Source organism: Antribacter soli (assembly GCF_021568775.1).
GTDB lineage: Bacteria > Actinomycetota > Actinomycetes > Actinomycetales > Cellulomonadaceae > Antribacter > Antribacter soli.
This window is the reverse complement of the sequence record NZ_JAKGSG010000034.1, coordinates 1-56,607: the sequence shown is the minus strand read 5'-3', so window position 1 is coordinate 56,607 and position 56,607 is coordinate 1. Positions and strand designations below refer to the sequence as shown.

At 73.9% G+C, this 56,607-nt stretch carries 52 protein-coding genes, 2 tRNA genes, 1 pseudogene and 1 riboswitch (1 of these 56 only partly in view); of the genes and pseudogenes, 34 read left to right on the top strand and 21 right to left on the bottom strand.

Features of this window, described 5'->3' with window-relative positions:
- The 4 genes from L1785_RS11860 to L1785_RS11845 all read right to left on the bottom strand — a co-directional run.
- Positions 1-156: the start of an AMIN-like domain-containing (lipo)protein gene (locus L1785_RS11860; protein ID WP_236089476.1), read on the bottom strand. It extends 510 nt beyond the left edge of the window; 156 of the gene's 666 nt are visible here — the first part of the coding sequence; the start codon lies at positions 154-156; the stop codon falls past the left edge of the window.
- A gap of 100 nt (positions 157-256) precedes the next feature.
- Positions 257-928: an AMIN-like domain-containing (lipo)protein gene (locus L1785_RS11855; RefSeq protein WP_236089475.1), complete on the bottom strand. Its 672-nt coding sequence runs from the start codon at positions 926-928 to the stop codon at positions 257-259.
- Positions 929-1,017: 89 nt separating this feature from the next.
- On the bottom strand, positions 1,018-2,160 hold the full coding sequence (locus L1785_RS11850; protein WP_236089474.1) for a trans-sulfuration enzyme family protein: 1,143 nt from the start codon (positions 2,158-2,160) through the stop codon (positions 1,018-1,020).
- Between the two features lie 35 nt (positions 2,161-2,195).
- Positions 2,196-3,194, bottom strand: coding sequence for a GlxA family transcriptional regulator (locus L1785_RS11845; protein WP_236089473.1), 999 nt, complete (start codon positions 3,192-3,194; stop codon positions 2,196-2,198).
- Positions 3,195-3,265: 71 nt separating this feature from the next.
- On the opposite strand from L1785_RS11845, the gene L1785_RS11840 reads away from it, so the two are divergent.
- On the top strand, positions 3,266-4,606 hold the full coding sequence (locus tag L1785_RS11840) for an MFS transporter (RefSeq protein WP_236089472.1): 1,341 nt from the start codon (positions 3,266-3,268) through the stop codon (positions 4,604-4,606).
- A gap of 58 nt (positions 4,607-4,664) precedes the next feature.
- Here L1785_RS11840 and L1785_RS11835 read toward each other — a convergent pair whose 3' ends face one another.
- On the bottom strand, positions 4,665-5,810 hold the full coding sequence (locus tag L1785_RS11835; protein ID WP_236089471.1) for an acyl-CoA dehydrogenase family protein: 1,146 nt from the start codon (positions 5,808-5,810) through the stop codon (positions 4,665-4,667).
- Positions 5,807-6,211 carry a PucR family transcriptional regulator gene (locus L1785_RS11830; RefSeq protein ID WP_236089470.1) on the bottom strand — a complete coding sequence of 135 codons (405 nt, stop codon included), beginning with the start codon at positions 6,209-6,211 and terminating at the stop codon, positions 5,807-5,809. Before L1785_RS11830 ends, L1785_RS11835 begins: the two co-directional genes overlap by 4 nt.
- A gap of 151 nt (positions 6,212-6,362) precedes the next feature.
- Between L1785_RS11830 and L1785_RS11825 the strand changes: the two genes are divergently transcribed.
- Together L1785_RS11825 and L1785_RS11820 are read left to right on the top strand one after the other, a co-directional pair.
- Complete coding sequence (locus tag L1785_RS11825; RefSeq protein WP_236089469.1) at positions 6,363-8,066, top strand: aldehyde dehydrogenase family protein; 1,704 nt, start codon at positions 6,363-6,365, stop codon at positions 8,064-8,066.
- A 78-nt stretch (positions 8,067-8,144) separates the two neighbouring features.
- Positions 8,145-9,329: a D-alanine--D-alanine ligase family protein gene (locus tag L1785_RS11820; protein ID WP_236089468.1), complete on the top strand. Its 1,185-nt coding sequence runs from the start codon at positions 8,145-8,147 to the stop codon at positions 9,327-9,329.
- A gap of 51 nt (positions 9,330-9,380) precedes the next feature.
- Here L1785_RS11820 and L1785_RS11815 read toward each other — a convergent pair whose 3' ends face one another.
- Together L1785_RS11815 and L1785_RS11810 are read right to left on the bottom strand one after the other, a co-directional pair.
- Complete coding sequence (locus L1785_RS11815; RefSeq protein ID WP_236089467.1) at positions 9,381-10,130, bottom strand: TetR/AcrR family transcriptional regulator; 750 nt, start codon at positions 10,128-10,130, stop codon at positions 9,381-9,383.
- Between the two features lie 106 nt (positions 10,131-10,236).
- Positions 10,237-10,704 carry a DUF3515 family protein gene (locus L1785_RS11810; protein ID WP_236089466.1) on the bottom strand — a complete coding sequence of 156 codons (468 nt, stop codon included), beginning with the start codon at positions 10,702-10,704 and terminating at the stop codon, positions 10,237-10,239.
- Between the two features lie 160 nt (positions 10,705-10,864).
- On the opposite strand from L1785_RS11810, the gene L1785_RS11805 reads away from it, so the two are divergent.
- A complete protein-coding gene (locus L1785_RS11805; protein ID WP_236089465.1) occupies positions 10,865-11,863 on the top strand; it encodes a thiamine-phosphate kinase in 999 nt (332 codons plus the stop codon).
- Between the two features lie 23 nt (positions 11,864-11,886).
- Here the strand turns inward: L1785_RS11805 and L1785_RS11800 are convergent, their stop codons facing one another.
- Together L1785_RS11800 and rpmB are read right to left on the bottom strand one after the other, a co-directional pair.
- Positions 11,887-12,414, bottom strand: coding sequence for a GNAT family N-acetyltransferase (locus tag L1785_RS11800; protein ID WP_236089464.1), 528 nt, complete (start codon positions 12,412-12,414; stop codon positions 11,887-11,889).
- 148 nt (positions 12,415-12,562) lie between these two features.
- On the bottom strand, positions 12,563-12,760 hold the full coding sequence (gene rpmB, locus L1785_RS11795) for a 50S ribosomal protein L28 (RefSeq protein WP_236089463.1): 198 nt from the start codon (positions 12,758-12,760) through the stop codon (positions 12,563-12,565).
- Between the two features lie 235 nt (positions 12,761-12,995).
- Here rpmB and L1785_RS11790 point away from each other — a divergent pair, with 235 nt between their 5' ends.
- The 9 genes from L1785_RS11790 (at position 12,996) to mutM (ending at position 21,765) form a co-directional block, all read left to right on the top strand.
- On the top strand, positions 12,996-14,657 hold the full coding sequence (locus tag L1785_RS11790; protein WP_236089462.1) for a DAK2 domain-containing protein: 1,662 nt from the start codon (positions 12,996-12,998) through the stop codon (positions 14,655-14,657).
- Entirely contained in the window at positions 14,654-16,915 is a 2,262-nt protein-coding gene (locus L1785_RS11785) for an ATP-dependent DNA helicase RecG (RefSeq protein ID WP_236089461.1), read from the top strand. Before L1785_RS11790 ends, L1785_RS11785 begins: the two co-directional genes overlap by 4 nt.
- A gap of 43 nt (positions 16,916-16,958) precedes the next feature.
- A complete protein-coding gene (locus L1785_RS23225) occupies positions 16,959-17,939 on the top strand; it encodes an endonuclease/exonuclease/phosphatase family protein (protein ID WP_236089460.1) in 981 nt (326 codons plus the stop codon).
- Between the two features lie 42 nt (positions 17,940-17,981).
- On the top strand, positions 17,982-18,569 hold the full coding sequence (rsmD, locus tag L1785_RS11775) for a 16S rRNA (guanine(966)-N(2))-methyltransferase RsmD (RefSeq protein ID WP_236089459.1): 588 nt from the start codon (positions 17,982-17,984) through the stop codon (positions 18,567-18,569).
- A 4-nt stretch (positions 18,570-18,573) separates the two neighbouring features.
- Complete coding sequence (gene coaD / locus L1785_RS11770) at positions 18,574-19,083, top strand: pantetheine-phosphate adenylyltransferase (protein ID WP_236089458.1); 510 nt, start codon at positions 18,574-18,576, stop codon at positions 19,081-19,083.
- A 257-nt stretch (positions 19,084-19,340) separates the two neighbouring features.
- A complete protein-coding gene (locus L1785_RS11765) occupies positions 19,341-19,895 on the top strand; it encodes a YceD family protein (RefSeq protein WP_236089624.1) in 555 nt (184 codons plus the stop codon).
- 2 nt (positions 19,896-19,897) lie between these two features.
- Positions 19,898-20,092 carry a 50S ribosomal protein L32 gene (gene rpmF / locus L1785_RS11760; protein WP_236089457.1) on the top strand — a complete coding sequence of 65 codons (195 nt, stop codon included), beginning with the start codon at positions 19,898-19,900 and terminating at the stop codon, positions 20,090-20,092.
- A gap of 1 nt (position 20,093) precedes the next feature.
- Positions 20,094-20,816, top strand: a complete 723-nt coding sequence (gene rnc / locus L1785_RS11755) for a ribonuclease III (protein ID WP_236089456.1) — start codon at positions 20,094-20,096, stop codon at positions 20,814-20,816.
- The gene (gene mutM / locus L1785_RS11750) at positions 20,809-21,765 is read left to right on the top strand and encodes a bifunctional DNA-formamidopyrimidine glycosylase/DNA-(apurinic or apyrimidinic site) lyase (protein ID WP_236089455.1); all 957 of its coding nucleotides are present in this window, start codon (positions 20,809-20,811) and stop codon (positions 21,763-21,765) included. The genes rnc and mutM overlap by 8 nt, the downstream gene beginning before the upstream one ends.
- Positions 21,766-21,779: 14 nt before the next feature.
- On the opposite strand, the gene L1785_RS11745 is transcribed toward mutM, so the two are convergent.
- Positions 21,780-22,763 (bottom strand): NAD(P)-dependent oxidoreductase, encoded by a 984-nt coding sequence (locus L1785_RS11745; RefSeq protein WP_236089454.1) that lies wholly within the window; start codon positions 22,761-22,763, stop codon positions 21,780-21,782.
- 68 nt (positions 22,764-22,831) lie between these two features.
- Positions 22,832-23,704 carry a C40 family peptidase gene (locus L1785_RS23220; protein ID WP_236089453.1) on the bottom strand — a complete coding sequence of 291 codons (873 nt, stop codon included), beginning with the start codon at positions 23,702-23,704 and terminating at the stop codon, positions 22,832-22,834.
- 6 nt (positions 23,705-23,710) lie between these two features.
- A riboswitch (cyclic di-AMP (ydaO/yuaA leader) is annotated at positions 23,711-23,876 on the bottom strand.
- Between the two features lie 101 nt (positions 23,877-23,977).
- On the opposite strand from L1785_RS23220, the gene L1785_RS11735 reads away from it, so the two are divergent.
- Positions 23,978-25,582, top strand: a complete 1,605-nt coding sequence (locus L1785_RS11735) for a phytoene desaturase family protein (protein WP_236089452.1) — start codon at positions 23,978-23,980, stop codon at positions 25,580-25,582.
- A 103-nt stretch (positions 25,583-25,685) separates the two neighbouring features.
- Here L1785_RS11735 and L1785_RS23390 read toward each other — a convergent pair whose 3' ends face one another.
- The 5 genes and pseudogenes from L1785_RS23390 to L1785_RS11715 form a co-directional block, all read right to left on the bottom strand.
- Positions 25,686-26,213 (bottom strand): ATP-binding cassette domain-containing protein, encoded by a 528-nt coding sequence (locus L1785_RS23390; RefSeq protein ID WP_372461862.1) that lies wholly within the window; start codon positions 26,211-26,213, stop codon positions 25,686-25,688.
- 214 nt (positions 26,214-26,427) lie between these two features.
- Positions 26,428-27,639, bottom strand: a pseudogene (gene cydC / locus L1785_RS11730) (thiol reductant ABC exporter subunit CydC); the annotation flags it as partial.
- A complete protein-coding gene (cydD, locus tag L1785_RS11725) occupies positions 27,629-29,473 on the bottom strand; it encodes a thiol reductant ABC exporter subunit CydD (RefSeq protein ID WP_236089451.1) in 1,845 nt (614 codons plus the stop codon). The gene cydD and the pseudogene cydC, both read right to left, overlap by 11 nt.
- Positions 29,474-29,495: 22 nt before the next feature.
- The gene (gene cydB / locus L1785_RS11720; RefSeq protein ID WP_236089450.1) at positions 29,496-30,545 is read right to left on the bottom strand and encodes a cytochrome d ubiquinol oxidase subunit II; all 1,050 of its coding nucleotides are present in this window, start codon (positions 30,543-30,545) and stop codon (positions 29,496-29,498) included.
- Between the two features lie 16 nt (positions 30,546-30,561).
- Entirely contained in the window at positions 30,562-32,061 is a 1,500-nt protein-coding gene (locus tag L1785_RS11715) for a cytochrome ubiquinol oxidase subunit I (RefSeq protein WP_236089449.1), read from the bottom strand.
- A 440-nt stretch (positions 32,062-32,501) separates the two neighbouring features.
- Here L1785_RS11715 and L1785_RS11710 point away from each other — a divergent pair, with 440 nt between their 5' ends.
- The 3 genes from L1785_RS11710 to L1785_RS11700 all read left to right on the top strand — a co-directional run bounded on the left by L1785_RS11710 (position 32,502) and on the right by L1785_RS11700 (position 38,219).
- Positions 32,502-36,191, top strand: coding sequence for an Rne/Rng family ribonuclease (locus L1785_RS11710; protein ID WP_236089448.1), 3,690 nt, complete (start codon positions 32,502-32,504; stop codon positions 36,189-36,191).
- A 294-nt stretch (positions 36,192-36,485) separates the two neighbouring features.
- Entirely contained in the window at positions 36,486-37,559 is a 1,074-nt protein-coding gene (locus L1785_RS11705; RefSeq protein ID WP_236089447.1) for a putative endonuclease domain-containing protein, read from the top strand.
- Positions 37,560-37,637: 78 nt separating this feature from the next.
- A complete protein-coding gene (locus L1785_RS11700) occupies positions 37,638-38,219 on the top strand; it encodes a thymidine kinase (protein WP_236089446.1) in 582 nt (193 codons plus the stop codon).
- A 33-nt stretch (positions 38,220-38,252) separates the two neighbouring features.
- On the opposite strand, the gene L1785_RS11695 is transcribed toward L1785_RS11700, so the two are convergent.
- Positions 38,253-39,362 carry a fatty acid desaturase family protein gene (locus L1785_RS11695; RefSeq protein ID WP_236089445.1) on the bottom strand — a complete coding sequence of 370 codons (1,110 nt, stop codon included), beginning with the start codon at positions 39,360-39,362 and terminating at the stop codon, positions 38,253-38,255.
- Between the two features lie 135 nt (positions 39,363-39,497).
- Positions 39,498-40,109: a protein-L-isoaspartate O-methyltransferase family protein gene (locus tag L1785_RS11690; RefSeq protein WP_236089444.1), complete on the bottom strand. Its 612-nt coding sequence runs from the start codon at positions 40,107-40,109 to the stop codon at positions 39,498-39,500.
- A 162-nt stretch (positions 40,110-40,271) separates the two neighbouring features.
- On the opposite strand from L1785_RS11690, the gene L1785_RS11685 reads away from it, so the two are divergent.
- The 12 genes from L1785_RS11685 (at position 40,272) to L1785_RS11630 (ending at position 49,250) form a co-directional block, all read left to right on the top strand.
- Positions 40,272-40,466, top strand: a complete 195-nt coding sequence (locus L1785_RS11685; protein WP_236089443.1) for a dodecin family protein — start codon at positions 40,272-40,274, stop codon at positions 40,464-40,466.
- A 347-nt stretch (positions 40,467-40,813) separates the two neighbouring features.
- Positions 40,814-41,122 (top strand): 50S ribosomal protein L21, encoded by a 309-nt coding sequence (gene rplU / locus L1785_RS11680; RefSeq protein WP_236089442.1) that lies wholly within the window; start codon positions 40,814-40,816, stop codon positions 41,120-41,122.
- Between the two features lie 62 nt (positions 41,123-41,184).
- Positions 41,185-41,442 carry a 50S ribosomal protein L27 gene (gene rpmA, locus L1785_RS11675; RefSeq protein ID WP_236089441.1) on the top strand — a complete coding sequence of 86 codons (258 nt, stop codon included), beginning with the start codon at positions 41,185-41,187 and terminating at the stop codon, positions 41,440-41,442.
- A gap of 257 nt (positions 41,443-41,699) precedes the next feature.
- Positions 41,700-43,217: a GTPase ObgE gene (obgE, locus tag L1785_RS11670; RefSeq protein WP_236089440.1), complete on the top strand. Its 1,518-nt coding sequence runs from the start codon at positions 41,700-41,702 to the stop codon at positions 43,215-43,217.
- A gap of 235 nt (positions 43,218-43,452) precedes the next feature.
- Complete coding sequence (proB, locus tag L1785_RS11665) at positions 43,453-44,586, top strand: glutamate 5-kinase (RefSeq protein WP_236089623.1); 1,134 nt, start codon at positions 43,453-43,455, stop codon at positions 44,584-44,586.
- Positions 44,587-44,656: 70 nt separating this feature from the next.
- On the top strand, positions 44,657-45,988 hold the full coding sequence (locus tag L1785_RS11660; RefSeq protein WP_236089439.1) for a glutamate-5-semialdehyde dehydrogenase: 1,332 nt from the start codon (positions 44,657-44,659) through the stop codon (positions 45,986-45,988).
- A 49-nt stretch (positions 45,989-46,037) separates the two neighbouring features.
- On the top strand, positions 46,038-46,190 hold the full coding sequence (locus L1785_RS11655) for a hypothetical protein (protein WP_236089438.1): 153 nt from the start codon (positions 46,038-46,040) through the stop codon (positions 46,188-46,190).
- A 33-nt stretch (positions 46,191-46,223) separates the two neighbouring features.
- Complete coding sequence (gene nadD, locus L1785_RS11650; RefSeq protein ID WP_308113319.1) at positions 46,224-46,832, top strand: nicotinate-nucleotide adenylyltransferase; 609 nt, start codon at positions 46,224-46,226, stop codon at positions 46,830-46,832.
- Positions 46,825-47,931: a hypothetical protein gene (locus L1785_RS11645; RefSeq protein ID WP_236089436.1), complete on the top strand. Its 1,107-nt coding sequence runs from the start codon at positions 46,825-46,827 to the stop codon at positions 47,929-47,931. Before nadD ends, L1785_RS11645 begins: the two co-directional genes overlap by 8 nt.
- Positions 47,928-48,371 carry a ribosome silencing factor gene (gene rsfS, locus L1785_RS11640; protein ID WP_236089435.1) on the top strand — a complete coding sequence of 148 codons (444 nt, stop codon included), beginning with the start codon at positions 47,928-47,930 and terminating at the stop codon, positions 48,369-48,371. Before L1785_RS11645 ends, rsfS begins: the two co-directional genes overlap by 4 nt.
- Complete coding sequence (locus L1785_RS11635) at positions 48,368-49,078, top strand: histidine phosphatase family protein (protein ID WP_236089434.1); 711 nt, start codon at positions 48,368-48,370, stop codon at positions 49,076-49,078. The genes rsfS and L1785_RS11635 overlap by 4 nt, the downstream gene beginning before the upstream one ends.
- Positions 49,079-49,177: 99 nt before the next feature.
- Positions 49,178-49,250: transfer RNA gene (locus L1785_RS11630), tRNA-Ala, on the top strand.
- Between the two features lie 121 nt (positions 49,251-49,371).
- Here L1785_RS11630 and L1785_RS11625 read toward each other — a convergent pair.
- The gene (locus L1785_RS11625; RefSeq protein ID WP_236089433.1) at positions 49,372-50,337 is read right to left on the bottom strand and encodes a LysR family transcriptional regulator; all 966 of its coding nucleotides are present in this window, start codon (positions 50,335-50,337) and stop codon (positions 49,372-49,374) included.
- A gap of 103 nt (positions 50,338-50,440) precedes the next feature.
- On the opposite strand from L1785_RS11625, the gene L1785_RS11620 reads away from it, so the two are divergent.
- Both L1785_RS11620 and L1785_RS11615 read left to right on the top strand, forming a co-directional pair.
- A complete protein-coding gene (locus tag L1785_RS11620) occupies positions 50,441-51,037 on the top strand; it encodes a short chain dehydrogenase (protein ID WP_236089432.1) in 597 nt (198 codons plus the stop codon).
- Between the two features lie 49 nt (positions 51,038-51,086).
- Positions 51,087-52,229, top strand: a complete 1,143-nt coding sequence (locus L1785_RS11615) for a hypothetical protein (protein WP_236089431.1) — start codon at positions 51,087-51,089, stop codon at positions 52,227-52,229.
- 3 nt (positions 52,230-52,232) lie between these two features.
- Here L1785_RS11615 and L1785_RS11610 read toward each other — a convergent pair whose 3' ends face one another.
- Entirely contained in the window at positions 52,233-53,081 is an 849-nt protein-coding gene (locus L1785_RS11610) for a helix-turn-helix domain-containing protein (protein WP_236089430.1), read from the bottom strand.
- A 100-nt stretch (positions 53,082-53,181) separates the two neighbouring features.
- Between L1785_RS11610 and L1785_RS11605 the strand changes: the two genes are divergently transcribed.
- From L1785_RS11605 to L1785_RS11595, 3 genes are all read left to right on the top strand, one after another.
- Positions 53,182-53,931, top strand: a complete 750-nt coding sequence (locus L1785_RS11605) for an SDR family NAD(P)-dependent oxidoreductase (protein WP_236089429.1) — start codon at positions 53,182-53,184, stop codon at positions 53,929-53,931.
- A gap of 66 nt (positions 53,932-53,997) precedes the next feature.
- Positions 53,998-54,070 (top strand) — tRNA-Ala (locus L1785_RS11600).
- A 387-nt stretch (positions 54,071-54,457) separates the two neighbouring features.
- The gene (locus tag L1785_RS11595; RefSeq protein ID WP_236089428.1) at positions 54,458-56,521 is read left to right on the top strand and encodes a lectin-like domain-containing protein; all 2,064 of its coding nucleotides are present in this window, start codon (positions 54,458-54,460) and stop codon (positions 56,519-56,521) included.
- Positions 56,522-56,607 lie beyond the last annotated feature (86 nt).

Genomic DNA, 56,607 nt, shown 5'->3' with positions numbered 1-56,607 from the left:
GGTCGTGGTGGTGTCCGACGGCGTCGGGGTCGCAGCCGTCGTCGTGCCGCCCGTCGTGGGGGTGGCGTCGTCGTCGCCGTCGGTGCACCCGGTCAGGGCCAGCACTGCGGCGGTCAGGATGCCGAGCGTCGTCGCCCGGGTGCGTGAGATGCTCATGGCCCGATCGTAGGGAGGGTGCTCCCCACTCGCCCCAGTTAGCACCTTTCGTGGCCGAAATGAGGCCGAACCGTCGCTGAACCGCCACCCGTGCCGAGGCTCAGTGCTGGATGTCGACGACGACCCGCACGGGGTCCTCGACGAGGAACGCCCGGAACGGCTTGCGCTCCCCGTCGATGCCGATGAACGAGCTCGTGTCGCCCTCGAAGATGTACCGGTAGACGACCTCCTTCACGGCCTCGGTGTCCTCGGGCTGGACCCGCTCGCCGGCGAACTCCTCGACGCCGCTGTCCTCGGGGTATGCCGTCCCGTGGATGAGGACCGAGAGGATGGCGTCCCCTTCGACCTCGACGGGGTTGCCGCTGCCGTCGTCGGTCGCCTGGTCGACGTACAGGACGGCCCAGCCCGGGGTCGCCTCGCCCGTGCCGTCGAGCTCGAAGACCACCCGGTCGTAGCCCTCGTGGCGCCCGGTGCGGACGTCCACGACGGTGAGGAGCCCGGTCCCGCTCGGGTCCGACGTGTCCGGCTCGGTGTTCGCGGGGAACGGCGACACGGTCGTGACGTCAATGGCTGCGTCGGCCGTGTCGTCGCTGGTCGCCGAGTCCGAGGTGCTCGGCGAGCCCTCCGGCGTGGCCGACGCCGTCTCGGTCGCCTCCGCGGAAGTCGCACCCGGTGTCGGGGTGTCGTTGCCGCCGGTGGTGCAGGCGGTCAGGGTCAGCAGGGCTGCCGCGAGGAGTCCGAGCGCCGTCGACCGGGCACGTGAGGTTGTCATCCCGCGAGCGTAGGAAGGGACTGCCGAACACGCCCGGACGGCTCGCCCGAGGTGTCCGGACCGCTACGGAACCGTGACCTGGCCGGCGCTCAGAGCAGCGTGCGCAGCGCCCCGTCCAGGTCCGCCCAGAGGTCCTCGACGTCCTCGACGCCGACGGAGAGGCGCAGCAGGTCCTCCGGCACGGTGAGGGACTCCGTGGGGAAGCGGCGGCGGCGCTCGAGGCTCGACTCGACCCCGCCGAGCGAGGTGGCGGGCACCCACAGGCGCAGGGCGGCGACGACGCCGTCGGCCCCCTGGACGCCCCCGCGGGGGCGCAGGCCGATGATCGCGCCGAAGCCGTTCATCTGCCGCGCGGCCCGGTCGTGGCCGGGGTCCGACGGCAGCGACGGGTGACGCACCTCGACGACGGCGGGGTGGTCGGCGAGGCGACGGGCGAGCTCGGTCGCGTTCGCCTGCGCGCGCTCCACGCGCAGCGCGAGCGTGCGCAGGCCGCGCAACGCCAGCCACACCTCGAACGGGCCCGCGATGGACCCGTGGAGGGTCCGGTACGCCCGCAGCTCGGCCGCGATCGCGGCATCGTTCGTCACGGCGGCGCCCAGCACGACGTCGGAGTGCCCGGCGAGGTACTTGGTCACCGAGTGGAACACGACGTCGGCGCCGTGGGCGAGGGGGTTCTGCCCGAGGGGCGTCGCGAAGGTGTTGTCCACGACCGACCGCACGCCGCGCTCGTGGGCGGCGGCGAGCAGCGTGGGCAGGTCAGCCACCTCGAGCATGGGGTTGGTCGGGGACTCGACGAGCACCACGTCCGCGCCGTCGAGCGCGGCGACCACCTGGTCGGTGTCCGCGATGTCCACGCGGCGCACCTCGACGCCGTGACGCACGGCCAGGTCGTCCGCGTACCCGAGGCTCACCTGGTAGGCGTGCCGCGGGACCACGAGGACCCCGCGGTCGGGCACCGCGGAGAGCACGGCGGCGACCGTCGCCATGCCCGACCCGAAGACCACGCCCGGCTGGGCAGCGCCCTCCAGGGCGGCGAGCGCCTGCTCGAACGGCTCCCACGTCTCCGTGCCCGACCGGGTGTAGAGCAGCTCGCCCGGGCCGACGACGCCCTGCGACACGTACGTCGAGCTCAGCACCACCGGCGGGTTCACCGGCCCGCCCTGCACCCGGGGCGGCCGGCCCGACGTGACGACGAGGGTGGAGGGCGACAGGGGGCCGTGCTCGGTGCTCATGCGGCGAGGATACGGCGCGGCCCGGGAAGCGTCCGCTACCGCGTGACGAGGAACGTCCTGCGGTAGGCCGTCGGGGTCGTGCCGAGCACCTCCTGCATCCGCAGCCGCAGCGACTGCGCGGTGCCGAAGCCGGCCTGCGCAGCGACCTGCTCGACGGGCAGGTCGGTGCTCTCCAGCAGGGTCCGAGCACGCTCGAGGCGCCGGCGCACGAGCCACGCGCCCGGGCTGTCGCCCGTCTCCTCGCGGAAGCGGCGCGTGAACGTGCGCACGCTCATGGAGCAGCGGGCGGCCAGGTCGCCCAGCGTGACCGGGGTGTCGAGCCGCTCCAGCACCCACGCCCGCGCGGCGGCCGTGCTGGCGTCGCCCGGCGAAGGCACGGGGCGGCGCACGTACTGGGCCTGGCCTCCGTCGCGATGCGGCGGGACGACGGTGCGGCGCGCCACCTCGTCGGCCACGGCCGCCCCGTGGTCTCGCCGCACCAGGTGCAGGCACAGGTCCAGCCCGGAGGCGACGCCGGCCGAGGTGAGGATGTCGCCGTCGTCCACGTAGAGCACGTCCGCGTCGAGCCGGACCTTGGGGAAGAAGCGCCGGAAGTCGTCGGCGTCCGCCCAGTGCGTCGCGGCCGGGCGGCCGTCGAGCAGGCCCGCTGCCGCGAGCACGAAGCTGCCCACGCAGATGGACACGAGCCGGGTGCCGGGCCGCACGTGGCCCAGGGCGACGGCGGCCTCGTCCGAGAGCCTGCCCTCCCGCAGCTCCGGGCCGCCGTCGAGCGCAGCCGGGAAGATGACGGTGTCCGCCTCCGCGAGGGCCTCGGGGCCGCGCTCCACGAGCACCGTGACGTCCGTGTCCGAGCGCACCGCGCCGGGCGTGGGGGTGCACGTGACCACCTCGTACAGCGGCCGGCCCGCCGCGTCACGAGCCCGCCCGAAGATGCGGTGCGGGATGCCCAGCTCCAGCGGGATGAACCCGTGCCGCACCAGGACGGCGACGCGGTGCGGCACGGGCGCCGGCCCGGCTCCGTCGACGACAGTCATGGCCCGATCGTAGCGAAGAGTGACGTTCGGGCCACTCGTCGGCGCGCCGCGTCTGCCGGAGGCTTCTCCTCATGACCGACGTCACCACCCACGCCTCGCCGAGCACCCCGCCGACGGGAGCGTCGGCGACCGGACCCGCGGAGCCGGGCGGCCGGCGTCGGCCACTGCGGCGCGTCCACCCCGCGTGGTGGGTCGCCGCCGTGAGCTTCCTGACCATCGTGGGCGCGGCCGCGTTCGCGTCCGCGCCCGGGCTGCTCGTCGAGCCGCTGAACGCCGACCTGGGCTGGTCGCGGGCGACCGTGGGTCTCGGCGTCTCCGTGCAGCTCGCGCTCTACGGCCTCACCGCCCCGTTCGCCGCGGCCCTCATGGACCGGTTCGGGATGCGGCCCGTCGTCGCGACGGCGCTCGGCGTCATCGCGACGGGCGCCCTGCTGACGATGTGGATGACCGAGCCGTGGCAGTTCGTCCTGTGCTGGGGCGTGCTCGTCGGCCTGGGCAGCGGGTGCATGGCGCTGGCGTTCACGGCAACCGTGACCAGCCGCTGGTTCGTCGCCCGGCGCGGCCTGGTGAGCGGCATCCTCACGGCCGCCGGCGCGTCCGGGCAGCTCGTGTTCCTGCCGCTCATGTCGTGGCTGGTGGAGCAACGGGGCTGGCAGTCCGTGTCGGTGACGGTCGCGATCACGGCCGCGCTCGTCGTGCCGCTCGTGCTGCTCTGGCTGCGCGACCACCCCGCCGACCTGGGCCTCGCACCGTACGGCGGCACCTACGTGCCCAAGCCCGCGCCGGTGCACGGCGCCGCGGTGCGGACCCTGCGCGTGCTCGGGCGGGCCGCGCGCACCGGCCCGTTCTGGCTCCTGGCCGGCGCGTTCGCGATCTGCGGGGCGTCGACGAACGGCCTCGTCAAGACGCACTTCGTACCCGCGGCGCACGACCACGGGATGCCGATCACCGCGGCCGCGTCGCTCCTGGCCGTCATCGGGCTGTTCGACGTCGTCGGCACCATCGCGTCCGGGTGGTTCACCGACCGCTGGTCGCCCCGCGTGCTCCTCGGCGTCTACTACACGCTGCGCGGCATCTCGCTGCTGTTCCTGCCCGGGCTCATGGCGCCGCAGGTCGAGCCGCCGATGATCTTCTTCATCGTGTTCTACGGTCTCGACTGGGTCGCGACCGTGCCGCCCACGCTGGCGCTGTGCCGGGAGATCTACGGCGAGGACGCGGCCATCGTCTTCGGGTGGGTGCTCGCCTCGCACCAGGTGGGCGCGGGCGTGGTCGCCTACGCCGGTGGCCTCGTGCGGGACGCGACCGGGTCGTACGACCTCGTCTGGTACGGCGCGGGGCTGCTCTGCGCGGCCGCGGCGGCGATGTCGCTGGTGGTGCGGTCCCGTGCGCGAACCGCCCCCCTACCTCGGTAAGTGCTGGGTATCTGTTGGGTCCGGGGTTCCGGACCCAACAGGTACCCAGCACTCACCGTCATTCGAGGGGGCCCAGCAGCGACTGGGCGATCGTCGCGTGCGCCGACTCGTCGTCGGACGGGTGGAAGATCCCGGCCAGCACGTCGCGGTAGAGGCGCCCCAGCTCGCTGCTGGAGAAGTAGGACGACCCGCCGGAGGCGCGGATCGCCTGGTCGACGACGTACCGGGCGGTCTCCGTGGCACGGACCTTGAGGCCGGCTGTGGCGCGGAACCAGGCCGCGCCGCGGTCGTCCAGGTCGTCGATCCCGCGGGCGACGTGGTCCACCTGGGGCCAGATCGCGTCGAGCCGCAGCGCGGCGTCGGCCACGCGCCACCGGATGTCGGGGTCCTGCGAGAGCGCCTTGCCGGTCTTCATCGAGGTGCGTCGCTCGGTCGCCTCGACCGCCAGCTCGAGGGCGCGGTCCGCGATCCCCGTGTACACGGCGGCGAGCAGGATCTCGAAGGTGGTGAAGATGCCGAGCACGTACGGGTCGAGCGACGGGCCTGGCGCCAGGCGGCGCAGGACGCGGTCGGCCGGGGCGGGAGCGCCGTCGAGCACGGTGGAGCGCGACTGCGACGCGCGCATGCCGACCGTGTCCCAGTCGTCGAGGATCTCGAAGCCGCCGCCGTCGCGCGTCACGAACGCGTGGACGAGGACCGGGCCGTCGGGGGAGGTGTCGTCCCGGCCGAGCACGCCGAGCCGCGTCCACGCGGGGGAGCCCGACGTGAAGATCTTGCTGCCGTGGAACGTGTACCCGCCCGCGCCGTCGGGCCGGGCCTGCGTGCGCGACCCGAGCAGCACCAGGTCGTTGCCGGCCTCCGAGTAGCCGAAGCCGAACACCTCGCCCGCCGCGGCCTCCTCCAGGAGCCAGTCGAGGCTGTGGTCGCGGCGCCGGTGCAGGAAGAGCGCGACGCCCGTCCACACGTGGTGCATGTTGACGGCGAGGGCGGTCGCGGGCGCCGCGGCGGCCAGGCGGCCCTGCTCGCGCGCGGTCTCGCGCAGTGTCAGCCCGGCACCGCCGAGCTCCTTCGGCACCAGGGCGGTGAGGTACCCGGCGGACTTCAGGTCGTCCAGGTCCTCGGTGAAGAACGCGTTGTCGCGGTCGTAGCCGGCGGCTCGCCCGCGGACCGCCTCGAGGAGATCGTCGGTGAGGATCTGCATCATGGATCGACGGTACGCCGAGACACCCTGCGAAGTGCGGTGACGTCTCTTGCGACACCTCGCTCGCGGCCGCCGGCGCGCAGCCGGCGCGCGCGGAGCGCGGTGTAGAGCTCTGCCGCGTCGCGCGGGTCGCTGACGTCTCGGCCGGTGAGCGCGGCGACGCGCGTCAGCCGGTTGAGCACGGTGTTGCGGTGGCAGTGCAGCGCTCCGGCCGCCCGCGAGCACGACCCCGCGGCGTCGAACCAGGCCTCGAGCGTCGAGACGAGCAGGTCGACGTCGCGCGGATCCCGCCCGGCGAGGCCGGACAGCACCGAACGGGCCAGCGCGGCAGCTCCGGATGGGTCGGCAAGGAGCAGAGCGTCGAGCGGCGGCACTGCCGGCCCGACGTCGGTTGTGTCCGACATGTACCGGATAGTACCGGGGCGCCCTCCGCCATGCATTCGCACACGATGTTTGGGCAGAGACCCTGGCGCTGAGACGGGGTCTCGCAGCACACTGGCCCTGGTGGCCCCGGTGCAGGGTGGGGCCCTCCGGACGATCGAAGGAGATCCGCGAATGAGCCTGACCGGCACGCCCCCCGAGGTGAACGACGACCTCGCCCGGGCGATCGACGAGCTCGCAGCCGGGGCCGAACGCTGGGCCCGGCTGCCGCTCGACGGCCGGGCGCGGCTCCTGCGCGAGGTCCACGCGGCGATCGCGCCCGTCGCCGAGGAGTGGGTGCGGGTCGCCGCCGCGGTGAAGGGGTTGCCGGCCGGGTCGTCGCTGGTGGGCGAGGAATGGTTGAGCGGCCCGTACTCGGCGCTGTCAGCCGCCGACGCCGCCGCGCGCAGCGTCGAGGCGCTCGCTCGCGGCGGCTCCACGCTCGAAGGCGCGCGGCTCGGTGCCGCACCCGGTGGCCGGGTCGCTGTCACGGTGCTGCCGGAGAGCCTGCGGGAGAGCCTCCTGTTTCACGGCTTCTCGGTACAGGTCTGGTTGGAACCCGGTGTCACTGCGGAGCAGGCGCGCCGCGAGGCAGGGCTGGACGCCGTCCGGGTCGGTGCCAACGGGGGCGTGTGCCTGGTCCTCGGTGCCGGGAACATCTCCTCGATCGCCCCGCTCGACGCCCTCTACGAGCTCGTGGCGCACAACCGGGCCTCGATCGTGAAGCTCAACCCGACGTTCGCGTCGCTCCGGCCGGTGTACGAGGCGGCGTTCGCCCCGCTCGTCCGCGAAGGGCTGGTGCGCATCGTCAACGGCGGGCCGGAGGCCGGCGCCTACCTCACGACCCACCCGGGTATCGCGAAGGTGCACATCACCGGGTCCGCCCGCACGCACGACGCCATCGTCTGGGGCACGGGCGCGGAGGCGGTCCGCCGTCGGGCAGCGGGGGAGCCCCGCTTGACCGTGCCGATCACGAGCGAGCTCGGGGGCGTGTCCCCCGTGATCGTGGTCCCTGGCCGGTGGGGCGCCGCCGACCTGCGCTATCAGGCCGAGCACGTCGCGATGATGCGCCTGCACAACGCCGGCCACAACTGCGTCGCCGGGCAGGTGCTCGTGCTGAGCGCCGACTGGCCGCAGCGCGACGCCTTCCTCGCCGAGCTGCACGCCGCCTTCGATCGGCTGCCCGCACGCGGGACCTGGTACCCCGGGACGGAGGGGAAGGTGGGACAGGCCGTCGCCGACCACCCAGGAGCCGAGCTGGTGAACGGCCGCTACATCGTCGAGATCGGGCCCGGGGACCCGGCCTGCACGGACGAGTACTTCGCGCCCGTACTCGCCTGGACCCAGGTACCCGGCACGGGCGCGGAGTTCCTCGACGCCGCCGTCGCCTTCGCGAACGACGAGCTCGCCGGCACGCTCGGCGCGAACGTGCTCGTGGTCCCCCGCGACCGGCGTGCCCTGGGAGCGCGGTTCGACGAGGCGATCGTCGCCCTGCGCTATGGGACGGTCGCGATCAACGCTTGGACGGGTATGGGCTACAGCGTCGTGAACGCGCCGTGGGGTGCCTTCCCTGGCGACACCCTCGACGACATCGGCAGCGGCATCGGCGTGGTGCACAACGGCCACCTGCTGGCACGTACCGAGCGCACGGTCGTCACCGGCCCGTTCCGTCCCTTCCCGCGATCCGTGCTGAACGGCGAGCTGTCGCTCTTCCCGAAGCCGCCGTGGTACCCCGAGGCCCGGTCGGCGACGGCGACCGGGCGCGCGATGACCGAGTACGCCGCTGCGCCGTCGTGGCGCCGGCTCGTCCCGATCCTGTTCCACGCCTTCCGCGCCTGAGGGCGTCCCGGCCGCGACGCGGCGCAAACCTCCGGGCGACGGCGTGACGGGTCGCCGGGTCGGGTAGGGTCGGGGCCGATGTCGCACCACAGCACCACCCCAGAGCCCACGCCGCACACCGGCGCCCAGCCCGACCCCGGCAGCGGGTCCGAGGCGTCGCGGACGCGCGTCGTGGTCCTCTTCGGGGGCCGGTCCGGCGAGCACGGCGTGTCCGTCGCCACCGCCGGCGGGGTCATGGGCGCCATCGACCGCACCCGCTACGAGGTGATCCCCGTCGGGATCACGAGCGAGGGCAAGTGGGTCACCGCCGTCGACGACCCCGCGCGCTGGGCGATCACCGAGGCGGGCATGCCGCACGTCCCGTCGGACGGGACCGAGGTCGTGCCCGCGCTCGCCGTGGGCGAACGGTCGCTCCGCGTCCTGGAGCCCGGACAGGTGCCGGAGGTCCTCTCCGGCGTCGACGTGGTGTTCCCCGTGCTGCACGGCCCCTACGGCGAGGACGGCACCATCCAGGGCCTGCTGGAGCTGGCGGACGTGCGGTACGTCGGGGCGGGCGTGCTCGCGTCCGCGGTCGGCATGGACAAGCACTTCATGAAGCTGGTGCTCGCCGGGCAGGGGCTGCCCGTCGGCCCGTACACCGTGATCCGGCCGGGGGACTGGGACCACCGCCGGGACGTGTGCGTCCAGACCGTCGAGACGCTCGGCCTGCCGCTCTTCGTCAAGCCCGCCCGCGCGGGCTCCTCGCTCGGCATCACGCGGGTCGACGACCTGGCCGACCTGCCCGCCGCCGTCGACGAGGCGCGCAAGCACGACCCGAAGGTCATCGTCGAGGCCGGTATCACCGGCCGCGAGATCGAGTGCGCGGTGCTCGGCGGCCGCGGCGGCGCCCGTGCGCGGGCGTCGCTGCCCGGCGAGATCGTCGTCACCGGCGGTCAGCACGCGTTCTACGACTACGAGGCCAAGTACCTCGACGAGGCGAACGTGCAGCTCTCCTGCCCGGCCGACCTGCCCGAGCACCTCATCAAGGAGGTGCAGGACATCGCGATCCGCACCTTCGAGGCGGTGGGCGCCGAGGGGCTGTCCCGCGTCGACGTCTTCGTCACCGCCGACGAGCAGGTCGTCGTCAACGAGATCAACACCATGCCCGGGTTCACGCCGTTCTCGATGTACCCGCGCATGTGGGCCGCCTCCGGGCTGTCCTATCCCGAGCTCGTCGACGAGCTGATCCAGCTCGCGATGGAGCGCCCGACCGGCCTGCGGTAGGCCGGGCACCGCGTCAGGTGGGAAGGGCTGCCGACCGGCGCAGAGGCGACGTCAGCGCTCCAGCACGACGTCCGGGCTGACCTCGAGGCCCATCATGCGCAGGACGCCGCGGAACGTGTCGTCGAACAGGACCTGGTGGTCGGCGAACGCGAACCCGATGTGGTCGTAGACGGCCATGCACAGCAGGCCGTAGACCTGCCGCCAGCCGGTGACCATCCAGTACGCGACGCCGAGGGGCAGGGGCACGTCGGACATGCCGGCCCCGGCCAGCATCGACCGGAGGTAGGGCCGCAGCTGGGCGAGGAGCTCCGGCGGGAGGTCCTCGTTGGCCGGGTAGTCGAAACCCTGCTCCCACAGCTCGATGAACATCGGCAGGAACACCGGGCCGATGGTCTGCGTCACGTGCTCCAGGAGCTGCCCGTCCGCGGACACGGCCTGCTCGTAGGCCGATCCCATGAGCAGGTCGAACTCGCACGGGTGCGCGCGACACCACCGGAACAGCGCGTCCGCGGGGGCGTGCAGGCGCGCCGCGACGTCCCCCGGGGGCTGGCGGTCGACCGCCGCGGTGATCGTGTCGATCAGCTCGTCCATGGAGTCGCGGTAGACCGCACCCAGCAGCTCGGCGCGGCCGTGCTCGAAGTAGCGGTACAGCGCGGGGGGCGTCACGCCGACGGCCTTGCCCACGGCGACGACGGTGAGCCCGCTTGCGCCGTGCTCGGCCACGAGCCGCCGGGCGACCCGTCGCACCTCCCGCATCATGTCGTCACGTAGGCGCTCGCGGCGGGACAGGTCGGTCGGCATGGCACGTCCTCTCGGGTGTGTCGCACGGGCGCGGACAGTGTGTCACGAGGTCAGAGGGCAGTCGTACCCGACCACGGGGCCCACGGACGACTGCCGGCCGTCCCCGCTATCGGCACTCCTTCGTGGCGGGCACCGTGCTGACGGCGCGGGCGAGGTCCGCCACGAACGCCGTCGAGTGCTGCTCCGTCACGGCGGGCGGGACGAGGACCTCTACTGCCGGGTCGCGTCCGTACGTCACGAACGACCAGGTGCCCTCGCCGTCGGTGGCGACGATCCAGTCGACGACGGTGCCGTCGGCCGACTCGACGCGCTGGCAGTCCGCGGACGCGCCGGGCGGCGTCACGCCGCAGCGCAGCGTCACCGCGGCCCCGGGCTCGCCCCAGGCGGCGGTGGCCTGGGAGTTCGTACGGACCTTCGGCAGGTCGGCGCCCAGGCTCTCCGGGACGGCGAGCACCACGTCCGCGCACGCCGGGTTCGCGGCGTCCTCGGCGACCTCGACGCCGATGGTCGGCGTGCAGGCGGCCAGGCCCGCGACCGCCGCGGGCAGCGCCACGATCGCGGCGAGGCGCGACACCCGTGACAGGGAACGAGGCACGGCGGTGGCTGGAGCGGGTCTCGCGAACGGCACCCGCCCAAGGTACTCGGTCTCGACCTGTGCACTACAGGCAGGTCCGGGCGTCCGGGACACGGGCGCCTGACGGGTGAAAGCCGCCGGAGCGCATAAGGTCTGACCCGTGACAGACCTCGTCCGCGATCTCACCGAGGAACAGCTCCTGGCCAGGATCTTTCCCCTGCTGCCGAAGGGCAAGGCGACCGTCGTGGGCCCCGGGGACGACGCCGCCGTGGTCGCCGCCCCGGACGGCCAGTACGTCGTGTCGACGGACGTCCTCGTGGAGGACCGTCACTTCCGCGCTCGGTGGTCGAGCGGGTACGACGTCGGACGCCGCGCCGCCGCCCAGAATCTCGCGGACGTCGCGGCGATGGGGGCGCGGCCGACGTCGCTCGTCGTCTCGCTCGTGGTGCCCGGCGACACCGCCGTCGAGTGGGTGACCAGCCTGGCGCGCGGCCTCGCCGACGCGTGTGCTCCCGTGCGAGCGGGCGTCGTGGGCGGGGACCTCTCGGGCGGGGACATGATCGTGGTCGCCGTGACGGTGCACGGCACGCTCGACTGGCGCTCCCCGGTGCTGCGCTCCGGCGCGCGGCCGGGCGACGTCCTTGCCCACGCGGGCGTCCGCGGCCGGTCCGCTGCGGGCCTCGCGCTGCTCGACGCCGGCCTGGCCACCCCCGGCGGCGACCGGCACGCCGAGCTCGTGGGCGCCTACCTGCGCCCGGAGCCCCCGCTGTCGGCCGGCCCGGCGGCGGCCCGGGGCGGCGCGACCGCGATGCTCGACCTGTCCGACGGCCTGCTGCGCGACGCCGGCCGGCTCGCCCGTGCGAGCCGGGTGAGCCTCGACCTCGACCCGGCGGCGTTCTCCGCCGACCGGAAGGTGCTGCTCCCCGCCGCCGACGACGTCTCGGCCGCGACCGGTGTGCCGGCGGCCGAGCTCGTCGAGCGTTGGGTCTACGGCGGCGGGGAGGACCACGGCCTGCTGGCGACGTTCCCCGGGACGGACGTCCCCGCCGGGTGGGACGCCGTCGGCCGGGTGCTCGAGGCGGGTGCCGGGGGGCCGAGGGTCACGGTCGGCGGGCAGGAGTCCCGCGTCGGCCCCGGATGGGACCACTTCGCGCGGTAGGTCACCGCGGTCACCGCGTCAGGTCACCGGGTCTGCGGGCCGCGCCGGTAGCGGAGCTGGGTGACGGGCTTGTCGCCGATGAGGTCGATCCGCTCGACGCCGTCCGGGTGGAAGCCGTGGCGCCGGTAGAAGTGCTTGGCGCGCTCGTTGGCCTCGAGGATCCAGAGCGTGACCGTCGTCCTGTTGGGGACGTCGGCGAGCACGGTGCGCATCAGGTCGCGCGCCACGCCGCTGCCCCAGGCCTTGGGGTGCAGGTAGATCGCGTAGATCTCGAGGTCGCCCGGCTCGGCGTCCTCGTCGCGCGACGGCCCGACGCTGGTGAAGCCGATCGCGTCCGACCCGTCCTCCGCGACGAGCACGCGGGCGCCCGGTGCGGTGAGGGCGGCGGTCCACTCGTCGGCCCGGTCCGACACGTCCAGCGACCTCAGGTAGGAGGTCGGCAGGATCTCCGAGTAGGCGCTGCGCCAGGACGCGACGTCGACGCGGGCGATCGCCTTCGCGTCCGAGACCGTCGCCGGCCGGATCTTCACATCCTCGACCTGGGGCGCCATGGGTTCACTGTGCCATCGGCCCGGGCCGACGGCAACGCCCCTGAGGCGCCCGGAGGGGGTGACGAAGACGCCCGCCGGGTGAACCCGGCGGGCGCCTTCGAAAGCTCGTGTCAGGCCTCGAAGCTCGTGTCAGGCCTCGAGGTTCGTGTCAGGCAGAGACGCGGCGCGTGACCTTGCCGGCCTTGAGGCACGAGGTGCACACGTTGACGCGCTTCGGGGTGCCGCCCACGATGGCACGCACGCGCTGGATGTTCGGGTTCCAGCGGCGCTTCGTGCGGATGTGGGAGTGCGAGATGCTGTGCCCGAAGCCCGGGCCCTTGCCGCAGACGTCGCAGTTGGCAGCCACGGTGGTCTCCTGAGGTGTTCGTGCACGTCCGTGCACAACAGCAGGACGTGAGGTGGTCTTGTGGGGGCGCCCGGCAACAGACCAGGCAACCACGACAGAGTACCTGATCGGCGGACGCCCCCTCAAACTGTCGGGCGCGGGTGGTGCGTCACACACCTGTGTCGGACAGGCGAAGTACCGTGGTGGCCGACCGGACCGACCGGACCGACCGGACCGACCGCAGGAGGAGCAGAGCGTGACCGACGTCAGGGGGGCAGGCGTGTCCGAGCGGAGCGAGTCCGCGGCGGGCGAGGCGCTGGACGCCGCCCGCGTCCGGGCGTGGGCGCGACTCGCCGCGCGGTCGGTGGGGCGCGAGCGCGCGGCGCTCGACCGGGTCAACGTCTTCCCGGTGGCCGACGCGGACACCGGCACCAACCTCCACCTCACCCTTCGCGAGGGGGAGCGGGCCGTGGCCGCGGCATCGGCCGGCGCCACGGGCACCCAGCTCCTCGGCACCCTCGCCCGCGGCGCGCTGCTGGGCGCGCGCGGCAACTCGGGCGTGATCCTCAGCGAGTGGCTCCGCGGGCTCGCGGTCGCGGCGCGGCGCGGCGGCACGGCCGCGGACCTGCTGGCCCAGGCCGCCCGGTCGGCGCGCGCCGCCGTCGCCCGTCCGGCCGAGGGCACGATCCTCACGGCGGCGGACGCGGCGGCCGGTGCCGCGCGGGCCGCGCAGGATGCGGGCCAGGAGGTGCTGTCCGCGGCCGCCAGGGCCGCGCGGGCCGCTGCGGTGGCGAGCCGGGGCGAGCTCGCCGCCCTCAGCCGGGCCGGCGTCCTCGACGCCGGGGCGTGCGGCCTGGTCCTCGTGCTCGACGCCCTGGTGGCGGTCTCGGCGCCGGCGGTCCGGTCCGGGGCCACCACGGCGGCTCTCGTGACTCTTGATCTCGTGCTGGATCCCGACCGCGACGCCGCCGTGCCGGTCGCGGGCGGGCCTGCCGTCGAGGCCGGCACCGGCCACCACGGCGGCGCGGGCTCGCTCGAGCTCATGTTCGTCCTGTCCCGCCCGGCAGGGTCCGTCGACGGCGTCGCCGACGCCGTCGCCCAGGCCCTGCGCGACCGGCTCGCCGTCGTCGGCGACTCCGTCGTGGTGGTGGGCGGTGACGCCGGCACGGGCGACGCGGTCTGGCAGGGCCACGTACACACGGACGACCTGGCCGCTGCCCTCGCGGCCGCCACCGGCTTCCTCACCGAGGGGGCGTCGCTCGCCCAGGTGCACGTGCGCCACCTCGAGGCCGCGCTCCAGCACGAGTGGGGCGTGGTCGTCGCGACGGACGCCCCGGCGCTCGCCGTCGAGCTGGCGCTCGCGGGCGCGGTCGTGCTGCTGACGGGCGGGATCGGCGGGCAGGTCGAGCCGCTCACGGCGCAGGACGTGCACCGCGCGGCCGCGAGCACCGGCGCGCGGCGGGCTCTGGTCCTGCCGGGCACGGCCCGCGGCGCGGTCGGCGAGGCCGCCGCGGCCGAGGGCCTCGACCTCGACGAGCTGCTGGTCCTCGAGGCCGCCACGGACGTCCACGTGGTCGCCGCGCTCGCCGCCCTGGGCACGCTGCTGCCGCAGGTCGCGGACGACCCGGACGGCGTCCCGGCCGCCGTCCGCGCCACGCTCGCCGACCTCGTGGTCGCGCAGGCGCCGGCGGCGGCCGCGTGCGAGGCGCTCGAGCGCCTGATCGAGGGCGCCGAGCCTCTCGTCGTCACGGCCCTCCTGGACGACGACGTCCCGCCCGCCATCGCGGACGACCTCGCCGCGGCGCTCGCGCGGCTCGCACCCGAGGCCGAGCTGGTCGCCCTGCCGACCGGGCGCCCGGGCGCCATGGTGCACCTGGGCGTGGAGGACGGCGTCGAGCAGCCGGAGGCAGGCGCATGACCCGGCGCGAGGAGGAGAAGCTGGTGAAGGCGGTCGGCACGCGCAGCGCGAACGCGCTGGCGAAGCTCGGCCTCGAGACGGTGGGCGACCTGCTGTCGCACTACCCGCGCCGGTACGCGGAACCCGGGCAGCTCACCGACATCGCGCGCCTGGAGGTGGGGGAGCACGCCACCGTCATGGCGCGCGTCGAGCACGCGACCGTGCGCACCATGCGCGCCCGCCAGGGCGCCCTGCTGGAGGCGACCATCACCGACGGGCAGCAGCGGTTGTCGCTCACGTTCTTCGCCAAGGGCAAGGGCGCGCTCTTCATGTTCGAGAAGCGGTTGCAGCCCGGCGTCACCGGCCTGTTCTCGGGCACGGTGGGCGAGTACCGGGGCACCCGGCAGCTCGCGCACCCCGACTTCGTGCTGATGGGCGAGCAGGACCTGGACAGCGACGAGGCGCTCCTGGAGCACGCGAGCAAGCCGATCCCTATCTACCCGGCCTCGTCGACGATCTCGAGCTGGAAGATCCAGCAGGCGGTGCGCGTCGTGCTCGACCCGCTGACCGACGACGACGTAGCAGACCCGCTGCCGGTCGAGGTGCGCGCCCGCGTCGGGCTGCCCGGCCGTCTCGCCGCCCTGCGCATGGTGCACCGGCCCGACCACCTCGGCGCGGTCCGCACCGGGCAGCACCGGCTGCGGTTCGAGGAGGCGTTCGTGCTGCAGGCCGCCCTGGCCCAGCGCCGGGCCCGTGCGGCGCAGCAGGACGCCACCGCCCGGCCGCTGCGGGCACCCGGGCAGGCCGGCCTCCTGACCGACTTCGACACGTCCCTGCCGTTCGAGCTCACCGAGGGGCAGCGCGCCGTGGGGGCGGAGATCTCCGCTGAGCTCGCGAGCCCCCGGCCGATGCAGCGGCTGCTGCAGGGCGAGGTCGGCTCGGGCAAGACGGTCGTGGCGCTGCGGGCCATGCTCCAGGTTGTCGACGCGGGCGGTCAGGCCGCCCTGCTCGCGCCCACTGAGGTGCTCGCCGCCCAGCACGTCCGCACCCTGCGCACCCTCCTCGGCCCGCTGGCGGAGGGCGGGCTGCTCGGCGGGGCCGAGCACGGGACGCGGGTCGCCCTGCTCACCGGGTCGCTCGGGGCGGCCGCCCGCAAGTCCGCGCTGCTGGAGGCGGCGAGCGGGCAGGCGGGGATCGTCGTGGGTACGCACGCCCTCCTGTCCGAGCACGTGCAGTTCGCCGACCTGGGGCTCGTCGTCGTGGACGAGCAGCACCGCTTCGGCGTGGAGCAGCGCGACGCCCTGCGGGCCAAGGGCCGCGTCGCGCCGCACCTGCTCGTCATGACCGCGACACCCATCCCGCGCACCGTGGCCATGACCGTGTTCGGCGACCTCGAGACGTCCGCCCTGACGCAGGTGCCCGCCGGGCGGGCCGGCGTCACGACGGTGCGCGTGCCCGCCGCGAACGTGCGGTGGATGGACCGCACGTGGGAGCGGGTCCGGGAGGAGGTCGGCAAGGGGCAGCGCGCGTACGTCGTCTGTCCGCGGATCCACCCGGACGACGCCGCGCCCGCTGACGACGCGGGCGACTTCGAGGCCGGCTACGACGACACGGTCCCCGCGGGGCCGGGTGGCGGGCCCGGCGCCGGAGAGCCGGACCGCGCGCCCCTGCGCGCGGTGCTCGAGGTCGCCGACGAGCTGCGGGAGCGGCCCCAGCTCACCGGCCTGGAGGTCGGCGTGCTCCACGGGCAGATGGCACCGGCCGACAAGGACGCCGCCATGGCGCGGTTCGCGTCGGGCGAGGCCCCCGTGCTCGTCTCCACCACGGTCGTCGAGGTCGGCGTCGACGTGCCCGAAGCGACCGTGATGGTGATCTTCGACGCCGACCGATTCGGCATCTCCCAGCTCCACCAGCTCCGCGGTCGCGTCGGCCGCGGAGCCGCGGCGGGCCTGTGCCTGCTCGTGTCCGACGCCGAGGACGGGTCGCCCGCCGCCGCGCGCCTCGACGCGATGACCCGCACGACCGACGGATTCGAGCTCGCGAACCTCGACCTCGAGCTGCGGCGCGAGGGCGACGTGCTGGGCGCCGCGCAGTCGGGCCGGTCGAGCTCCCTGCGGCTGCTGCGCGTCGTCCAGGACGCCGACCTCATCGAGCAGGCCCGCAAGGAGGCCGGTGGCATCGTGGCCACCGACCCGGACCTCGCCGGGGTGCCCGAGCTCGCCGCCGCGATCCGGGCGCAGCTCGACGAGGAGCAGGAAGAGTTCCTGGAGCGCGCGTGACACTCCCGTTCCTTGGATGCCGCGCGCCCGCTAGAGTCCGCCCGTGAGCATCGACGCCAAGCATGCCGTCGAACTGCCCGTGCCGCGCAAGTCGGCCTGGCAGCGCGGTCGCCTGCTGGCCGCCCTGGCCGTGCTCGTCGCGCTCCTGCTCCTCGGCCACCGGTTCGTCCCGAACCGCTGGGGCAGCCTCGGCAGCCTCCTGGAGACGTTCCTCCCGTGGCTCGGCCTCGCGGTGCCGCTGCTCTTCCTGCTGGCGATCGTGCGCCGCTCCGCCACGGCCGTGCTCTTCGCGCTCGTGCCGCTCTGTGCCTGGGTCGGGGTGTTCGGCGCGCAGGTCCTGCCCGAGAGCACCGTCACGTACGACCTCACGGTCGTGCAGCACAACGTGAGCGACGAGAACGACGACGTGCCGGGGACGGTCGAGGTGCTGCTCGCCTCCGACGCGGACGTGATCGCGCTCCAAGAGCTCACGGACGGGATCGGCTTCCGGTTCGAGGAGGCGCTCGCGGAGGCGTACCCGCACCACGCGATGCAGGGCACGGTCGGCCTGTGGTCGCGCTACCCGCTCGCCGACGTCGCGCCCGTGGACCTGCGCCCGACGGGCATCGACGCGTCGTGGGACCGCGGCCTGACCGCGACGGCCCAGACCCCGGGCGGCGACGTCGCGGTCTACGTGGCGCACCTGCCGTCGGCCCGCGTCGGGTGGCGCGGGCTCGACTCCGCGCAGCGCGACCAGAGCATCGCGATGCTCGGCGACGTCCTCGCCGCCGAGGACGCCGGCGCGGTGCTCGTCCTCGGCGACCTGAACACCGAGCTGCGGGACCGCGCCCTCGTGCCGGTCCTGGAGCACGTCGGCGCGCCCGAGCACGGGTTCGGCTTCACGTTCCCCGCCCGGTTCCCCGTGGTGCGGGTGGACCAGGTGCTCGCCGGCGGAGCAGAGGTCGTGCGGACCTGGACCCTGCCGCGCACGGGCAGTGACCACCTGCCCCTGGCGGCGTACGTGTCCCTGCCCGACGCGGGATAAGCCGGGACACGCCCAGCTCGGCGCACGGCTTAGGCTCGGGCCGTGACAAGGATCGTGGCCGGGACCGTCGGCGGGCGCACCCTCGCGGTGCCCGCCAAGGGCACGCGCCCCACGAGCGACCGCGTGCGGGAGGCGATCTTCTCCCGCCTCGAGCACCTCGACGTCTTGTCCGGCACCCGCGTGCTCGACCTCTACGCCGGCTCCGGCGCCCTCGGCCTCGAGGCCGCCAGCCGCGGTGCGGCGCAGGTCACGCTGGTCGACAGCGCCCGCGGGGCGGCCGACGTCGCCCGCCGCAACGTCACCACGCTCGGCCTCGGCGCCGTCGTGCGGGTCGTCGCCGACACGGCGGAGCGCTTCGCCGCCTCGCTGGCCGCCACCGGCCCTGGGGGCCCCGGCCTGGACCTGGTCTTCCTCGACCCCCCGTACGACCTCGCCGAGGAGGAGCTGGCGCGCGTGCTGAGCCACCTCGCCGCGCCCGGAGTGCTGGCCGGGGGCGCCGTCGTGGTCGTGGAGCGTTCCACCCGCAGCCCCGAGCCCGCGTGGCCTTCCGGTCTCGAGCCCTTTGCGCGCAAGGACTACGGCGAGACCGCCGTCTTCTACGCGGAGCCCGCCGCCGGGCCGCTAGCGTGACCGCATGACCATCGCCGTCTGCCCCGGGTCCTACGACCCCATCACGCTCGGCCACCTCGACATCGTGCGCCGCGCCCGCACGCTGTTCGACGGCGTCGTGGTCGCCGTCGCGAAGAACCCTGGCAAGTCCGGACTGCTCTCGCCGGAGGTCCGCGTCGACCTCGCCCGTGCGGCGCTCGCGGCCGACCCGGCGACGGCGGACATCGGCGTCGCGCTCGTCCCGGGCCTGCTCGTGGACTTCTGCCGGGAGATCGGCGCGGTCGCAGTGGTCAAGGGTCTGCGAGGCGGGGCCGACGTCGACGCGGAGACGCCCATGGCGCTGATGAACCGGCACCTGTCCGGGCTCGAGACGGTGTTCGTGCCCGCGGACCCGACCTACGCGCACATCGCGTCGTCGCTGGTGAAGGACATCGCCCGGTACGGCGGCCCGATCGACGACCTGGTGCCGGTGGGCGTGGCCGAGGCCGTCAGGACCGCGCTCGCCGCGCAAGCGCGGCCAGGGACTGAGCGCTGAAGGCACAGCGCAGCGCAGGGTGGGGGCCGAGGTACGAGGCACGCGGCCGGAGCGGAGCGCCGCCGAAGCGCGGCCAGGGACTGAGCGCTGAAGGCACAGCGCAGCGCAGGGTGGGGTGAGTCCGCTCACGTTGGGTGTTCCCGCACGATCACGTAGAATGGTGCGCTGGCCCGCCCTCCCGGAGCGTGCGGACCGATCCCGCGATCCTCACCACCTTCTCGGAGCCTGCCATCCACCTTGACCCGCGTTCGCCGCTCGTGCTCGACACGCACGAGCTCTCTCGGCGACCCGGCAGCATGCGCGAGGTCTCCAGGACCGTGCAGGCGCCGTCGGACCTGGGCACCGTCGTCATCGGCATCCCCGAGGGCAGCGAGATCATGCTCGATCTGCGGATCGAGTCGGTGATGGAGGGCGTGCTGGTGTCGGGTACGGTGAGCGGCGTGGCCGTGGGCGAGTGCGTCCGCTGCCTCGACGAGGTCACAGTCCCGGTGTCGGTCGACCTCACGGAGCTCTTCGCCTACCCGGAGCGTGCACGTGCCGGCGCTGCGGCGGGCGACGACGAGGCAGAGGACGTGGAGTCGCTCCTCGACGAGGACCTGGCGGACCTGGAGCCTCCGCTGAGGGATTCCGTCGTGACTGCGCTACCATTTCAACCGCTGTGCTCGCCGGACTGCCCGGGCTTGTGCTCCGAGTGCGGAGCGCGCCTGGCCGACGACCCCGGCCACCACCATGACGTTGTCGACCCTCGTTGGTCGGCGCTGCAGAGCATGCTCGGATCCACGAGCGTGTCGGACGAGACGAAAGAGAGCTAGCCGTGGCTGTTCCGAAGCGCAAGATGTCGCGCAGCAACACCCGTGCGCGTCGCTCGCAGTGGAAGACCACCGCCGCGACCCTCACCACCTGCCCCGCGTGCAAGGCTGACAAGCTGTCGCACACGGCGTGCCCCACCTGCGGCACCTACAAGACCCGCACGTACGCCGAGGCCCAGAAGTCTGCCTTCGCGGGCTGACGTGGTCAGGGACGGCGCACCGGCGCGACCGGAGCCGACCGCACTTCTCGTGCTCGCGCTGACGCACCGGTCGTTCGCGCACGAGGCCGGCGGGATCCCCACGAACGAGCGCCTGGAGTTCCTGGGCGACACGGTCCTGGGGCTGGTCGTCACGGAGGCGCTGTACCGGCGCCACCCGGACCTCTCGGAGGGCGATCTGGCGCGGATGCGTGCGGCAACGGTGTCGCAGCGGTCGCTGGCAGTGATCGCACGCAACCTCCAGCTGGGCCGTTACGTGCTGCTCGGCAAGGGCGAGGTCCGCACGCGCGGGTTCGACAAGGACTCGATCCTGTCGGACACGGTCGAGGCCCTCATCGGCGCGACCTACCTGAGCCACGGCCTCGAGGTGTCGCGCGAGCTGGTGCACCGGCTCGTCGACGCGCAGCTCGACGTCGCGGCCGCCCTCGGCGCGGGCCTCGACTGGAAGACGTCGCTGCAGGAGGCGGCAGCCGAACGTGGCCTGCCCGCGCCCGAGTACGTGGCGACGGCCGAGGGGCCTGAGCACGCCCGCATCTTCCACTCGTCCGTCGTGATCGACGGCGTGACGTACGGAACGGGTTCCGGCACGGCGAAGAAGCACGCGGAGCAGGGTGCGGCCGAGGGGGCCTACCGGGAGCTCCTGGCAAGCTTCCCGCGTCCCGACGCGGCCGCCGACCCCGCGGCGTCCAAGGGTGCGAGTGCCTGAGCTGCCCGAGGTCGAGACCGTCCGGGACGGTCTCGAGCGCCTGGTCGTCGGCGCGGTGGTGCGGGACGTCGAGGTCTTCCGCGACTACAGCGTCCGGCGGCACGACGGAGGACCGGTCGCCTTCCGCGCCGAGCTCACCGGCCAGCGCCTCGCCGCGGCGGTGCGCCGCGGCAAGTTCCTCTGGTTCCCGCTCGAACCCGCGGACGCACCCCCGCCTCCCGGCGCCCGGAGCGCGGCGGCGCTCCTCGCGCACCTCGGCATGTCGGGCCAGCTCCTCGTCCGGTCGGGCACCGACCCGGACGACTTCCGACACCCGCACCTGCGCGTCCGGCTCCACCTCGACGGTGCCCCGTCGGACGCCCGGTACGTCGACTTCGTGGACCAGCGGACCTTCGGCTACCTGAGCGTCAGCGACCTCGTCCCGGTGCCCGACGGCGCCCCGGGCGGCCTGGGCAGCGACCTCGCCGCGGTCCCGGGCCCGGTCGCGCACATCGCCCGTGACCTGCTCGACCCTTACCTCAAGGGTGGGGCAGAGGGCAGGGACGACCTCGCGAGGCGGGTGCGCCGTCGTCGGACCCAGATCAAGCGAGCACTGCTGGACCAGGGCGTGGTGTCCGGCGTCGGCAACATCTATGCCGACGAGGCGCTGTGGCGGGCCCGCCTGCACTGGGCCCGGCCCACCGACCGCCTGCGCGTCGCCGACGTGCACCGGGTGCTGGACGCGGCCGAGGAGGTGATGCGCGAGGCGCTGGCCCAGGGCGGGACGAGCTTCGACGCGCTGTACGTGAACGTGAACGGTCAGTCGGGCTACTTCGACCGGTCGCTGAACGTGTACGGGCGTGAGGGCGAGCCGTGCCGCCGCTGCGGCACCCCGATCCGCCGGGACCCCTTCATGAACCGGTCCGCCTTCACGTGCCCGGTGTGCCAGCGGGCCCCCCGCGCGACGTGAGCCTCCCGGCCCGCCTACCGCACGACGACGTTGCGCAGCGCCTCCCGGCCGCCGGTGCGCCAGGCCGTGAGCTGCTCCGCGAGGAACCGCGCCGCTCCCCGCGGCCGGCCGCCCGCGACGTGGGGCGTGAGGATCATGCCGGGAGCGTCCCAGAGCGGTGAGTCCGCAGGCAGCGGCTCGGTCTGCATGACGTCGAGCGCGGCGCCGGCCAGCCGCCCGCCGCGTAGGGCGTCGACGAGCGCCGCCTCGTCGACGGTCGCCCCGCGCCCGACGTTGACGAACCGGGCGTGCGGGGGCAGGAAGGCGAGCGTCGCCGCGTCGAGCGCGTGCCGGGTCTGCGGGGTCGCCGGCAGCAGCGAGATCAGCACGTCGGTGCGCGGCAGCAAGGTCGGCAGGTCGTCGGCGGTGACGACGGAGAAGCCGTGGCGCTCGCCCGCGGTGCCCGCGACGCCGGTCACCTGGGCTCCGAGCGCGGACAGCAGCGGCGCGAGGACGGCGGCGATCGACCCGAAGCCCCAGATCGTGACCCGCGCTCCGTCGAGGGTGTACGAGGCGGCCGTCGCGGGGTCCTCCTGCGCGAACGTGATCTCCTTCGCCCACCGGTGCTCCCGCTGGGCGGCGAACGACACGTCGAGGCGGCGCACGAGCGCGAGGACGAGGCCGAGGGTGTGCTCGGCGACCGTGTCGTCGTGCAGCGAACGGCCCGACGCGATCACGACGTCCGGTGCGAAGTTCGCCGCCACGGCGACGTCCGGCCCGGCCGCGAGCGTCTGCACCCAGCGCAGCCGGGTCAGGCGCCGGGCGGCGTCCGCGACCACCCGCGGCGGGCTCGACCACGTCACCAGGACGTCGGCGTCGACGTGCTCCTCCGGCACCGGCTCCTTCATCGCGTAGGCGACCACGATGTCGGTGCCGCCTGGGCCGAAGGAGGCTCCGCCGTCGGGCAGCAGGGCCGTGAAGGCGAGGTCGAAGGGGACGTCCGGGACGAGGATCTTCACGCGGGGGACGCTACCCGACGGGACCGGCGGGGCGAGGCGGCCCAGTCCGCCGCGCCCCGCCGGCAGACTCAGCCGGTGACGCGGATGAACACCGGGTTGTCCTGCCACATGGCGGTGTACTGCACGGGCACGCCGACCTGCTGCGCCTCGACGACCATGCCGTTGCCCGCATAGAGCGCGATGTGGCCGGACGTCCAGACGAGGTCGCCAGGCCGCGCGTCGGCCGCGGACACGACCGTGCCCGCGTAGCGCTGCTCGGAGGACGAGCGCGGCAGGTCGATCCCGAGCTGCTGGTACACGTACCAGATCAGCCCGGAGCAGTCGAAGCCCGAGAGCGACTCGCCGCCGTAGACGTACGGGGTGCCGACGAGCTCCATGGCGATCGCGACCGCCCGGGCGCCGAGGTCGGCCGACGAGGCTGCGGCGGCTGCCGCCGCGGCCTCTGCCTCGGCCGCGGCCGCCGCTGCTGCGGCCTGTGCCGCTGCGGCCGCCTCGGCCTCCGCCCGTGCCTGGGCTTCCGCCTCGGCACGGGCCTGCGCCTCCGCGAGAGCGCGGGCTTCCGCCTCGGCCTGGGCGATGCCCTCGGCCGTCTTCTCGAAGGGAGTGACACTGACCGGTGCGGCCTCGATCGTCACATGGGCGTCTGCGGACACCTCCACGATGGGCACGAGCTGGAGGGTCGTGCTCGGGGTCGTCGCCACGTCGAGCGTGTGGCGGTTGGACGTCTCGACGGGCGCTGCGGCGGCGGGCGACGAGAACACCGACGCCAGGATGCCCGAGGACACCATCGCGATGGCGCCTGTGCGGGCGGCGTTCTCGGTCGCAATCTGGGTGAAGGTGGTCAGGGGGGTGACGGGCGGGCCGTCGGCACGGTGCCGGGCCCGCTGGGTGGTCGTGATCTGCTCGCCGCGCGCGGCGAGCTCGTCGGTGAGTGTGGTCACCAGTGGTCTCCTCGACGCCTACGAGGTGAGCTGTCGGGTTCGGATAGGGAGAGCGTTCACCCGGCCCGGCTCTCGCCGGGCTTCACCCCGAGGACGCTTGCGCGTCCGGCTTACCTGGTTCCCCCGCCCCTGTCATGTCGTCGCTGCTCAGGACCGTTGACAGGGCTCGGCGTCCAGTCCTGGACCCCACCGGACCGGCGAGGTGAGTCGACCGTACCGGGACTCTCCAGAATTGTCACGATCCGGTTACGGGCACCGTGCCAGGATGGCGCCATGCACGCGACACCCGCCTCGGCCGGCCCCCCGGACGGCACCGCCGCCCGCTACGACGCCGTCGTCGTCGGAGGCGGCCACAACGGCCTGACCGCCGCGGCCTACCTCGCCCGCGCGGGCCGTTCGGTGCTCGTCCTCGAGCGCCTCGACCACGTGGGCGGGGCCGCCGTGTCGGCCCGCCCGTTCACCGGCGTGGATGCGCGGCTGTCGCGCTACTCGTACCTCGTCTCGCTCCTGCCGCGACAGATCGTCACGGAGCTCGCCCTGCCGCTCGAGCTGCGGCGGCGCCGCTTCTCGTCGTACACGCCCGTCGGAGACGGCGGTCTGTTGGTCGACACAGGGTCCGACGACGTCTCGCGCGCCTCGTTCCGCAGCCTCACCGGCAGCGATGCGGACTTCGAGGCCTGGCAGCGGTTCTACGCCGGCACCGCCGCCGTCGCACGGCGGCTGTTTCCCACGATGACCGAGCCGCTGGTCTCCCGGGACGAGGCCCGTGCCCTCGTCGGCGACGACGCGACGTGGCGGACGCTGTTCGAGGAACCGATCGGCGCCGTGCTGCGGCGCACCTTCGCGGACGACGTCGTGCGCGGCGTCGCCGCGACGGACGCGCTCATCGGCACGTTCGCCGACGTCGACGAGGAGTCGCTGCGGCAGAACCGCTGCTTCCTGTACCACGTGGTCGGCAACGGCACCGGCGACTGGGACGTGCCCGTCGGCGGCATGGGCGCCGTCACCGGGGCGCTGCGCGACGCCGCCCTCGCGGCGGGCGCCACGATCCGCACCGGGGCCGAGGTCACGGCGGTCGACCCGGGAGCGCCGGGCGCGGACGCGGAGGTTGCGTGGGCCGACGCAGACGGGCGCGCCCACGGCGTGCGCGCCGGGCACGTCCTCGCGGGCTGCGCGCCCGCCACGCTCGACCGCCTCCTCGCCGCGTCGGGGGCGGCTCCGGTGGGAGACGACACCGCGCCCGAGGGGGCGCAGCTCAAGGTGAACATGCTGCTCACGCGCTTGCCGCGGCTGCGCGACGGTGTCGATCCCGTCGCCGCGTTCGCCGGGACGTTCCACGTCAACGAGTCGCTCACCCAGCTCCAGGCGGCGTACGCGCAGGCCGCCGACGGCAAGATCCCCGACCTGCCGCCGTCCGAGATCTACTGCCACACGCTGACGGACCCGTCGATCCTCGGGCCCTCGCTCCGGGAGGCCGGGGCGCAGACCATCACGCTGTTCGGGCTGCACATGCCCACGCGGCTGTTCCGCGACGACCCCGACGGCGCGCGCGACGCGGCGCTCGCGGCGACGCTCCGGTCGCTCGACTCCGTGCTCGCCGAGCCGATCGAGGACTGCCTCGCGCTCGACGCCGACGGCAAGCCCTGCCTCGAGGTGCGGACTCCCGTCGACCTCGAGGGCGACGTCGGCCTGCCCGGCGGGCACATCTTCCACCGCGACCTCGCGTGGCCGTTTGCCGAGTCCGACGACGAGGTGGGGCGCTGGGGCGTCGAGACGGCGCACGACGCTGTGCTGCTGGCCGGTGCCGGCGCGCGGCGTGGCGGGGGAGTGAGCGGCATCCCGGGCCGCGCGGCGGCGATGGCGGCGCTGGGGGCGTAGCCGGGACATGTCGAGGTGATCACCTCGTCGGACGGGTCGACTACTTCGGCGGCCTTCTGGTGGCGAGGTAGTCACCCCGTCCGACGGCCTGACTATCTCGGCACTATCTCGGCGCGATGGTCTCCGCCGCGGCGGCCCAGGCATAGGCCTCGTCGGTCGCCAGGAGGTGCGCGTGCGTGCCGCGCGCCCAGACCCGGGCGGGCTCGCCTGCGGCGGGCTCGCCTGCGGCGGGCTCGCCTGCGGCGGGCTCGCCCGCCGCGGCCGGGTCGTCGCCGCTGTCCGCGCGGCGCAGCACCAGCACCTCGTCCACGGCGTCCAACGGACTCAGCCGGTGCGTGGCCAGGAGCACCGCGCGCCCCGTCGCACGCGCGTGCTCCACCAGGGTGCGCACGAGGGCGTCCGCCGTGGTCGCGTCGAGGTGCTCGGCGGGCTCGTCGACCAGCAGGACCCGCGCGGGGGCGAGCAGCGCGCGGGCGACGAGCAGCCGGCGACGCTCGCCCCCTGACACGGCCGCCGCGTCCGAGCCCACCATCGTCCCGAGGCCCTCCGGCAGCCCGTCGAGCCAGTCGCCCAGGCCGACGGTGCGGAGGGCGTCGCGCGCCTCGTCCGGGGTGACGTCCCCCCGTGCCACCCGGAGGTTCTCCAGCACCGTGGTGTCGAACACATGCCCGTCCTCGGCCACGAGCAGGGCCGCGGGCCCCCGCCCCCGCCCCCGCCCCCGCGCCCGCTCCCTCTCGCGTGATCGGCAGTTCGTCGGATGATCGGTAGGCCGGGCTGCCGATCACGCGACGAACTGCCGATCGAGCGGTATGCACCGAGCCTGCGAGCGGCGGGACCAGGCCGGCTGCCGTAGCGAGCAGCGTCGTCTTGCCCACGCCCGACGGCCCGGCGAGCGCCACGACCGAGCCCGGTACCAGGGCGAGTGACACGCCCGCGACGACCGCCCGGTCGCCCCAGCCCGCGGTGACGCCGTCGAGCTCGAGGAGCGACCCCGCCGCGGCGGCGCTCAAGCCCGTGCCCACCTCGCCGATCACGCCCTCCGACGGACTGCCGATCACGCGGGGGACACCCGGCCCGCCCTCCGGCAGCAGCGCCAGCAGGCGCCGCGCCGCCTCGCGTGAGCGGTGCAGCTGCACCGCCGCGGCGGGCATCCCGGCGGTCGCCTCGAACACGGCGAGCGGCGTCAGGACCACGACGGTGAGCTCCTCGGGCGCGAGCCGGCCGTCGAGCACCGCGGGGATCCCGAGGGCGATCGCGGCGACGACCGCGAGCCCCTGCGCGAGCGCGCCGAGTGCGGAGGACAGGCCGGTGGTGCGGGCTCCGGCGTCGGCGACGGCGGTGAGCCGGTCGTCGGCGCGGCCCAGCTGGGCGAGCCGGTCGTCGAAGCGCCCGGAGACGCGCAGCGCGGAGGCGTCCTCCAGCAGCTCGAGTGTCAGGGCGGTCACCTCGCCCCGCACAGTCGCGCCCTGCGCCTCGACGGACGCGGCGGCGCGCGCGGCCAGCCACGGCGCGACCACCCCCGCGAGCACGAGGCACGCGGCGAGGGCCGCGCCCGCCGCGGGCAGGAACGCGCCGACGAGCACCGCGGACCCCGCCCCGACCACGAGCGCGACGCCCGCGGGGACGACGGCACGCACCACGACGTCGCCCACGTCGTCGACGTCGGCCCCGAGGCGCGCCAGCAGGTCGCCGCGGCGCACGGTCAGCGGCGCGGCGCTCCGCGCGAGGGCGTCGTACACGTTGGCCCGCAGCGCCGCCATGCCGCGCAGCGCGACGTCGTGCGACGCGAGGCGCTCGCAGTACCGCAGCACCCCCCGCCCGATCCCGAACGCCCGCACCGACACCACGGCGACCGACAGGGTCAGCACCGGCGGCATCTGCGAGGCGCGCGCGATGAGCCACGCGGCTACGGCCGCGAGACCGATCGCGCACCCGAGGGCCAGGGTCCCGAGCGCGACGGCGGCGGCGACCCGGCCGGGCCGTACCTCGAGCAGGGGCAGCACCGCCCGCAGCGGGTCGTGCCGCCCGCTGCCCGACGCCTCTCGCCTATCGCTCATGCCTCGCCTCCGGTGGTGCGGAAGTGGTGTCCGGTGCTGTGGGTATGGCTGCGGCGGGAGTCGTGGCGTGAATTGTCGCCGCAGCCACACCCACAGCGGGAGCAGGCGCCGACGACACGTCGACCACCTGGTCGGCTAGCGCCAGCAGCGACGCCCGGTGGGCGACGACGACGACCGTGCGGCCGGCGTCGCGCCACGCCCGGACCGTGTCGAGGACCGCCTGCTCGCCGCGGGCGTCGAGGTGGGCGGTCGGCTCGTCGAGGACGACGAGCGGCCGGGCCGCGGCGTCGTCGAGGAGCGCGGCGGTGAGGGCGACACGCTGGCGCTGGCCGACGCTCAGCCCGACGCCGCCCAGGCCCACGACGGTGTCCCAGCCCCGGGGCAGGTCGCGCACGACGGCGTCGAGTCCCGTGCGCCGGGCGGCCTCGTCCCGCTCCGGCGAACCGACCGCCCGGGTGGCCGTCACGACGTCGTGCACGGTGCCGGGTGGGAGGGACGGGCGCTGCGGCACCCAGGTGAGCCGCGCCCACCAGCTCTCGAGGTCGACGTCGGTGAGGTCGACCGGCCCGGCCGCGCCGTCACCACCGCCGGCGGCGGGCTCCACGAGCACCCGGCCGGCGTCGGGCCGCAGCAGCCCGAGGAGCGCGAGCACCGCCGTCGACTTCCCGCCGCCGCTCGGGCCGCGCAGCGCGACGACCCGCCCGCTGCCGGGCGTGCCCGCCCCGAGCGGGATCCTGGCCGAGAGACCCGCGGGCGCGTAGACGGCCCGGTCGCCTGCGCGGACGGTCACGTCGTCGAGCACGAGCGTCGCCCCGGCGAGCGGGGGAGCGGGCCGGCGGGTGGCGTCGGCCCGGTCCTCGCGCTCCGCGTCCTCGAGCACGGCGAACGCCCGGTCCGCCGCGGCGAGGCCGTCGGTGGACGCGTGGAACTCGGCGCCGACGCGGCGCAGGGGGAGGTAGACCTCGGGTGCGAGCATGAGCACGGCGATGGCCGGCTCCAGGGGCATGGCGCCCTCGACGAGCCGCAGCCCCACGCCCACGGCGACGATCGCCACCGAGAGCGTGGTGAGGAGCTCGAGCACCATCGAGGAGAGGAACGCAACCCGCAGCGTTCCCATCGTGGCGCGGCGCGAGGCGTCGCCGAGCTCGCGCACGCGGGCGCCGGGCCCGATGGCGCGGCCGAAGGCGCGCAGGGTCGGCAGGCCGGCGACGAGGTCGAGCACCTGGGCGCCGAGCCGCTGCACCGTGGCGAGGCGTCGCTCCGACGTGCCCGCGGTGAGCCGCCCCACCAGCACCATGAACAGCGGAACGAGCGGCAGCGTCACGATCACGACGAGCACGGACACCCAGTCGAGCGTCCACACGACGACCACGAGAGCGGGCGTGAGCAGGGCCGTGAGCACGAGCTGCGGCAGGTACCGGACGAGATAGGGCTCGAGGGCGTCCAGGCCGCGCGTGGCCAGGGTCGCCACGTCGGCCTCGCGGCTCACGTCCGACCGCGGCGGGCGCGCCGCCCACGCCGCCACCACGGCGGAGCGCAGCTCGGCGACGGTCCGGGCGGCGGCCCGCAGGGCGTACCGGTCCTGGGCCCACGCGACCGCGCCGCGCAGGCCCACGACCGCCACCAGCGCCGCGAAGGGCCACACCTGGTCGGGAGCCGTCACGCCGCCGTCGGCCACCGAGGCGCTCCCCGACACGACGGGGGTCAGCAGCCGGGCGACCAGCAGCGCCTGGGCCACCACGAGGCCCGCCGAGAGGGCGCCGAGCCCCACGGTCAGCACCAGGTAGGCGCGCGCCGCGGCGCCCTGCGCGAGGCGCGGGTCGAAAGGCTTCACCGGCCCATCCTTGCGTGCCGGCTCAGAACGCGGCGTCCTTGATCCGCTGCCACGTGAGCCCCACGGGCGCCGGGATGTGCTTCACGCTCAGGCGCCGCCGGAACACCCAGTACGTCCAGGCCTGGTACGCGAGCACGAGCGGCGTCAGCACGAGCGCGACGACGGTCATGACGCCGAGCGTGTACGGCGTCGAGGACGCCTCGGCGATCGACAGCGAGTTCCCGCCGCCGAGGCCGGGCATCACGTCGGGGAACATCGAGCCGAAGATCAGCACGACGGCGGAGACCAGCACGACCGCCGACAGCGCGAAGGCCCAGCCCTCGCGCCCGGCCCGGTTCGCCACGAGGACGCCGATCAGGCCACCGGCGGCGATCGCGACGGCCACCCACGTCCACCCGGTCGAGTACGCGAGCTGCGCCCAGACGGCCCAGCCGCCGGCGACCACGACCGCGGCCACGCCGAGCACTCCGGCCAGGCGGCGAGCCCGGGCCCGGATCTCGCCGTCGGTCTTGAGCGCCACGAACACGGCGCCGTGCAGCAGGAACAGGACGAGCGTCACGAGCCCACCCACCAGGGCGAACGGGTTGAGCAAGGCCCAGAACCCGCCGACGTACTGGTGCGCCTCGTCGAGCTGCACGCCCCGCACGAGGTTGGCGAACGCGACTCCCCAGAGGATGGCGGGAACCCAGGAGCCGACCTGGATCGCGAGGTCGCAGCGCCGCGCCCAGGCGGCGTCGGCGATCTTGCCGCGGTACTCGAAGGCGACGCCGCGCACGATGAGCGCCACGAGGATGAGCAGCAACGGCAGGTAGAAGCCGGAGAACAGGGTGGCGTACCACTCGGGGAACGCGGCGAAGGTCGCGCCGCCGGCGGTGAGGAGCCACACCTCGTTGCCGTCCCAGACGGGCCCGATGGTGTTGACCAGCAGGCGCCGCTCCTTCTCGCGGTGCGCGGCGTCGCCGCGGGGCAGGATCGAGAGCAGCATCCCGACCCCGAAGTCGAAGCCCTCCAGGACGAGGTACCCGGTCCACAGGACCGCGATGAGGACGAACCAGAAGATGGAGAGATCCATGGCGGTGGCTCCGGGTTCAGTAGGCGAAGGAGAGCGGGCGGTCGGCGGCGTCGTCGGTTCGCGCCTCGGGTGAGTCGTCGTGGACGACGGCGGGCACGCCCTCGACCGTGTACCGGTGCATGAGGCGGTACCAGATGACCGCGAGCACGCCGTAGACGACGGTGAACACGATCATCGAGGTGAGCACCATCCCCGGGCTCACCACCGTCGAGACGCCGCGCAGCGTGAGCAGCCGGATCTCGTCGATGCCCGTGGGGTTCGGTGCGACGACCCACGGCTGACGGCCGGTCTCGGTGAAGATCCAGCCGAAGGACGACGCCAGGAACGGCATGGGGATCGCGGCGAGGCCGATGCGGGCCAGCCAGGGGTTGTCGCTGACGCGCCCGCCGCGGGTGAACCACAGCGCGGCCAGCGAGAGCGCGACGGAGCCGATCGCGAGGCCGATCATCAGCCGGAAGCTCCAGTAGGTGAGGGCGAGGTTCGGCGTGTACGAGACGGGGTTGCCGGCGTCGTCGGTGTCGCCGTACCGCTCCGTGTACGACTCCTGGACGTCCACGACGCCGGGGAGATAGCTGTCCGGGCCGGAGAAGCTGCCGGTGCCGAGGTAGCTGGCCAGGCCCGGGATCTCGATGAGGTGGCGCACGCCCTCGCACGAGTTGCTCAGGTCGCCGATCGTGAGGATCGAGAAGGCGGCAGCCTCGGTGCCCTCGCAGAGCGCCTCGGCGGAGGCCATCTTCCCGGGCTGCTGCTCGAACATCAGCTTGCCCTGGAAGTCGCCGGACACTGCGACGCCGACGCCCGCGATGAGCATCGTGACCGTGCCGAGCACCAGCGCCGGCCGGTAGACCGTGCGGGCGAGCTCGACGTTCTCGGGCTTGCGCGTCCGCGCCAGGCGCACCATCCACCAGGCGGCGATGCCGGCGACGAACGTGCCGGCCGTGAGGAACGCCGCCGTGACGGTGTGCGGGAACGCCGCCCAGAGCGTGCTGTTGGTGAGGACCGCCCAGATGGACTCCATCTCGGCCCGGCCGGTCTCCGGGTTGAAGCGCGTACCCACCGGGTGCTGCATCCAGGAGTTTGCCGCGAGGATGAAGAACGCCGAGAGGTTCACCGCGACGGCGACGGCCCAGATGCAGGCGAGGTGCACGCGCTTGCTCAGGCGGTCCCAGCCGAAGATCCACAGGCCGAGGAACGTGGACTCGACGAAGAACGCGGCCAGCGCCTCCATCGCGAGCGGCGCCCCGAACACGTCACCGACGAAGCGCGAGTACTCGCTCCAGTTCATGCCGAACTGGAACTCCTGCACGATGCCGGTCACGACGCCGAGCGCGAAGTTGATCAGGAAGAGCTTCCCGAAGAACTTGGTGAGCCGCAGCCACCGTTCGTCACCGGTGCGCACCCACGCGGTCTGCATGATGGCGACCAGCGGCGCCAAGCCGATCGTGAGCGGCACGAAGATGAAGTGGTACACGGTGGTGATGGCGAACTGCCACCGGGCCAGGTCAAGGGCGTCCACTGGGGGCTCCTGAGGGGTCATGGATGCTTGTGACTGTCTTCACAAGCGAATGTACGGGGTTCCGATGGCCGGTTGACCCGTTGTGGCCGTGATGTGTGACACAAGCCTGACGGCCGGACAGGGCCGGCGCGAGTGACGCGCCCGGAGAGCCCGCCCACCACGGCCGACGAGGCCGTCCTGTGCGATACTGGCCGCAGTCGTGCAGGGACCCACATCCCCCGCGCGACCTGACGAGCCCGCTGCTTCCGCGATCCGCACGCGGTGCCGCGACCACGGACATGAAGGGGTTCGTGAGCGCTGGCGTCCGCGAAGACGAGGGAGCAGGGCCGCAGCCGAGACTTCCGTCCGGGTACGCGCTTCGCCGCGATGTACCACCGGACGACCGACCGCCCGGCGGTCCGCCGGTGTGGGGCGGACCGGGGGCCACAGGAGCACAACACGTGACGCCTCGCAGCACCACGAATACGACCATCGGGTCACAGAACGATCACGACGAGGCTCTGGGAGCCTCGGCCGAGGCCGAGGAGACGACGAAGCGCACCCCGCGCCGTCGTGCCACCCGCGCCACGGCGGCCCCGCCGAAGACGGAGCCCGTCTTCCTGACGGCTGAGACCGCCACCACCCCCATCACGTCGGCGTCCACCGCCGAGCCGGTCGTCGTCGCCGGCACCGGGACGGGCGACGCCCCGCGCAAGAGCCGCCGTGCCGTGCGCGTCACTGCAGCGCCCGAGGCCGTCCCGGCCCCGGCCCCGGCTCCCGTCGCCGAGACCCCGGCCGAGCCGGAGACCCCGGCCGACCTCCCGGCCGACCTGGTGGTCGAGCTCGCGGTCGAGGACGACGTCGCGGCCCCGGCCGCGGTCGTCTCTGCCGAGCCCGAGCCCGAGCCCGAGGTGGAGGAGCCCGCCATCGCGCTCCACGACATCGTGCTGCCCGAGCGCCGCACGCCCGACGTCGAGGGCGACGCCCGCGAGGTCCGGAGCCTCGACGACATCGTTCTCCCTGCAGGCCCCCGCGGTGCCGAGGTGCACGACGCCGAGGCCGAGGCGGCACCCGCCGAGCCCGCCGAGAAGCCCGCCCGGTCGCGCCGCCGCACCAAGAAGACCGAGGCGGAGCCTGCCGAGACCCCGGCGGCCGAGCCCGCCGAGGCTCCCGCCCGCCGGTCGCGCCGCCGTGCGGCCGCGCCGGTCGCCGAGGCCCCGGTGACGGAGGCCGCCTCGGAGGCCGAGGTGATCGCCGCCCCGGAGGCCGAGCCCGCCGAGGACACGGCCGCGGAGGCGGCTCCCGCGCCGCGCACCCGCCGCGCCACCCGCGGACGCGCCGCGCGTGCCGAGGCCCCGGCCGAGCCCGCGCCGAGCCCGGAGCCGGCCGCCGAGCCGGCGGAGGCACCGATCTCGCCCGCCGCCACGACAGGCGGCTCGCGCAAGCCGCGTCTCGCGACGACCGCGCTGCTGTTCCAGGCGCCCGACCCCACGACCGCGCGCCGGCCGCGCCGTGCCGTGGCACCGGCCGGCCCGCCCCGCCCGCACGAGGAGCCGGCCGAGGCCGTCGCGCCTGCGCAGGCCGAGCCGACGCGGGCGTTGACGACGCAGGCGGCGGAGCCCCCGGCCGAGACGCTCGAGGCTGCGCCGACCGCACACGCCCCGCTGGAGCTCGACCTCCCGGCATCGAGGCTCCCGGCGGCCGAGGCCCCGGCACCCCGCACCCGGTCCCGCCGTGCCTCGCGCGGCGCCGCGGCACCGACGCCCACGGAGGCGCCCGCCGTCGACACCGCCTCGGCGCTCGAGGCGATCGCCGACACCGCGGAGCGCGCTCGCGCCGCCGCCCCGCAGTTCCTCGCGGCTGAGACCAGTGCGATCGAGCTGAGCGAGGACGAGGCCGCCGCCGTCGAGGAGGTCGGGCTCATCGAGTCCGAGCTGCTCGCCGAGGGCGTGGAGCTCGAGGAGCTCGCCCCGGAGGACTTCGAGGAGGACGAGGAGGACGAGGACGGCCTGCGCCCGGCGCGCCGTCGCCGCCGCAGGGGCGGCCGTGGCCGTCGCGGTGGCCGGGACCGTCGCGACTCGTTCGACGAGGGTGAGTCCGACGAGGACGAGGACGCCGAGGACACCGAGGCGGGCGACGCGGAGGCGACGGACGAGACCGGGGCGACCGGTCCGGCGTCGGACAGCGAGGCCGAAGGTGACGAGGGCGACGACGAGGAGGGCGAGGGTGGCAGCCGCCGCCGTCGGCGCCGCCGTCGCGGTACCCGTGGCGAGCGCGCCGAGGCTGCCGCGAGCCGTACGCGCGAGCGGGCGGTCGTCTCCGACGAGGTGACTGCGCTGAAGGGCTCCACGCGCCTCGAGGCGAAGCGTCAGCGCCGCCGCGAGGGCCGCGACGCCGGCCGTCGCCGCCAGATCATCACCGAGGCCGAGTTCCTCGCACGCCGCGAGTCGGTGACCCGCTCGATGATCGTGCGCGAGAAGGACGGCCGCACGCAGATCGCGGTGCTCGAGGACGGCGTCCTCGTGGAGCACTACGTCTCGCAGCAGTCGCAGACGTCGATGGCGGGCAACGTGTACCTGGGCCGCGTGCAGAACGTGCTGCCCAGCATGGAGGCCGCGTTCGTCGACGTGGGCAAGGGCCGCAACGCCGTGCTCTACGCGGGCGAGGTCAACTGGGACGCCGCGGGGCTCGAGGGCCAGCCGCGCCGCATCGAGCAGGCGCTGAAGTCGGGTGACTCGGTGCTGGTGCAGGTCACGAAGGACCCGATCGGCCACAAGGGCGCGCGGCTCACGAGCCAGGTCACGCTCGCCGGCCGCTACCTCGTGTTCGTGCCCGGTGGTGGCATGACCGGCATCAGCCGGAAGCTGCCCGACATCGAGCGCAACCGTCTGAAGAAGATCCTGCGCGAGGTCGTGCCCGAGGGGGCGGGCGTCATCGTGCGCACCGCCGCCGAGGGCGCGAGCGAGGAGGAGCTGCGGGCCGACGTCGAGCGCCTGCAGAACCAGTGGGCGCAGATCGAGAAGAAGGCGAAGACCGCCAACGCGCCCGCCCTGCTGCAGGGCGAGCCCGACCTCGCGATCCGCGTGGTCCGCGACATCTTCAACGACGACTTCTCGTCGCTCGTGGTGGAGGGCGACGGGGCGTGGGACGAGATCTCGTCCTACGTCGACGAGCTCGCCCCGGACCTGCGCGAGCGCGTGTCCCGCTGGGCTGAGAACACGGACGTGTTCGCTGTGCACCGCGTGGACGAGCAGCTCTCCAAGGGGATGGACCGCAAGGTGTGGCTGCCGTCGGGTGGCTCGCTGGTCATCGACCGCACCGAGGCCATGACCGTCGTGGACGTCAACACGGGCAAGTTCACCGGTGCGGGCGGCACGCTCGAGGAGACCGTCACGCGGAACAACCTCGAGGCGGCCGAGGAGATCGTGCGTCAGCTCCGGCTGCGCGACATCGGCGGCATCATCGTCATCGACTTCATCGACATGGTGCTCGAGTCCAACCGTGACCTGGTGCTCCGCCGCCTGGTCGAGTGCCTGGGCCGGGACCGGACCAAGCACCAGGTCGCCGAGGTCACGTCGCTCGGCCTGGTCCAGATGACGCGCAAGCGTGTCGGCCAGGGCCTCGTCGAGGCGTTCTCCGAGACGTGCGAGCACTGCCACGGCCGCGGGTTCATCGTGCACGAGCACCCGATCGAGCGCGGCGGCGCACCCGCCGCGCCGTCGAACGGTGGCGGGGCGGTGGCGGCCGAGGCCGAGGGCCGCGCGGCCCGGTCGCGCCGCAAGCGCGGCGGGGCGAAGGAGACGACGGCGGCTGCCACGCCTCCCGTGCCCGTCCTGCCGGACGAGCGCTCCGAGGCGCGCGAGGCCGTCAAGGCCACGCTCGCCACGATCGCTGCCGCGGCCGCGCACGCCCACGAGGCGCGCGACGTCGACGGGGTGGTCGAGCAGCCGGCCGACCTGATCGTCGAGGCTGCGACGGTGGACGCCGACGCCGCCGAGGCGTTCGTGGAGGACGCGGTGTCCGGCGCGGCTGAAGCCGTCGAGCCGGTCGCCGAGGGGGCCGTCGAGCCGGTCGCGGCGGAGGCCGAGGAGGCCGCCGTCGTTGGACAGGGTGATGTTCTGCCCAAAGGAGCAGGCGACGACGTCGCCTAAGAAGAAGGGCCTCTGGTCGCGGCTTCTCGGCCGCTGACCGGGGCACGCCGGGCCGTCCCCAAAAAGGTGGCGGCCCCGCGGCGTCCTTCTGGAAGGTCCGGTTCGATCACGCGGTTGTGTACCGGGAGGCAGCTCCCGCGGTGCACAACCGCGTGTTCCAGGCGGACTTTTCCCGTCGCTCCCTGCAGGACAGCCTCCGACCGACCCCGACCACAGGCGCCGGTTCGCCGCCGTGGTGCACAGCGGGCGCCGACGGCGGCCGGTTCCACCCGGTCGACCTGCTGCGATGGGCGCATGTCAAGGCGCTTCGAGATCCCGGAACCAGCTGCGCGCACGGCGCACCGGCAGGCAGGTCTCCTGTCGGCCCGGCAGTGCGACGACCTCGGCGTCTCTCGACAGGTGCGTCGGCGCCTCGTCGAGCAGCTGCGCTGGCAGCACCCAGGTCGCGGTGTCTACGACATCGACCCGGTCCCCATCGAGCACCGGCGGCGGGAGGACTTCCACGACCATGTCCGCCGGCGCCGGACCTGGCTGGCGCTCCTCCTGTACGGTCCGCAGGCCGTCGCGACCGGCACGTGCGCCCTCGTGCTGCACGACGTCGACGGGCTGCCTGTCGACTTCGTCGCGGAGGTGGCGCTGCCAGGCGGGACGGACCGGGCGAACCGGTGCGGCGTGGCGGTCCGGCAGTACGAGCCGTTCCCGATGGTCCTGATCGGCGACCGGCCGGTCGCCCGGCTCGACCACGCCGTCGCGCAGGCCCTGCCCCGCCTCCCACGGGAGAACATGCTGGCGGTGCTCGACGGCGTCGCGCGGCGCAGCGCGGACCGTGAGGGCGTGCTGCCGGCCATTCACGAGCTCGTGCGCGGGCGTCCGGGTGCGGCTGCCGTGCACGAGGTGTTCGGGCTGGTCGACCGGCGGGCCGAGTCGCCGGCAGAGTCGTTCGCCAGGCTCTCGTGCATCGACAACGGCGTGCTGCCGGACGACATCCAGGTCCGGTTCTCCGTGGACGGGAAGATCGTGGCCCGGGTCGACCTGGTGTGGTGGTTGCCCGACGGCCGCTGGCTGGTCGTCGAGATCGACGGCGTCGGCCCGCACAGCAGCCCTTCGGCGCTCGTGCACGACTCCCCGCGCCAGAACCAGCTGCTCGCCTCTGGCCGGGTCGTCCTCCTCCGGTTCAAGCCCAGCGACAGCCGGCGCCCTGGTGGGATCGGCGCTGCGGTCGCGGCGGTGCTGCGGAAGCATCGGTGGCGCCCGGGGCAGGACGTGGCACGGGACCAGGTCGTGGAGCTGGGGCTCCGGGGGGCTGAGTCCGCTTCGATCACGCGGTTACGCACCTCGGCGGCGGCAGATCGGTGCACAACCGCGTGATCGAAGCGGACTCCCGGCAACGAGGCGATGCTCGCGGTGGGGCAGGCCCCCGGGAGCCCTCGGTGCTTGACTGACGTCATGGACGACGGGTTCGGTCGCGGGCGCATCGAGGTGATCGCCGGCCCCATGTTCGCCGGCAAGTCGGAGGAGCTGGTGCGGCGCGTCCGGCGGGCGGAGATCGCCCGGCGGGGGGTCGCCGTCATCAGCCACGAGCTCGACACCCGGCGGGGGACCGGCAAGGTCACGTCCCACTCGGGTCTCGAGCTGCCGTCGCGCACGGCGGCGACCGCGGCGGCCATCCCCGGCCTGCTGGACGCGGGCACCGAGCTCGTCGCCATCGACGAGGCGCAGTTCTTCGGGGACGACCTCGTGCCCGTCGCCTCGGCCCTGGCCGACCGCGGCCTCGTCGTCGTGGTCGCCGGCCTGTCCGTCACGTTCGACGGCCGCCCCTTCGCGCCCATGCCGGAACTCATGGCGCTCGCCGAGTCCGTCGACAAGCTCACGGCGGTGTGCGCGGTCTGCGGCGCGGAGGCCGCGTTCCACGTCCGCGTGCACGACGCCGGACCGGTCGTCGACCTGGGCGATGCCCTCACCCCGGTCGAGGCTCACGTGGGCGGAGCCGAGTCGTACGAGGCCCGCTGCCGGCGGCACCGGGGCTGAACGCGGCGGGCTCGCTGCTCTGCGGCTGACGCGTCAGACCCCGCGCAGGCGGTGGTACATCGGGCAGTCGAAGGGGTCGCGCGCGGCGAGGCCGACGCGGTTGAGGTAGCCGACCACGATCGCGTAGGACTCCAGGAGGCTGGTCTCCGTGTAGGGGACGCCGATGGTCGCACAGTGCTCCCGGACGATCTCGCGGGCCCGGATGAGGTGCGGGCGCGGCATGCTCGGGAACAGGTGGTGCTCGATCTGGAAGTTGAGCCCGCCCATGAGGATGCTCATGAACCACCCGCCGCGGATGTTGCGCGACGTCAGCACCTGCTTGGACAGGAAGTCCAGGCGGCTGTCGGCGGGGAGGATCGCCATGCCCTTGTGGTTCGGGGCGAACGACGCGCCCATGTAGACGCCGAACACGGCCATCTGCACGCCGACGAACGCGAGTCCGAGTCCGAGCGGCAGCGCCCAGAACACCACCGCCAGGTAGGCGGCGAGCCGGGCGACGATCGTGACGAGCTCCAGCGTGCGTGCACCGCGGTCCTCGCGGGTGCCGTGGAACAGCGACCGGATCGACGTGAGGTGCAGGTTGAGGCCCTCGAGCGTGAGGAGCGGGAAGAACAGCCAGCCCTGGTACCGGGTGATCAGGGCCAGCAGGCCGCGGTGCTCGCGGGCGCCTTCCTCGGTGAAGGCGATGGTGTCGTTCGCGATGTCGGGGTCCTTGCCGACCCGGTTGGGGTTGGCGTGGTGGCGGGTGTGCTTCGTCATCCACCACGAGTAGCTGATGCCGACGACGCCGTTGGCGAGGAACTTCCCGAGGCGGTCGTTCGCCGGGCCGGACTCGAGCACCTGCCGGTGCGAGGCTTCGTGCGCGACGAACGCAAACTGGGTGAGGACGAGCCCGAGGGCGCCGGCCATGAGGAGCTGGAACCACGAGTCGCCCAGCAGGACGAACCCGGTGACGATGCCGCCGAGGGCGAGCGTCAGGACGGCGAGGGTCCACAGGTAGTAGCCGTGGGTGCGGTGGAGGAGGCCGGCGTCGCGCACGGTCCGCGACAGTGCGGTGTACGTGCTGGTGATGGGCTGCTCGTCGGCGGTACGGGGCCGCGTGGGTCGGAACCCGTCCCGAACGGTGGGGGCGGTGGGCAGCATGCATGGCCTCGCAAGGCTAGGTGTCGACTTCCCAGCCGTGGAGATGGGCGTGTGCCCGACGTTCGGATGACCACGAGCCTACGGGACCGTAGGTTCGCCTGGCGAGAGCCGGCCTGTGAACGGCTCGCGGAGACATCAGTCCTCGATCAGGGGCACGAAGCGGTAGGAGCCGTGGTCAGTTACCCGCGTGGTTCCGTCGGGCAGCCGCTCGACCAGCATCATCGTGGAGCGAACCGGGATCACGAGCCGTCCGCCGAACCCGAGCTGGTCCACGAGCGCCCCTGGCAGGTCCTTCGCGCTGGCAGACACGAGGATCCGGTCCCAGCCCCCCGGACGCGGCATCCCGAGGGTGCCCGGCTGGGCGAGCACCACCTGTGCCCAGCCCATTCCGGTCGCCTCGACGTTGGCGGCGCCCCAGGCGGCCAGAGCGGGCTCCCGCTCGACGCCGAGCACCTCGCCCCCGGGGCCGGTGATCGCGGCGAGCAGCGCCGTGGTCCAGCCCGACCCGGCACCGACGTCGAGCACTCGTGCTCCGACGGGCACGCGCAGGAGCCGCAGCATGGTGGCCACGGTGGTCGGCTGCGACGACGTCTGCCCCCGCCCGATCGGCAGCGGCCGGTCCTGTGCGGCGAGCGGCCGCTGGGAACGCGGCAGGAAGTCACGGCGTGCGACCGTGCGCATCGCGTGCGCGACGGCGTCCTCCCCGTCGTGGGAAGGATGCGGCGCGGTTCCAGGATCCGGGAGCATCAGTGATCACCTGCCAACACACTAAGCCCGCTCCAGAGGTCACAGCCGGATTTCGCACGAGGGGTTGCGCTGGCGAGGCCGGGCGCTCCGGGTCAGCCTGGGAGCACCGGTCGGCGCGGACCGCGTCGACCCCGACGAGGGGAGCACCACATGGCTGGGACGGTGGCACGCATCGTTGAGATCAGCGCCCGCTCGAACTCGAGCTTCGAGGACGCCATCCGGGTCGGCATCGACCGGGCGCACGAGACCTTGCGGAACGTGAGCGGGGCGTGGGTCAAGGAGCAGAAGGTGGAGCTCGAGGACGGCGTCATCGTGGCGTGGCAGGTCTCCCTCGAGGTGACCTTCGTCCTCGACTGAGCCGGAGGTGCAGCGAAGGGTGGGCCTGCAGCGAAGCAAGGGACCCGCCTGGAGCGGAACCGCAGGCTCAGGCGAACAAGTACCCGGGCTGAGCCGGAGGTGCAGCGAAGGGTGGGTGCGCAGCGAGACGTCGAGAGGCCCGCGTGGCGGGCGGCGTGGCGGAAGGCACAAGCACCCGGTTTGAACCTGGGGAGTACGTCACGTAATCTTGTTCGTCGGTGCGCTGTCTGCGCACCCGTCCTGCGTGCCCATGGCGCATCGCACTCGACCGCCGCGGCGGAGACGAGTCACAGCCAAGCCGGTGAACCCCGTCATGCGCACGCCAAGACCAGAGGAATGAGTTCAACGTGGTGTACGCGATCGTCAAGGCCGGTGGCCGTCAGGAGAAGGTGTCCGTCGGGGACATCGTCGTCATGGACCGGGTCTCGGCCCAGCCGGGCGAGACGGTGGAGCTGGCCGCTCTGCTGCTCGTGGATGGGGAGAAGGTGACCACCGACGCCGCGAAGCTGGCGAAGGTGAAGGTCACCGCCGAGGTCGTGCGGGACGAGAAGGGTCCGAAGATCGTGATCCTCAAGTACAAGAACAAGACCGGCTACCGCAAGCGCCAGGGTCACCGCCAGAAGCTGACCCGCGTGAAGGTCACCGGCATCAAGTGACGTCGGAGGGCCTTGCGGCCCCCTGAATCCCCCCGTTCTCCCGTACGAAAGCAGGTCCAGAGATGGCACACAAGAAGGGCGCGAGCTCCTCGCGCAACGGTCGTGACTCGAACGCCCAGCGTCTCGGCGTCAAGCGGTTCGGTGGCCAGGTCGTGAAGGCCGGCGAGATCATCGTCCGCCAGCGCGGCACCCACTTCCACCCCGGCGCCAACGTGGGCCGTGGCGGCGACGACACGCTGTTCGCCCTCGCCGCCGGCGCGGTGCAGTTCGGCATGCGTCGTGGTCGCAAGGTCATCGACATCGTCGCGGTCGAGGCCTGAGCTGTAGGTGCAGCAAAGGGAGAGGGCCGAGGAACGAGGCACTCGCCTGTAGCGGAACCGCAGGCTCAGGGCTCCGTGAGGACAGCCTGAGCCTCACCAGCACGCTGACGGAGGGGCGCACCGGTTGCGGTGCGCCCCTCCTGCTTTACCCGCCGGTCCCACCGGGACGGGCGGAATGTCCTGATGATCGCCACCCGCGAGGGTCCAGGCGGACCAGGGCCGGGCGGGAGCCCAAAGAATGCTGAGAGGATCAACGCATGGCCAGCTTCGTCGATCGCGTCGTGCTCCACGCCGCCGGCGGTGACGGCGGGAACGGTGTCGCGTCGATCCGCCGGGAGAAGTTCAAGCCCCTCGCCGGGCCCGACGGCGGCAACGGTGGTGACGGCGGATCCGTGCGGCTCGTCGTGGACCCGCAGACCACGACCCTGCTCGAGTACCACCACTCGCCGCACCGGCACGCCACGAACGGGACCCAGGGCATGGGTGACGACCGCGACGGTGCGAAGGGCGCCGACCTGGTGCTCCGCGTACCGGACGGCACCGTGGTGAAGGACCTCGACGGGAACGTGCTCGCGGACCTCGTGGGCGCGGGCGCCGAGTACATCGTCGCCGCGGGCGGTAAGGGCGGTCTGGGCAACCGCGCGCTGGCCTCGACGAAGCGCAAGGCTCCGGGCTTCGCGCTGCTCGGCGAGCCGGGCGAGGCCGCGGACATCGTGATGGAGCTCAAGTCGATCGCGGACGTCGCGCTCGTGGGCTACCCCAGCGCCGGCAAGTCGTCCCTGGTCGCGGCGATCTCCGCCGCACGGCCGAAGATCGCGGACTACCCGTTCACGACGCTCGTGCCGAACCTGGGCGTGGTCCAGGCGGGCGACCACCGCTACACCGTCGCCGACGTGCCGGGCCTCATCCCGGGCGCGTCCGAGGGCAAGGGCCTGGGCCTGGAGTTCCTGCGGCACATCGAGCGGACGGCCGTGATCGTGCACGTCCTCGACTGCGCGACGCTGGAGCCGGGCCGTGACCCGGTCAGCGACCTCGAGGTCATCGAGGCGGAGCTCGCGGCGTACGCGGGCGACCTCGGCATCGAGGGTGGCCGCGTGCCGCTCACGGAGCGCCCGCACCTCGTGGTGATGAACAAGATCGACGTGCCGGAGGCGCGCGAGCTCGCCGAGCTGGTGCGGCCCGACCTGGAGGCGCGCGGCCTGCCCGTGTTCGAGGTGTCGACCGCGTCGCACGAGGGCTTGCGGCCGCTCACGTTCGCCCTCGGGGAGATCGTGGCGAAGGCTCGCGCTGCGGCGCCCGCCCCCGAGCCGGCGCGCATCGTGCTGCGCCCGAAGGCCCTGGACGACGCCGGGTTCACCGTGCGCCGCCTGGGTGGCGAGACCGACTACTGGTTCGAGGTCCGCGGCACCAAGCCGGAGCGCTGGGTGCGCCAGACCGACTTCAACAACGACGAGGCCGTCGGCTTCCTCGCGGACCGGCTCGCGAAGCTGGGCGTCGAGGAGGGGCTCCTCAAGGCCGGTGCCGTCGCGGGCGACGAGGTTCGCATCGGCGACCCGCGCAACGCCGTCGTCTTCGACTGGGAGCCCACGCTCATGGCAGGCGTCGAGCTGCTCGGCGCCCGCGGCACCGACCTGCGCCTCGACCCCTCCGACCGGCCCACACGCTCCTCGCGGCGCAAGGAGTTCACGGAGCGCATGGACGCCAAGGCGGAGGCCCGTCGCGAGCTGTGGACCGAGCGCGAGGCGGGCGTCTGGACGGACCCCGACGCCGACTGAGCCGAAGGTGCAGCGCAGGGTGGGGGCCGAGGAACGAGGCACCCGCCCGGAGCGGAACCGCAGGCTCAGGCGGTTGACGAGACCGACTGAGCCGAAGGTGCAGCGCAGGGTGGGGGCCGAGGAACGAGGCACCCGCCCGGAGCGGAACCGCAGGCTCAGGCGGTATGCGCCGACTGAAGCGTGAAACAGGGCGCGGGCTGCGGCCCCGACCGGCGATGATGGCCGGGTGACCGTACTGTCCGACCGTTCCGCCCTGTCCGGCGCCCGTCGCGTCGTCGTGAAGATCGGCTCCTCGTCGCTCACCGGCCCGGACGGGCACCTCGACCTCGACGCCCTGCGAGCGCTCGTCGGCGTGCTCGCGGCGCGCCGGGCCGCGGGCGGCCAGGTCGTGCTCGTGACGTCGGGCGCGGTGGCCGCGGGCATCGGGCCGCTCGGTCTGCCGGGGCGGCCGAGGGACGTCGCGACGATGCAGGCCGCCGCGTCCGTGGGGCAGGGGCTCCTGGTCGCGCGGTACGCGGAGGCGTTCGGGGCGCATGGCCTCGGCGTCGGGCAGATCCTCCTGACTGCCGAGGACACCGTGCGCCGTCTGCGCTACCGCAACGCGCAACGCTCGCTCGAGCGCCTGCTCGCGCTCGGCGTGGTGCCCGTCGTCAACGAGAACGATGCCGTCACCACCGACGAGCTACGGTTCGGCGACAACGACCGCCTCGCCGCGCTCGTGTCGCACCTCGTGCGCGCCGACGCCATGGTGCTGCTGACCGACGTGGACGGCCTGCACGACGGCCCGCCGTCGCGGCCGGGCTCCCGGCGGATCCCGTACGTCGGTTCGCTCGACGAGGTCGCGGGCGTCCAGGTGACGACGCGGGGGAGCGCGGTCGGCACGGGCGGCATGGTGACCAAGCTCGAGTCGGTCCGGATCGCGACGGGCTCGGGCATCCCGGTGGTCCTCACACGCGCGGCGAACGCCGCGGCCGCGCTCGCCGGCGAGGACGTGGGCACGTTCTTCGCGTCGACCGGCCGGCGGGCCAGCACGCGACGGCTCTGGATCGCCCACGCCGCGCGTGCGCACGGGCAGCTCCACCTCGACGAGGGCGCGGTGCGCGCCGTCCTCGGCGGGCGGGCGTCGCTCCTGCCCGCGGGCGTGACGTCCGTGGAGGGCGACTTCGAGGCCGGCGACCCCGTCGAGCTCGTCGGGCCGGACGGCCACGTCGTGGCGCGCGGGCTGGTGTCCTACGGCGCGTCCGAGATCCCCGCCCTGCTCGGCCGGTCGACCTACCAGCTGCGCGAGGAGCTCGGCGAGGGATACGACCGGGAGGTCGTGCACCGCGACGACCTCGTCCTCGACTCGCGGCACCCCGGGTTGCGGTAGCGCGGCGGGGCGCGGCCCGGCCTGTGGATGGGCTCTCGGCCCGTGGGGCCCCGCGTCGTAGGCTCGTCCCATGACCAGTCTTCTGTCCGACGCCGCAGCCTCCTCCGCGCACACCGTCGCCTCCGGGGCCGTGCCGGACGACGTGACCGCCGCCGTCGAGGACGTGGCGCGCCGGTCGAAGATCGCGTCGCGGGTGCTCGCGACCGCGACCCGCGCCACCAAGGACGCGGCGCTGGCGGCGCTCGCGGACGCCTTGGTGGCCGCGACGGACGAGATCGTGACCGCCAACGCCGAGGACCTGGCGCGGGGGCGTGAGAACGGGATGGAAGCCGGCCTGCTGGACCGGCTGGCTCTGGACCCGGCTCGTATCGAGGGCATCGCCGCCGCGCTGCGCGAGGTCGCCGGCCTGCCGGACCCGGTGGGGGAGGTCGTGCGCGGCCAGACGCTGCCCAACGGGCTGCGGCTGCGCCAGCTGCGCGTGCCGATGGGCGTCGTCGGCATGATCTACGAGGCACGGCCGAACGTCACGGTCGACGCCGTCGGGCTCACGCTCAAGAGCGGCAACGCGGTGATCCTGCGCGGCGGGTCTGCGGCGTCGTCCTCCAACGAGGTCATCGTGCGGGTTCTCCGGGAGGCGCTCGAGGCCCTGGGGCTGCCCGCCGACCTGGTGCAGTCGATCGACCCGTACGGTCGCGCCGGCGCGGTGGCGCTCATGCAGGCGCGCGGGCTCGTCGACGTGCTCGTGCCGCGAGGCGGCGCGGACCTCATCCAGACCGTCGTGCGCGAGTCCCGCGTGCCCGTCATCGAGACCGGCGTCGGCAACGTGCACGTCTATGTCGACGCCACGGCCGACCCGGCGATGGCGCTCGCGATCCTGATGAACGCCAAGACGCAGCGGGTCGGCGTGTGCAACGCCGCCGAGACGCTCCTCGTCCACGCGGACGCCGCGCCCGGTTTCCTGCCGAGCGCGCTCGCGGCGCTCGCCGAGGCGCGCGTGGTCCTGCACGGCGACGCCGCCACCCAGGGCTTCGCGCCCGAGGGCGTGAGCGTCGCCGAGGCGACCGACGAGGACTGGGCCACCGAGTACCTCGCGCTCGAGCTCGCGGTGCGCGTGGTGCCGGACCTGGACGGGGCGATCGAGCACATCCGCACGTGGACCTCGGGTCACACCGAGGCGATCGTGACGCGCGACCTCGCGTCGTCCGAGCGGTTCGTCGCCGAGCTGGACTCGGCGGCGATCATGGTCAACGCCTCCACCCGGTTCACCGACGGCGGCCAGCTCGGCCTGGGCGCCGAGATCGGGATCTCCACGCAGAAGCTGCACGCCCGCGGGCCCATGGGCCTGGCCGAGCTCACCACCACGAAGTGGGTCGTCCAGGGCGACGGCCACGTGCGTCCGTGACGTGAGAGACTAAGGGCCACCTGAGCACGTACGACTTGGAGGAACATCCGTGCTGCACACCGCCGTACTGGTCGCCGAGGCTGCCTCGGAGCACGTCAACGAGCCGATCTCGCCGATCGCCATGGGCCTCCTCGCCTTCGGCGGGCTCGTCGCGGCGCTCTGCGTCACGTACGCGTTCCGTAACCTCGGCAACCGGCACTGATCCTGTCTGGAGCGACCGGAGCCGACACGACCCGTGACGACGAGCAAGCGGCCACGCCTGGGAGTGATGGGCGGAACGTTCGACCCCATCCACCACGGTCACCTGGTGGCCGCCTCGGAGGCGGCGGCGAACCTCGGTCTCGACGAGGTCGTGTTCGTCCCCACCGGTCGTCCCGGCTTCAAGCAGCACGCGAACGTCACCCCTGCGGAGCACCGCTACCTGATGACGGTCATCGCGACGGCGTCGAACCCCCGGTTCACGGTGAGTCGTGTCGACGTGGACCGTCCGGGCCTCACCTACACGGTGGACACGCTGCGAGATCTGCACGCGCAGCGGCCCGAGGCGGACCTGTTCTTCATCACGGGCGCCGACGCGATCCAGCAGATCCTCACGTGGAAGGATTCCGACCGACTGTGGGACATGGCACACTTCGTGGCGGTTACCCGGCCTGGGCACCGTCTCACCGTGGACGGTCTGCCCCAGGGCGGCGTGACGACGCTCGAGGTCCCGGCGCTCGCCATCTCCTCGACCGACTGCCGTCGTCGGGCGGGGGCGGGGTTGCCGGTCTGGTACCTGGTGCCCGACGGCGTGGTCCAGTACATCGCCAAGCACGGACTGTATCGAGGTCTTCACGATGAGTGACAACAATGGTCGTCCACTGACGCGGCGTGAGCTCCGCGAGCGCGAGGCCGCGCAGGCAGCGGCCGCCGGCGGGTATCCGCCGGGCCAGGCCCCGGAGGGCCGGCAGGGTGCTCCGCAGGCGCCCGGCCAGCCGGGTCAGCCCGGGTACCCGCCTGCGCCGGTCGTGCGTCCGCCGCAGGCCTCGGGCGGTATGCGCGGCGTCGACGCCACCGGGCGCCTGACCCCGGTGCGCCAGGTGGGCGAGCCCATGCCGGCCGCCCCGCCGGCCCCGGGTGCGCCGAGCCGCCAGCCCGCATACGGCGGCGGACCGGCGTCGCCGTACCCGCCCGCCGGCCCCGGTGCGCCCGGCGCCCCGGGTGCTCCCGGTCAGCCTCCGCCCGGCGGCGCCCCCAACCCGTTCGGTCGTGGCCCGGCGCCTTCCCAGCCTGCCCCCGTGCAGCCGGCTCCCCAGCAGGGCCGCCCGGGTGGCTTCGGCGCCCCGTCGTCGCCGTTCCCCGGCGGTCCCGCCGGTCCGGGCGCGCCCGGTGCCCCCGGCGAGGCGCCGTCCTGGGCGTCCGCCGTGCAGGCGCCCGGAGCGGGCCGGCCCGCAGCACCCGAGCGGCCCGCGGCGTTCGGCGCCGCGCCCGCGGCGGTGCCGCCGTCGCCGTTCGCCCCCGGCGGTGCACCGGGTGCGCCCGGTGCCCCTGGTGCGCCCAGCCCGTTCGGCCGCGCCACGGCCGCGCCCCAGTCCATGCCTCCGGGCGGCATGCCGCCCGGCAGCGTCCCGCCGGCCGGCGGCCCGCCCTCGCCGTTCGGCCCCCCGCCGGGTGCCCCCGCCGGTCCGGCCGCGAACCAGGGCTTCGGCGACATCCTCGGCGCAGGCCGCCCCCAGCCCGTCCGGGCTGCGGGCCGCCAGGCCGAGGAGGAGTGGGACGAGTACGAGGAGGACCCCGGTCCCTCGTACACGTGGCTGCACTACATCATCCTGGTCGTCGTCGCCTTCGTCCTGGGCCTGCTGATCTGGAAGCTCCTGCTGGGCTCGGACGCGGGCGCCTCGGACGGGGCGAGCGCCGCCGCGACGACACTCCTCGGTGCGCTGCCCGGCTGGGGTGCGTCATGACGGCCACGAAGCGTGCGGTCGAGCTCGCGGTCGTCGCCGCCCGTGCCGCCTCGGGCCGCAAGGCGCAGGAGATCATCGCGCTCGACGTGAGCGAGCAGCTCGTACTGACGGACGTGTTCCTCATCGCCTCCGGCACCAACGAGCGGCAGGTGTCCGCCATCGTCGACGCCGTCGAGGAGGAGATGCTCAAGGCGGGCGCGAAGACGATCCGCCGCGAGGGCAAGACGGAGGCCCGCTGGGTCCTGCTCGACTTCGGCGACGTCGTGGTGCACGTCCAGCACTCGGAGGACCGCGTGTACTACGCGCTGGAGCGTCTCTGGAAGGACTGCCCGCTCGTACCGCTGCCCGAGGACGCCCGCGGCGGAGGTGACGCCCGCGCCGACTACGGCGAGCCGGAGGACGACGGCGCGATCCACCTGACCGGGGGCCCTCGCGCGTGACGGCCGGCACGCTCGTCCTGCTGCGGCACGGCCGCACGGCGTACAACGCAGGCCTGCGCCTCCAGGGACAGATCGACATCCCGCTCGACGAGGTGGGGCGGTGGCAGGCCGAGCAGGGCGGCGCCGCTCTGGCGGCGTCGCACCACGCGGCACTCGTGGTGTCGAGCGACCTGTCGCGCGCGGCGGACACGGCGGCCGCGTATGCCAAGGCCGTGGGCGTGGACGTCGTCACCGACCCTCGGCTGCGCGAGCGCAGCTTCGGCGAGTGGGAGGGTCTGACCGACGCCGAGATCGCGGACAGCTGGCCCGAGGAGCACGCGGCGTGGCGCAGCGGTGCGGAGCCGGTCCGGGCGGGAGCGGAGAGCAAGGCCCTGGTCGCGGAGCGCATGGCGATGGCTGTCGAGGAGCACGCCGAGACCCTGGACAAGACCGAGACGCTCGTCGTCGTCTCGCACGGGGCGGCGATCACGCTCGCGGTGACGTGCCTGCTCGGGCTCGACCCGGCGGACTGGCGCGGGCTCCACGGCCTGCACAACGTGCACTGGTCGCACCTGCACCGGTCGGGACCGCGCGCGAAGCCGGCGTGGCGCCTCGTCGCGCACAACGTCGGTGCGGACTATCCGCTGGACGTGTGGCAGGCCGGACCGGACTGGAACCTCGAGCCGGGGCCTGAGAACGGCGCCGGGACGCAGCCCGCCCAGGGGTGAGCCGGACCACAGCGTCGCGGCCGGAATCCGATTTGGCCGGCGGCGACGGTCCGCATAGACTGGCGGGGCTCGCTCAGCAGTGGCTGAGCGGGTTTGCACGGGGCTGTGGCGCAGCTGGTAGCGCACCTGCATGGCATGCAGGGGGTCAGGGGTTCGAGTCCCCTCAGCTCCACCGTGGGATGACGCGGGACATCGTTGAAAGATGTCTCGCGTCATTTCTCATTCTGGGGACCCGGAGAACGTCTCGCCTTCGTGATCGACCCCGGGGCGGGCGAGATCGACCACCCGGTCGTTCACGCCACCCCCGCACCCGAGGTCGTCGCGGCTCTGTCGGGCGCGACCGACGTGCTGCGCCTGTGCGACTCCGGACTGCCCGACTCGATCGCCTGACGGCCCGTCGCCACCCTCGGCGTGTGCTGCCGGGCGTGCTGCACGAACGCGGTGGTCGCGGGGTGGGACGGGCTGCGGGACCAGACGAGGTGGACGTCGATCTCGGGCGCGTCCGCGAGCGGCAGGTAGCGCACGCCCGGGTGAGGGTGGGTGTGCTCGGTGGCCTCGGCGGTGACTCCGACGGCCTCGCCGGTGGCGATCGTCGTCAGCCACTCGTCGACGCCCGGGACCTGGAAGGTGTGCGGCCGGCGCCCCTCGGGCCAGAGCTCAGCGTTGGTGGTCGTGGCCGTGGCGCACAGCGCGACGGGGCGGTCGGCGAGGTCCGCCAGGTGCAGGAGCTCGCGCGCGGCCAGGGCGTCGCCGTCGGCGACCGCCGCGACGCGCGGCTCGCGATACAGGGCGTGGGAGACCAGGCCGTGGGCGCGCAGCGGCGCGGCCCGGACGAAGGCGGCATCGACCTCGCCGCGGCGTACGGCGCCCTCCGGGTCGTCGCACCGGCGGACCCGCACGGGGAGGTCCGGGTGCTCGCCGCGCCAGGCCCGCAGCAGCGGCACGGTGTGCCGGCCCAGGGCTGCCCACGGAAAGCCGATCCGCACTGGTCGCGGTCCGTGGGAGGCGACGTCCGCCAGGGCGTCGTCGAGCTGGTTCAGGATGCGGTGCGCGTGCTCCCAGAGCCGCTGGCCGGCGTCGGTCAGCGCGAGGCTGCGCGTCGTGCGTTCGACCAGGCGGGCGCCCAGCCGCTGCTCCAGCTGGTCGAGGGTGCGCGAGAGCGCGGGCTGGCTGAGGTGCAGCACGGCGGCCGCGTCGGTGATCGTGCCCTCGTCGCCGATGGCGGCCAGCGCTCGCAGGTGCCGGAGCTCCACGTTCATGTGGTGAGGATAGGCGGCGGGGAGGCCGTCCATGCGCGCGGCGCATGGATCTGCCGCAGGAGGCATTTCCCTCGCCGCCCTGATGACGCCTAGCGTCGCGGCCATGAGAATCCTGCTGATCGGCGCCTCCGGGACGCTGGGCGCCGCCGTCGGCGCGACCCTTGCCGGACGCGGCCACGAGCTCGTCACCGTCGGACGGACGGCCGGTGACCTGCGGTACGACATCACCGAACCCGGCGCGATCGCCCGTCTGTACGCGGCCGCGGGTCCCGTGGACGCGGTGGTGAGCACCGCCGGCGACGTGCCCTTCAAGCCGTTCGGCGAGCTGACCACCGACCACTACCGCGCGGCCTTCGAGGGCAAGGTGCTCTCCCAGGTCGAGCTGGTCAGCCAGGGTCTGGCCCACGTCGCGGAGCGCAGCTCCTTCACGCTGATCGGCGGCGTGCTCTCCCGCGAGCCGATCGTCACCGGCAGCGCCGCCTCGATGGCCAACGGGGCCGTGGAGGCCTTCGTCCGGGCCGCCGCGATCGAGATCGCTCCCCGTCGCGTCAACGCGGTCAGCCCCACCGTCTTCACCGAGAGCCTCGCGGAGTACGGCGACTACTTCCCCGGGTTCCCGCCGGTCGACCTGGCCGACGTCGCGCAGGCGTACGTCCGATCCGTCGAGGGCGCGGGGACGGGGCAGGTGTACGTCTTGTAGGGGCTCCGCATGGCGCCGCCAGATTTGCCCCTTTAGTTATGCTGGCGTCATGTCGAGTGGCGACGGAATCGACCCGCGGCGAGCCGTTGACGAGGCATTACGCGGGCTCGCGCCCGTGCGGCAGATCGTCGTCGTGAACGAGTACCTCGCCGACCGGGTCCGCGACCCTGCTGACTGGGTCGCCGAGCTGGCGGCGATCGCCGACCGGAACGGCCTCGCACCGCACGTGTTGCGCCGGTGTGTCAGCAACCTGGCGTGGCAGGCGCGAGATCTGGGCGCGCCGCTGCCTGCCGAGGACCTCCCCGCCCCGGAGGCGACGGCGTCCTGGCGGAAGACGATGGTGTATGCGCGGGCGTCCCGGCTCCGGTATGACTTCAAGTTCGACCAGCTTCTGGCGTGGGCCCGCGCCATGCTCGCGGAGTTTCCCGAGGACGGCATGATCCGGGCGTTCGCCGCCTTCGCGGCGCTCGGCGGCGGCAAACCCCAGGCGGCGTCGCTCCTCGCGTCGGCGACTGCCGCCGAGGACTACGACCAGACATGCCGGTTCCTCTGCCTCCACGGCCTGTGGATGTCGACCGGCTTCCCTGGTGCCGCTCGGCTGGCCGTGGAGCTCGCGGACGAGATGATCGGCCGCGGAGAGGACGACCCGAACGTCCACTACTGGCGGGCGGGAGCTCTCCGCAGGGAGGGCCGGCTCGACGAGGCGCTGGTCAGCATCAACACGGCGATCGATCTCCTGGCGCCGGGCAACAACGCCGTCCATCAGGACTTCGCCCGCGAGCGCGAGCTCATCAGCGCGACCAAGGTGCTCGACGACCGTGTCAACGCCACGACCGAGCGCCTCCTTCTGACCCTCAAGCAGGCCGTTGCCGACCAGGTGGTCGATGCTCAGCGGGAGATCCAGGAGCAGCACGCCCGAGCACGCCAGATCGTGTCGGAGAGCCTGATCGGCATCATCGAGGTCCTCGCCATCTTCGTCACCCTCGCGGGATTCCTCGTGGGCTCCGGCACCGTCCTGGTGCAGGCTCACGGGTTCTGGCAGAACCTCGCCGGGGTCGTGACGATCCTGCTCGGTTGCGTGACGCTGTTCGTGCTCCTGCGGAAGATCGTGAACCAGGGCGACGCCGTGGCACTCGGGATCGCCCGGGGCGCGGCGACGCTGAGGCGGCTCAGGGGACGCTCGAGGCGGTAGACGTCAGCCGACCGCGTGCAGCGCTCCCGGCCGACGGCCCGCGAGCCGGTCGAGCGCGGCGGACGTCGCCTCGTCGGCCGGCAGCTGGACGACGAGGCGCTGGCCGTCGGCGTCGGGCAGGGCGAGGGACTCGACGTCCAGCCGCAGGTCGCCGACGGCGGCGTGGCGCATCCGCTCCGTGCCCGACCTGTACTCGGCCGGGAGGGGCGCCGCGAAGCGGTCGGAGAACTCGGCGCCCGCCATGACGGTCATGGCTTCCGCGAGCTCGGCGACGTGCGGGTCGCCGGGGACTGACTCCATGCGCAGTGCCGCCACCTGGCGGTCGGCGACGCGCCCCCAGTCCGGGTACGCCTCCCGGGCGCGCGGATCGGTGAGGACGAAGCGCACGAGGTTGGGGCGGTCGTCGTCGAACAGGCCGTAGGGCTCGAGGAGGCGCCGGTACGTGGTGGTGGCGGCGAGGACGTCGCCCACCCGGTTGAGCAGCGCGGCCGCGCCGGGCTCCAGCCGGTCGAGGAGCGCCCGGACGGGCGGGCGGATCGTGTCGGAAGGCGGGGTGACGGCGCACGGCGAGCCGATGCCGTCGGCCCCCTTGGTGGCGCGCAGGAGAAGGAGGCGGGCGTCGGGGGAGAGGCGCAGCGCATCGGCCAGCGCGCCGAGGACCTGCGGCGACGGGTGCCGGTCACGGCCCTGCTCCAGGCGTGTGAGGTACTCGACGCTGACCCCGGCGAGGGTGGCGAGCTCGGAGCGGCGCAGGCCAGGCGTCCGACGTCGGGCGCCGCGGGGCAGACCCACGTCCTGGGGCGCAAGGGCTTCCCGGTGGGCGCGCAGGAGCGTGCCGAGGTCGCTGCTCATGCGGTCAGCGTAGGCGGGACCCCGTGCCGAAGGGTGGCCCTGAGAGGGCCAGCCCCACGGCGGTCTGGATGCCCGGCGCCGGTGCGCGCACGGTGGAGCCATGGACCTTGGACTTCAGGAACGGACAGTCATCGTGACCGGGGCGTCGGGCGGGCTGGGGCGGGCGATCGCCGCCGCGTTCGGCGCGGAGGGGGCGAGCGTGGCGGTCACGTACCGCAGCGCCCGCGAGACGGCCGAGAAGGTGGCCGCCGAGATCGGGGAGGCCGCGTTCGCCGTGCCTTACGACCAGGACGACCCGGACGCCGCAGCCGCGCTCGTCGCGGACGTGCTGGAGCGGACCGGACGCGTGGACGTGCTGGTCAACAACGCGGTGGCGTGGGGCTCCCTGACGGGCCCGGCGGGTGAGTCCTTCGAGGCTGTCGACGGCTGGGACACGCTGCTGCGGGGCAATGTCGAGGGGGCGCTGCGGCTCAGCCGGGCCGTGACGCCCGGGATGCGGGCGCAGGGCTGGGGTCGGATGGTGCACATCTCGTCGTCGCTCGCCGTCGACGGTGCCGCCGGGACGGAGTACTACGCCGCCGCGAAGGCGGCCCTGCACGGGTTCAGCCGGTCGGCGGCGTTCTCGCTCGGGCACGACGGCGACCTGCTGACCAACGTGGTGATGCCGGGGCTGACGCGGACGGCCACGAACACGCACGTCGTGAACTCGTTCGGCGCCGAGTATGCGGCGCGTGCACCGATCGGGCGTCTGCTCGAGGCCTCGGAGGTGGCATCCGCGGTGGTCTACCTCGGTTCGGCCGCGAACACGGGGATCACGGGCCAGGTGATCGGGGTGACCGGCGGGTCATAGGCGCCGCTTTGGTGCACCGGCCCCCGACCGTCTATGCTTGCCGAGCCCGCCCGGCGGACGGGCGACGGGGCTGTGGCGCAGCTGGTAGCGCACCTGCATGGCATGCAGGGGGTCAGGGGTTCGAATCCCCTCAGCTCCACCGATGCGATGACGCGGGACACCGTTCATGGGTGTCCCGCGTCATTTGTTCATAGTGGGGGTCCGGCGTTCGCCGGGCCCCTTTTCTTTTTACGCAATTCGCCCTCCGGAATGTCGTTCTGATGGTAATTCGCCTGGTGCTCGACCCGAACTCTTGCCTTACGTGTTGCAGCAATTGGTCTCGGCGCATATTACTTGTGCAGGCCGGTGGCGCCGCAGGGGTGCGGTGCGCCTGTTCCCTTGCACATTTCCTTGTGCTCGCAGATCTCAGGGGGAGACTTCCATGTTCCAGACCAGGGCGACCGGGCGTGCCCGGAAACCGATCAGACGTCGAATGCGCCGGGGGGCGGGCAGTGTCGCGGCCGTAGGGCTCGCCACGGTCGGGCTGTTGGCGCCGGCCGTCTTGATCGCTCACGCGGCAGAGCTCGCGTTCCCGTACGGGAACAACTTCGACGACGCCGGCGACGGGACGCTCACCGGTGACGCGACCGTGGTGGACGGGTGGCTACAGCTGACCCAGGCGGACAACGGCGAGGCCGGTGCGTGGCAGATGACCGACACGTTCCCGTCGGACCTGGGGATCGACGTGCGGTTCAACTACGTGATCCACGGGGGTACGGGCGCGGACGGCCTCGTGTTCTTCCTGACCGACGGTGCGGCGGCGATGGGTGCCGGTGCGACGGGTGCAGGTCTCGGATACTCGCAGAACACCGCGCCTCCCGGGGGTGACGGCGTGCCCGGCGGGTATGTCGGGGTGGCGTTCGACACGTTCGGCAACTTCAGCGGTGACCTGGCCGGCCCCGGGGGGCCCGGCCAGACCCCGAACTCCATCGCGGTTCGCGGGTCCGGCGACGGGCAGGTTGGTTACAACTACATCACGGGTGCGCCCGCGCCTGCACCCCTGCAGATGCCCGGGGGGCGCGCCGAGGCCCGCCCGGCACGGATCACGATCATCCCCGACGCGGACGGCGACCTGCTGCTGACCGTGTGGACGAACGCAGGGCCCGGCACCGGGATGCAGCGGGTGCTGACCAACGTCAACCTGTCCGACGCGGCCGGCCAGGCTGACCTGCCCGCCCAGCTGCGGATCGGGTTCTCCGCCGGAACCGGCGCGTTCACCAACGTGCACGAGGTCGACGGCCTGCTGGTGTCCGTGCCCACCGACGTGGCGATCACGAAGGACGGCCCCGCGGATGCGCTGGCCGGCGAGCAGATCACCTACACGCTGGTCGCGTCGAACCCGTCCACGGTAGGAGCGCCGGGCAGCCGGGTCCAGGACGAGATCTCGGCGACGCTCGTCGACGTGGCCTGGACCTGTGCCGCAGCAGGTGGCGCAGTGTGCGCGGACGCGTCCGGCACCGGGTCGATCGACACGCTCGCGGACCTGCCGCCCCTGGGCCAGACCACCTACACGATCACCGGCACCCTGCCCACGGACTTCGAGGGCGAGCTCGAGAACGAGGCGACGATCACCGTCGCAGCGGACCGCAACGACGTCGACCCGGACAACAACACCGCGTCGGTCAGCACGACGGTCACCATGGAGTCGACCCTGACCGCCGAGAAGTCTGTCGCGCTGCTCGACGGAGACACCGCGCTCAACCCTGGTGAAGAGGTCGACTACACGATCGTGGTGACCAACACCGGCCCGTCACAGGCGCCGTCGGGGGGTGCCACCGACGCCCTGCCGGCCGGGTTCAGCTTCGTCTCCGCCGTCGACGAGGCCTGCACCGCTGACGGTCAGGACGTGACCTGCGACGGCGACGGACCGCTCGAGCCCGGCGAGACGGCCTCGTTCACCTTCCGTGCCCTGCTCGACCCGTCCTACACGGGCGACGGCGAGGACCTGGCCAACGTCGCGGTTCCCACCGGCGGCACCACGAACGTGCCCTCGGACCCGGTCTCGCCGCCCTACGGCGGGCCCCTGGCCGCCCTCGTCGCGGAGAAGACCGCCGCTCTCATCGCGGGCGACACAGCGCTCTCGCCGGGCGAGGCGTTCACCTACACCATCACCGTCGTCAACGAGGGCCCGTCGGTCGCCACTCAGGTCGGCGCCACCGACCCCCTGCCCGCCGGCATCCAGTTCGTGGCGTCCCCGAACGGCGCCTGCACCGCCGTCGGGCAGGACGTCACCTGCTCGTCCGGCGCAGACCTGGCCGTCGGGGAGTCCGTCACCTTCACCGTGACTGCGCGCCTGGCTGCCGGCTTCACCGGCAACCCGGGCACGCTCCTCAACACCGCCACGCCCTGGTCTCCCACGCCGGGCAGCCGAACCCCGAGCGACGCCGTGCCGCCGCCCGGTCCCTACGCCATGCCGGCACCGCCGGCACCGCCGCAGCTGCCCGTGACCGGCGCGACCGTGACCGGCGCCGCGGGGATCGCCGCGCTCCTGGTCGCCGGGGGCGTGATCCTCATCACCCAGGTCCGACGCCGCACACGAGCCAAGGACTGACGAACCCGGGCAGCGTCCGCCCTTACCCGGGCGGACGCTGCCCGGCCCACATTGGGTCAGCACGACCCCGCGCTCCCACGCCGGCG

Bases quoted from the DNA above. Each gene is read 5' to 3' on its own strand.
- obgE (WP_236089440.1), top strand. From the start codon at position 41,700: ATGGCCAGCTTCGTCGATCGCGTCGTGCTCCACGCCGCCGGCGGTGAC.
- L1785_RS11845 (WP_236089473.1), bottom strand. From the start codon at position 3,194: ATGACTGTCGTCGACGGAGCCGGGCCGGCGCCCGTGCCGCACCGCGTC.
- L1785_RS11615 (WP_236089431.1), top strand. From the start codon at position 51,087: ATGTCGAGTGGCGACGGAATCGACCCGCGGCGAGCCGTTGACGAGGCA.
- L1785_RS11645 (WP_236089436.1), top strand. From the start codon at position 46,825: ATGAGTGACAACAATGGTCGTCCACTGACGCGGCGTGAGCTCCGCGAG.
- L1785_RS11605 (WP_236089429.1), top strand. From the start codon at position 53,182: ATGGACCTTGGACTTCAGGAACGGACAGTCATCGTGACCGGGGCGTCG.
- L1785_RS11620 (WP_236089432.1), top strand. From the start codon at position 50,441: ATGAGAATCCTGCTGATCGGCGCCTCCGGGACGCTGGGCGCCGCCGTC.
- L1785_RS11690 (WP_236089444.1), bottom strand. From the start codon at position 40,109: ATGCTCCCGGATCCTGGAACCGCGCCGCATCCTTCCCACGACGGGGAG.
- L1785_RS11785 (WP_236089461.1), top strand. From the start codon at position 14,654: ATGACCCGGCGCGAGGAGGAGAAGCTGGTGAAGGCGGTCGGCACGCGC.
- L1785_RS11700 (WP_236089446.1), top strand. From the start codon at position 37,638: ATGGACGACGGGTTCGGTCGCGGGCGCATCGAGGTGATCGCCGGCCCC.
- L1785_RS11735 (WP_236089452.1), top strand. From the start codon at position 23,978: ATGCACGCGACACCCGCCTCGGCCGGCCCCCCGGACGGCACCGCCGCC.
- L1785_RS11695 (WP_236089445.1), bottom strand. From the start codon at position 39,362: ATGCTGCCCACCGCCCCCACCGTTCGGGACGGGTTCCGACCCACGCGG.
- L1785_RS11660 (WP_236089439.1), top strand. From the start codon at position 44,657: ATGACCAGTCTTCTGTCCGACGCCGCAGCCTCCTCCGCGCACACCGTC.
- L1785_RS11815 (WP_236089467.1), bottom strand. From the start codon at position 10,130: ATGCCGACCGACCTGTCCCGCCGCGAGCGCCTACGTGACGACATGATG.
- L1785_RS11825 (WP_236089469.1), top strand. From the start codon at position 6,363: ATGAGCCTGACCGGCACGCCCCCCGAGGTGAACGACGACCTCGCCCGG.
- L1785_RS11850 (WP_236089474.1), bottom strand. From the start codon at position 2,160: ATGAGCACCGAGCACGGCCCCCTGTCGCCCTCCACCCTCGTCGTCACG.
- L1785_RS11835 (WP_236089471.1), bottom strand. From the start codon at position 5,810: ATGATGCAGATCCTCACCGACGATCTCCTCGAGGCGGTCCGCGGGCGA.
- L1785_RS11705 (WP_236089447.1), top strand. From the start codon at position 36,486: ATGTCAAGGCGCTTCGAGATCCCGGAACCAGCTGCGCGCACGGCGCAC.
- coaD (WP_236089458.1), top strand. From the start codon at position 18,574: ATGACCATCGCCGTCTGCCCCGGGTCCTACGACCCCATCACGCTCGGC.
- L1785_RS11855 (WP_236089475.1), bottom strand. From the start codon at position 928: ATGACAACCTCACGTGCCCGGTCGACGGCGCTCGGACTCCTCGCGGCA.
- L1785_RS11610 (WP_236089430.1), bottom strand. From the start codon at position 53,081: ATGAGCAGCGACCTCGGCACGCTCCTGCGCGCCCACCGGGAAGCCCTT.
- rsfS (WP_236089435.1), top strand. From the start codon at position 47,928: ATGACGGCCACGAAGCGTGCGGTCGAGCTCGCGGTCGTCGCCGCCCGT.
- rpmA (WP_236089441.1), top strand. From the start codon at position 41,185: ATGGCACACAAGAAGGGCGCGAGCTCCTCGCGCAACGGTCGTGACTCG.
- L1785_RS11820 (WP_236089468.1), top strand. From the start codon at position 8,145: ATGTCGCACCACAGCACCACCCCAGAGCCCACGCCGCACACCGGCGCC.
- L1785_RS11625 (WP_236089433.1), bottom strand. From the start codon at position 50,337: ATGAACGTGGAGCTCCGGCACCTGCGAGCGCTGGCCGCCATCGGCGAC.
- L1785_RS11830 (WP_236089470.1), bottom strand. From the start codon at position 6,211: ATGTCGGACACAACCGACGTCGGGCCGGCAGTGCCGCCGCTCGACGCT.
- cydB (WP_236089450.1), bottom strand. From the start codon at position 30,545: ATGGATCTCTCCATCTTCTGGTTCGTCCTCATCGCGGTCCTGTGGACC.
- L1785_RS11800 (WP_236089464.1), bottom strand. From the start codon at position 12,414: ATGGCGCCCCAGGTCGAGGATGTGAAGATCCGGCCGGCGACGGTCTCG.
- L1785_RS11840 (WP_236089472.1), top strand. From the start codon at position 3,266: ATGACCGACGTCACCACCCACGCCTCGCCGAGCACCCCGCCGACGGGA.